Source organism: Microbacterium sp. GQ128 (genome assembly GCF_059758615.1).
In genome coordinates this window covers 1-56,278 of the sequence record NZ_JCAXDY010000005.1, presented here as the reverse complement: position 1 = coordinate 56,278, position 56,278 = coordinate 1, and the positions used below count along the sequence as shown (strand labels likewise).

Annotated in this window: 52 protein-coding genes and 1 pseudogene (1 of these 53 cut by a window edge); 26 read left to right on the top strand and 27 right to left on the bottom strand. The window is 68.9% G+C overall.

All coding sequences use genetic code 11. From position 1 onward, the window contains the following. Nucleotides 1-1,397: the 5' portion of an NtaA/DmoA family FMN-dependent monooxygenase gene (locus AC6CHX_RS16140; RefSeq protein ID WP_498273644.1), read on the bottom strand. It extends 1 nt beyond the left edge of the window; only the first 1,397 of its 1,398 coding nucleotides appear in the window; it begins with the start codon at nt 1,395-1,397; only part of the stop codon is in view: it crosses the left edge, with 2 bases visible at nt 1-2. Nucleotides 1,398-1,503: 106 nt separating this feature from the next. Between AC6CHX_RS16140 and AC6CHX_RS16135 the strand changes: the two genes are divergently transcribed. Together AC6CHX_RS16135 and AC6CHX_RS16130 are read left to right on the top strand one after the other, a co-directional pair. Continuing rightward, a complete protein-coding gene (locus AC6CHX_RS16135; RefSeq protein ID WP_498273643.1) occupies nt 1,504-2,490 on the top strand; it encodes a Gfo/Idh/MocA family protein in 987 nt (328 codons plus the stop codon). Between the two features lie 2 nt (nt 2,491-2,492). After that, nucleotides 2,493-3,473: an NYN domain-containing protein gene (locus AC6CHX_RS16130; protein WP_498273642.1), complete on the top strand. Its 981-nt coding sequence runs from the start codon at nt 2,493-2,495 to the stop codon at nt 3,471-3,473. Between the two features lie 9 nt (nt 3,474-3,482). On the opposite strand, the gene AC6CHX_RS16125 is transcribed toward AC6CHX_RS16130, so the two are convergent. The 8 genes from AC6CHX_RS16125 to AC6CHX_RS16090 form a co-directional block, all read right to left on the bottom strand. Continuing rightward, entirely contained in the window at nt 3,483-3,776 is a 294-nt protein-coding gene (locus AC6CHX_RS16125) for a Dabb family protein (RefSeq protein ID WP_498273641.1), read from the bottom strand. A gap of 19 nt (nt 3,777-3,795) precedes the next feature. Beyond that, entirely contained in the window at nt 3,796-4,803 is a 1,008-nt protein-coding gene (locus AC6CHX_RS16120; RefSeq protein ID WP_376107382.1) for a sugar phosphate isomerase/epimerase family protein, read from the bottom strand. A 10-nt stretch (nt 4,804-4,813) separates the two neighbouring features. Further along, nucleotides 4,814-5,677 (bottom strand): sugar phosphate isomerase/epimerase family protein, encoded by an 864-nt coding sequence (locus AC6CHX_RS16115; protein WP_498273640.1) that lies wholly within the window; start codon nt 5,675-5,677, stop codon nt 4,814-4,816. A 78-nt stretch (nt 5,678-5,755) separates the two neighbouring features. Beyond that, nucleotides 5,756-6,964 carry a substrate-binding domain-containing protein gene (locus tag AC6CHX_RS16110; RefSeq protein WP_498273639.1) on the bottom strand — a complete coding sequence of 403 codons (1,209 nt, stop codon included), beginning with the start codon at nt 6,962-6,964 and terminating at the stop codon, nt 5,756-5,758. 2 nt (nt 6,965-6,966) lie between these two features. Beyond that, nucleotides 6,967-8,031 carry an ABC transporter permease gene (locus AC6CHX_RS16105; protein WP_498273638.1) on the bottom strand — a complete coding sequence of 355 codons (1,065 nt, stop codon included), beginning with the start codon at nt 8,029-8,031 and terminating at the stop codon, nt 6,967-6,969. Continuing rightward, nucleotides 8,028-9,131, bottom strand: coding sequence for an ABC transporter permease (locus AC6CHX_RS16100; RefSeq protein ID WP_498273637.1), 1,104 nt, complete (start codon nt 9,129-9,131; stop codon nt 8,028-8,030). Before AC6CHX_RS16100 ends, AC6CHX_RS16105 begins: the two co-directional genes overlap by 4 nt. Further along, nucleotides 9,128-10,651 (bottom strand): sugar ABC transporter ATP-binding protein, encoded by a 1,524-nt coding sequence (locus AC6CHX_RS16095; RefSeq protein ID WP_498273636.1) that lies wholly within the window; start codon nt 10,649-10,651, stop codon nt 9,128-9,130. Before AC6CHX_RS16095 ends, AC6CHX_RS16100 begins: the two co-directional genes overlap by 4 nt. After that, nucleotides 10,648-11,757 (bottom strand): Gfo/Idh/MocA family protein, encoded by a 1,110-nt coding sequence (locus AC6CHX_RS16090; RefSeq protein WP_498273635.1) that lies wholly within the window; start codon nt 11,755-11,757, stop codon nt 10,648-10,650. Before AC6CHX_RS16090 ends, AC6CHX_RS16095 begins: the two co-directional genes overlap by 4 nt. A gap of 113 nt (nt 11,758-11,870) precedes the next feature. Between AC6CHX_RS16090 and AC6CHX_RS16085 the strand changes: the two genes are divergently transcribed. Continuing rightward, nucleotides 11,871-13,064 carry an ROK family protein gene (locus tag AC6CHX_RS16085; RefSeq protein ID WP_498273634.1) on the top strand — a complete coding sequence of 398 codons (1,194 nt, stop codon included), beginning with the start codon at nt 11,871-11,873 and terminating at the stop codon, nt 13,062-13,064. A 31-nt stretch (nt 13,065-13,095) separates the two neighbouring features. Here the strand turns inward: AC6CHX_RS16085 and AC6CHX_RS16080 are convergent, their stop codons facing one another. Beyond that, the gene (locus AC6CHX_RS16080) at nt 13,096-14,226 is read right to left on the bottom strand and encodes a Gfo/Idh/MocA family protein (RefSeq protein ID WP_498273633.1); all 1,131 of its coding nucleotides are present in this window, start codon (nt 14,224-14,226) and stop codon (nt 13,096-13,098) included. Continuing rightward, entirely contained in the window at nt 14,226-15,032 is an 807-nt protein-coding gene (locus AC6CHX_RS16075) for a sugar phosphate isomerase/epimerase family protein (RefSeq protein ID WP_498273632.1), read from the bottom strand. The genes AC6CHX_RS16080 and AC6CHX_RS16075 overlap by 1 nt, the downstream gene beginning before the upstream one ends. Before the next feature lie 107 nt (nt 15,033-15,139). On the opposite strand from AC6CHX_RS16075, the gene AC6CHX_RS16070 reads away from it, so the two are divergent. The 3 genes from AC6CHX_RS16070 to AC6CHX_RS16060 are packed head-to-tail and all read left to right on the top strand — an operon-like array spanning nt 15,140 to nt 17,388. Continuing rightward, entirely contained in the window at nt 15,140-15,757 is a 618-nt protein-coding gene (locus AC6CHX_RS16070) for a TetR/AcrR family transcriptional regulator (RefSeq protein ID WP_498273631.1), read from the top strand. A 12-nt stretch (nt 15,758-15,769) separates the two neighbouring features. Continuing rightward, nucleotides 15,770-16,420, top strand: coding sequence for a DUF4166 domain-containing protein (locus AC6CHX_RS16065; protein ID WP_498273630.1), 651 nt, complete (start codon nt 15,770-15,772; stop codon nt 16,418-16,420). Beyond that, nucleotides 16,417-17,388 carry an epimerase gene (locus AC6CHX_RS16060; RefSeq protein ID WP_498273629.1) on the top strand — a complete coding sequence of 324 codons (972 nt, stop codon included), beginning with the start codon at nt 16,417-16,419 and terminating at the stop codon, nt 17,386-17,388. The genes AC6CHX_RS16065 and AC6CHX_RS16060 overlap by 4 nt, the downstream gene beginning before the upstream one ends. On the opposite strand, the gene AC6CHX_RS16055 is transcribed toward AC6CHX_RS16060, so the two are convergent. From AC6CHX_RS16055 to AC6CHX_RS16045, 3 genes are read right to left on the bottom strand one after another with little or no spacing between them, the layout of a single operon-like run. Then, the gene (locus AC6CHX_RS16055; protein ID WP_136041427.1) at nt 17,385-17,777 is read right to left on the bottom strand and encodes a PLDc N-terminal domain-containing protein; all 393 of its coding nucleotides are present in this window, start codon (nt 17,775-17,777) and stop codon (nt 17,385-17,387) included. The genes AC6CHX_RS16060 and AC6CHX_RS16055 overlap by 4 nt on opposite strands. A gap of 51 nt (nt 17,778-17,828) precedes the next feature. Then, nucleotides 17,829-18,758 carry an aldo/keto reductase gene (locus tag AC6CHX_RS16050; RefSeq protein WP_498273628.1) on the bottom strand — a complete coding sequence of 310 codons (930 nt, stop codon included), beginning with the start codon at nt 18,756-18,758 and terminating at the stop codon, nt 17,829-17,831. Between the two features lie 29 nt (nt 18,759-18,787). Continuing rightward, entirely contained in the window at nt 18,788-18,982 is a 195-nt protein-coding gene (locus AC6CHX_RS16045; protein ID WP_498273627.1) for a helix-turn-helix domain-containing protein, read from the bottom strand. Between the two features lie 130 nt (nt 18,983-19,112). Here AC6CHX_RS16045 and AC6CHX_RS16040 point away from each other — a divergent pair, with 130 nt between their 5' ends. The 3 genes from AC6CHX_RS16040 to AC6CHX_RS16030 are packed head-to-tail and all read left to right on the top strand — an operon-like array spanning nt 19,113 to nt 20,533. Next, nucleotides 19,113-19,487 carry a helix-turn-helix domain-containing protein gene (locus AC6CHX_RS16040; protein ID WP_498273626.1) on the top strand — a complete coding sequence of 125 codons (375 nt, stop codon included), beginning with the start codon at nt 19,113-19,115 and terminating at the stop codon, nt 19,485-19,487. 42 nt (nt 19,488-19,529) lie between these two features. Then, complete coding sequence (locus tag AC6CHX_RS16035; protein ID WP_498273625.1) at nt 19,530-19,922, top strand: ImmA/IrrE family metallo-endopeptidase; 393 nt, start codon at nt 19,530-19,532, stop codon at nt 19,920-19,922. A gap of 8 nt (nt 19,923-19,930) precedes the next feature. Next, nucleotides 19,931-20,533 carry a GNAT family N-acetyltransferase gene (locus AC6CHX_RS16030; RefSeq protein WP_498273624.1) on the top strand — a complete coding sequence of 201 codons (603 nt, stop codon included), beginning with the start codon at nt 19,931-19,933 and terminating at the stop codon, nt 20,531-20,533. A 35-nt stretch (nt 20,534-20,568) separates the two neighbouring features. Here AC6CHX_RS16030 and AC6CHX_RS16025 read toward each other — a convergent pair whose 3' ends face one another. After that, on the bottom strand, nt 20,569-20,772 hold the full coding sequence (locus AC6CHX_RS16025; protein ID WP_136041432.1) for a hypothetical protein: 204 nt from the start codon (nt 20,770-20,772) through the stop codon (nt 20,569-20,571). Nucleotides 20,773-20,862: 90 nt separating this feature from the next. On the opposite strand from AC6CHX_RS16025, the gene AC6CHX_RS16020 reads away from it, so the two are divergent. Then, on the top strand, nt 20,863-21,474 hold the full coding sequence (locus AC6CHX_RS16020; RefSeq protein WP_498273623.1) for a flavodoxin family protein: 612 nt from the start codon (nt 20,863-20,865) through the stop codon (nt 21,472-21,474). A 6-nt stretch (nt 21,475-21,480) separates the two neighbouring features. On the opposite strand, the gene AC6CHX_RS16015 is transcribed toward AC6CHX_RS16020, so the two are convergent. The 3 genes from AC6CHX_RS16015 to AC6CHX_RS16005 are packed head-to-tail and all read right to left on the bottom strand — an operon-like array spanning nt 21,481 to nt 24,762. Next, complete coding sequence (locus tag AC6CHX_RS16015) at nt 21,481-21,981, bottom strand: GNAT family N-acetyltransferase (protein WP_498273622.1); 501 nt, start codon at nt 21,979-21,981, stop codon at nt 21,481-21,483. Between the two features lie 43 nt (nt 21,982-22,024). Further along, the gene (locus AC6CHX_RS16010) at nt 22,025-23,047 is read right to left on the bottom strand and encodes a hypothetical protein (protein ID WP_498273621.1); all 1,023 of its coding nucleotides are present in this window, start codon (nt 23,045-23,047) and stop codon (nt 22,025-22,027) included. A gap of 11 nt (nt 23,048-23,058) precedes the next feature. Continuing rightward, nucleotides 23,059-24,762 (bottom strand): hypothetical protein, encoded by a 1,704-nt coding sequence (locus AC6CHX_RS16005; protein WP_498273620.1) that lies wholly within the window; start codon nt 24,760-24,762, stop codon nt 23,059-23,061. Nucleotides 24,763-24,894: 132 nt separating this feature from the next. On the opposite strand from AC6CHX_RS16005, the gene AC6CHX_RS16000 reads away from it, so the two are divergent. Continuing rightward, nucleotides 24,895-25,389, top strand: coding sequence for a hypothetical protein (locus AC6CHX_RS16000; RefSeq protein WP_498273619.1), 495 nt, complete (start codon nt 24,895-24,897; stop codon nt 25,387-25,389). A 218-nt stretch (nt 25,390-25,607) separates the two neighbouring features. Continuing rightward, nucleotides 25,608-26,606, top strand: a complete 999-nt coding sequence (locus tag AC6CHX_RS15995) for a hypothetical protein (protein ID WP_498273618.1) — start codon at nt 25,608-25,610, stop codon at nt 26,604-26,606. A gap of 16 nt (nt 26,607-26,622) precedes the next feature. Here the strand turns inward: AC6CHX_RS15995 and nrdF are convergent, their stop codons facing one another. Genes nrdF through nrdH form a run of 4 tightly spaced genes read right to left on the bottom strand, consistent with a single transcriptional unit; the run spans nt 26,623 to nt 30,463 of the window. Next, nucleotides 26,623-27,600: a class 1b ribonucleoside-diphosphate reductase subunit beta gene (nrdF, locus tag AC6CHX_RS15990; protein WP_017828866.1), complete on the bottom strand. Its 978-nt coding sequence runs from the start codon at nt 27,598-27,600 to the stop codon at nt 26,623-26,625. 47 nt (nt 27,601-27,647) lie between these two features. Beyond that, nucleotides 27,648-29,792 carry a class 1b ribonucleoside-diphosphate reductase subunit alpha gene (gene nrdE, locus AC6CHX_RS15985; protein ID WP_021199955.1) on the bottom strand — a complete coding sequence of 715 codons (2,145 nt, stop codon included), beginning with the start codon at nt 29,790-29,792 and terminating at the stop codon, nt 27,648-27,650. After that, nucleotides 29,789-30,223: a class Ib ribonucleoside-diphosphate reductase assembly flavoprotein NrdI gene (gene nrdI, locus AC6CHX_RS15980; RefSeq protein WP_498273617.1), complete on the bottom strand. Its 435-nt coding sequence runs from the start codon at nt 30,221-30,223 to the stop codon at nt 29,789-29,791. The genes nrdE and nrdI overlap by 4 nt, the downstream gene beginning before the upstream one ends. 6 nt (nt 30,224-30,229) lie before the next feature. After that, the gene (nrdH, locus tag AC6CHX_RS15975) at nt 30,230-30,463 is read right to left on the bottom strand and encodes a glutaredoxin-like protein NrdH (protein ID WP_028503264.1); all 234 of its coding nucleotides are present in this window, start codon (nt 30,461-30,463) and stop codon (nt 30,230-30,232) included. A gap of 390 nt (nt 30,464-30,853) precedes the next feature. Here nrdH and AC6CHX_RS15970 point away from each other — a divergent pair, with 390 nt between their 5' ends. The 8 genes and pseudogenes from AC6CHX_RS15970 to AC6CHX_RS15935 all read left to right on the top strand — a co-directional run bounded on the left by AC6CHX_RS15970 (nt 30,854) and on the right by AC6CHX_RS15935 (nt 43,238). Next, nucleotides 30,854-32,062 (top strand): MFS transporter, encoded by a 1,209-nt coding sequence (locus AC6CHX_RS15970; RefSeq protein WP_376107326.1) that lies wholly within the window; start codon nt 30,854-30,856, stop codon nt 32,060-32,062. Beyond that, nucleotides 32,059-32,979, top strand: coding sequence for a sugar kinase (locus AC6CHX_RS15965; RefSeq protein WP_498273616.1), 921 nt, complete (start codon nt 32,059-32,061; stop codon nt 32,977-32,979). The genes AC6CHX_RS15970 and AC6CHX_RS15965 overlap by 4 nt, the downstream gene beginning before the upstream one ends. 252 nt (nt 32,980-33,231) lie before the next feature. Next, nucleotides 33,232-35,121, top strand: coding sequence for a fibronectin type III domain-containing protein (locus tag AC6CHX_RS15960; protein ID WP_498273615.1), 1,890 nt, complete (start codon nt 33,232-33,234; stop codon nt 35,119-35,121). Between the two features lie 37 nt (nt 35,122-35,158). Continuing rightward, a complete protein-coding gene (locus AC6CHX_RS15955) occupies nt 35,159-39,298 on the top strand; it encodes a metallophosphoesterase (RefSeq protein ID WP_498273614.1) in 4,140 nt (1,379 codons plus the stop codon). 79 nt (nt 39,299-39,377) lie between these two features. Next, complete coding sequence (locus AC6CHX_RS15950) at nt 39,378-40,136, top strand: alpha/beta fold hydrolase (RefSeq protein WP_498273613.1); 759 nt, start codon at nt 39,378-39,380, stop codon at nt 40,134-40,136. Next, nucleotides 40,133-41,293: an acyl-CoA dehydrogenase family protein gene (locus AC6CHX_RS15945; RefSeq protein ID WP_498273612.1), complete on the top strand. Its 1,161-nt coding sequence runs from the start codon at nt 40,133-40,135 to the stop codon at nt 41,291-41,293. Before AC6CHX_RS15950 ends, AC6CHX_RS15945 begins: the two co-directional genes overlap by 4 nt. Before the next feature lie 87 nt (nt 41,294-41,380). After that, on the top strand, nt 41,381-41,848 hold the full coding sequence (locus AC6CHX_RS15940) for an Lrp/AsnC family transcriptional regulator (protein ID WP_136041440.1): 468 nt from the start codon (nt 41,381-41,383) through the stop codon (nt 41,846-41,848). Beyond that, nucleotides 41,845-43,238, top strand: a pseudogene (locus AC6CHX_RS15935) (aspartate aminotransferase family protein). The gene AC6CHX_RS15940 and the pseudogene AC6CHX_RS15935 overlap by 4 nt, the downstream one beginning before the upstream one ends. Before the next feature lie 91 nt (nt 43,239-43,329). Here AC6CHX_RS15935 and AC6CHX_RS15930 read toward each other — a convergent pair. After that, the gene (locus tag AC6CHX_RS15930) at nt 43,330-44,871 is read right to left on the bottom strand and encodes a PucR family transcriptional regulator (RefSeq protein WP_498273611.1); all 1,542 of its coding nucleotides are present in this window, start codon (nt 44,869-44,871) and stop codon (nt 43,330-43,332) included. A gap of 98 nt (nt 44,872-44,969) precedes the next feature. Here AC6CHX_RS15930 and AC6CHX_RS15925 point away from each other — a divergent pair, with 98 nt between their 5' ends. Further along, nucleotides 44,970-46,454 (top strand): CoA-acylating methylmalonate-semialdehyde dehydrogenase, encoded by a 1,485-nt coding sequence (locus AC6CHX_RS15925; protein ID WP_498273610.1) that lies wholly within the window; start codon nt 44,970-44,972, stop codon nt 46,452-46,454. A 16-nt stretch (nt 46,455-46,470) separates the two neighbouring features. After that, a complete protein-coding gene (locus tag AC6CHX_RS15920; RefSeq protein WP_498273609.1) occupies nt 46,471-47,859 on the top strand; it encodes an aspartate aminotransferase family protein in 1,389 nt (462 codons plus the stop codon). A 19-nt stretch (nt 47,860-47,878) separates the two neighbouring features. On the opposite strand, the gene AC6CHX_RS15915 is transcribed toward AC6CHX_RS15920, so the two are convergent. Then, on the bottom strand, nt 47,879-48,151 hold the full coding sequence (locus tag AC6CHX_RS15915) for a metal-sensitive transcriptional regulator (protein ID WP_136041445.1): 273 nt from the start codon (nt 48,149-48,151) through the stop codon (nt 47,879-47,881). Between the two features lie 34 nt (nt 48,152-48,185). Here AC6CHX_RS15915 and AC6CHX_RS15910 point away from each other — a divergent pair, with 34 nt between their 5' ends. From AC6CHX_RS15910 to AC6CHX_RS15900, 3 genes are read left to right on the top strand one after another with little or no spacing between them, the layout of a single operon-like run. Further along, nucleotides 48,186-49,463, top strand: coding sequence for a DUF445 domain-containing protein (locus AC6CHX_RS15910; RefSeq protein ID WP_498273608.1), 1,278 nt, complete (start codon nt 48,186-48,188; stop codon nt 49,461-49,463). A gap of 1 nt (nt 49,464) precedes the next feature. Further along, complete coding sequence (locus AC6CHX_RS15905) at nt 49,465-50,397, top strand: agmatinase family protein (protein ID WP_498273607.1); 933 nt, start codon at nt 49,465-49,467, stop codon at nt 50,395-50,397. Beyond that, nucleotides 50,394-50,924, top strand: coding sequence for an AAA family ATPase (locus AC6CHX_RS15900; RefSeq protein WP_498273606.1), 531 nt, complete (start codon nt 50,394-50,396; stop codon nt 50,922-50,924). Before AC6CHX_RS15905 ends, AC6CHX_RS15900 begins: the two co-directional genes overlap by 4 nt. 7 nt (nt 50,925-50,931) lie before the next feature. Here AC6CHX_RS15900 and hutI read toward each other — a convergent pair whose 3' ends face one another. The 3 genes from hutI to hutH are packed head-to-tail and all read right to left on the bottom strand — an operon-like array spanning nt 50,932 to nt 55,358. Further along, nucleotides 50,932-52,095: an imidazolonepropionase gene (gene hutI / locus AC6CHX_RS15895; protein WP_498273605.1), complete on the bottom strand. Its 1,164-nt coding sequence runs from the start codon at nt 52,093-52,095 to the stop codon at nt 50,932-50,934. Between the two features lie 34 nt (nt 52,096-52,129). Then, complete coding sequence (hutU, locus tag AC6CHX_RS15890) at nt 52,130-53,824, bottom strand: urocanate hydratase (protein ID WP_498273604.1); 1,695 nt, start codon at nt 53,822-53,824, stop codon at nt 52,130-52,132. Next, nucleotides 53,817-55,358: a histidine ammonia-lyase gene (gene hutH / locus AC6CHX_RS15885; protein ID WP_498273603.1), complete on the bottom strand. Its 1,542-nt coding sequence runs from the start codon at nt 55,356-55,358 to the stop codon at nt 53,817-53,819. The genes hutU and hutH overlap by 8 nt, the downstream gene beginning before the upstream one ends. A 52-nt stretch (nt 55,359-55,410) precedes the next feature. Here hutH and AC6CHX_RS15880 point away from each other — a divergent pair, with 52 nt between their 5' ends. Next, a complete protein-coding gene (locus AC6CHX_RS15880) occupies nt 55,411-56,199 on the top strand; it encodes an IclR family transcriptional regulator (protein WP_498273602.1) in 789 nt (262 codons plus the stop codon). Nucleotides 56,200-56,278 lie beyond the last annotated feature (79 nt).

Sequence of the window (56,278 nt, the reverse complement as noted above, 5' to 3'; positions counted from 1 at the left end):
CACGCGTCGACATACGAGGAAATGCGCAGACGGTCGCGAAGGGTCTCGCCCTCGCCATCCGCTGCGTCTCGCAGCAGACCGCGGCGGCGCAGCTCGGGGGCGGCCTGCCGCGTGAACGCCTCGAACTGGGCGGGTTGGAAGGCCGACAGCACGTTGAACCCGTCCGCCGCGCCCTCGTCGCGCCAGGTCTCGAAATGGTCCGCGATCGTGCGGGCATCGCCGACCACGAAGGCCGCCGGCACCGCGTGGGCGGCCACGAGGTGCCGCCAGGTGAGCGGATCGCCGCTCGTGCTCCCGGACTCCGAGACGCTCAGGCCGGCGATACCGGCGAGGCGTTCGACGAGCGCGGCACCCCGCTCCCCCAGCCGCGCGGCCTCGACGGCCGTCACAGGACGGTCGAATGCCGCCGTGCGCAGCGGATCATCCGCGACGACGTCGAACGCGTCGGCGAGCGCGGCCACCGTGCGGTTCGGCGGGAACGCGGTGCGGGCGGCCTGATGCCCCTCGGCGAGCGGCACGAGTGCCAGCAGGCGTTCCACGATGCGGCGGGCGTCGGCATCCGTATCGGCGACGACGGGCAGCACCGGGGCGATCACCTTCACCGCATCCGGAGATCGCCCGGCCTCGGCTGCGATGTCCCGCAGCAGGCGGCGGGTGGCGATCGCATCGGCGAGAGTCGGCGCGGCCGTCAGGGCGAGGTCGGCCTCGGTCGCGGCGAGCGCGCGCGACCGCGGCGACGTGCCGGCGTGCACGATCGGGATCTGCCCCTGCGGTGGGCGGGCGACGTTGAGCGGACCGGTGACCCGCACCTGCGAGCCCTGCAGGTCGGCGGCACGGAGCCCCTGCGGATCGATGAGCACGCCGCGGTCGGCATCCGCGATCCAGGCGTCTTCGTCCCACGAGTCCCAGAGGCGTCGGAGCGCCTCGACGAACTCCTCGGCGCGGTCGTAGCGCGTCTCATTGTCGGCGTGCGCATCGCGGCCGTGGTTGCCCGCCGCGCGCGGCTCGGCGCCCGTGACGAGGTTCACGCCCGCACGCCCGCCGGTGAGCACGTCGAGCGACGCCAGCGAGCGGGCGGTCGTGTACGGGTCGGCGTAGGTGGTGTTGACCGTGGCGATCAGGCCGATGCGCGAGGTCACTCCGGCGAGGAACAGCACCGCGCTCACCGGGTCGATGCGCGCCAGCAGGTACGGGTCGCGGAACTCCAGATCGGGACCGGTCGCGAGCCAGTCGCCGAAGAAGAGGTAGTCGAGTCCGGCATCCTCCCCCTCGCGAGCGATGTGGCGCAGGATCGCGGCGTCGGCGGCGGGATCGCGGTGCGCGCCGGGCTGCCGCCAGCCCGAGGGGTACGCCCCCAGGGTGCGCACCATGGCGCCGATGATGAGGGGTTCGGTCATGCTCGTCACGGTAGGAGCGCACGCGCGCTCCCGGCCACGCGACCGATGCCGGGGGTCATCGGGTGTAACAGTCCGTCATGCGCACGCCACCCCGTACGCTGAGACCATGACTGGTCTTCGTTGGGGAATCCTCGCGACCGGCGGCATCGCCGGCGCGTTCGCATCCGATCTGCGCACGGCGGGGCTCGACCTCGTGGCGGTGGGCTCGCGTTCCCAGGAGTCGGCCGATGCGTTCGCCGCCCGCTTCGGCATCGCGCACGCACATCCCTCGTACGAGGCGCTGGTGGCCGACCCCGACGTCGACATCATCTACGTCTCCACGCCGCATCCGATGCACCACGAGAACGCGCGGCTCGCGCTCGAGAACGGCAAGCACGTGCTCGCCGAGAAAGCGTTCACGCTGAACCGCGCCGAGGCGGAAGACCTGCAGTCGCTCGCCGCCGAGAAGGGGCTCCTCGTGATGGAGGCGATGTGGACGCGGTACCTGCCGCACATGGTCCGCATCCGCGAGTTGATCGCCGATGGCACCCTCGGCGAGATCCGCGCGGTCAGCGCCGATCACACCCAGCTGCTGCCCTCCGACCCGGCGCACCGGCTCAACGCCCTGGAGCTCGGTGGCGGCGCGCTGCTCGACCTCGGCATCTACCCGATCTCCTTCGTGTGGGACATCCTGGGCGCGCCCACCGACATCCGCGCCGTCGGGCGTCTGATCGAGACCGGCGCCGACTCCGAGGTCGCCACCGTCATGACGCACGAGGGCGGCGCGATCTCGACCACGCTCTCCTCCTCGCGGGCATCCGGCCCGAATGCGGCCAGCGTCATCGGCACCGAGGCGCGGATCGACATCGACCGCGTCTGGTACTCCGCCACGACATTCCGCGTCATCCTCCCGGACGGCACGGTGCAGGAGGAATACGTGTCCGAGATCGAAGGACGTGGCATGCAGTACCAGGCCCTCGCCGCCGAGCGGCTGGTGCGCGACGGCATTCTCGAGGGCGACATCCTTCCGATCGCCGAGAGCGTCGCCATCATGGGCACCCTCGATGAGATCAGGGCGCAGATCGGCGTCCGCTACCCCCGTGAGGAGGCCTGATCATGGCCGAGGCCACCGATGCCCGCGTCGCCGTCTACCTCGACTTCGACAACATCGTCATCTCCTGGTACGACCGGGTGCACGGGCGCAACGCCTACGGCAAGGACCGTCAGCGGATCACCGAGAACCCGAACGACCCCGACGTCGTCGAGCGCCTCAGCCGCGCCATGATCGAGGTCGGCGCCATCATCGACTACGCCGCGTCCTTCGGCACGCTCGTGCTGACGCGCGCCTACGCCGACTGGTCCTCCCCCGTGAACGCCGTGTACCGCTCGCAGCTCGTGGCCCGTGCCGTCGACCTGGTGCAGCTCTTCCCCGCCGCGGCCTACGCCAAGAACGGCGCCGACATCCGCCTCGCTGTGGATGCCGTCGAAGACATGTTCCGGTTGCCCGACCTCACGCACGTCGTGATCGTCGCCGGCGACAGCGACTACGTGCCGCTCGCGCAGCGCTGCAAGCGTCTCGGACGCTACGTGATCGGCGTGGGTGTCTCCGGCTCGACGGCCAAGTCGCTCGCCGCGGCCTGCGACGAGTTCGAGTCGTACGACTCGCTGCCCGGCGTCGTGCGTCCGGTGAAGGCGGCTCCCGCTGTCGCCGCGAAGGCCGAGGCCGTCGCGGAGCCCGCGCCCGAGGCCGTGCCGGACGCGGCTGACGCGGCGGATGCACCCAAGGCCAAGACGCCGCGCCGGGCGAGGTCGAAGGCTGCCGCGCCCAAGGTCGAAGAGCCCAAGCTCGACGAACAGGGCGAGGCGACGCAGCTGCTGGAGCGTGCCCTGCGCCTCGGCCACGACAAGGCCGATGCCGACGAGTGGCTGCACAGCTCCGCCGTGAAGACGCACATGCGCCGCATGGACCCGTCGTTCAGCGAGAAGGCCCTCGGCTACCGCTCGTTCTCCGATTTCCTCAAGTCGCGCGACGACATCGCGGAACTCGAAGAGACCGGGCACGAGCGTCTGGTGCGGTTGCGCGAGCTCACGGGCTGATCGGAAGAGTCAGTCCACGAAGTCGTACTCCTGGAACTCGGCGACCTCGGGCAGCCACCGCTCCGCGACGAACGCCCGATGCGCCGGATGAGCGTCATAGGCGTCGTAGACGCTCTGATCGGCGAACACCATCGAGAACTGGTGCGTGAAGTCGCTCTTCGCGCTGACCTGGCGACGGATCGTGAAGTCCTCGACCCCGGGGATCGACGTGAGCACGGCGTGGCCGGTCGCCAGGAACTCCTGTTCCTCCGCGGAACCGACCGGATGGATCAGGCGGAAGACGACGGTGTGCTGAATCGGCATGGGGCTCCTGTCGGGGTGGTCACTGGTTGCTGAATGCGGCGTCGAACGATGCTTCGGGTTTCGGCCACAGCAGCGACCGCACGTAGGCCAGCGCCTCGGGGGCGCCGTGTAGACGGTCCATGCCGGCGTCTTCCCACTCGATCGAGATGGGGCCGGAGTAGCCGATCGCATCCAGCGCGCGGAACGAGTCCTCCCACGGCACATCCCCGTGGCCCGTCGAGACGAAGTCCCAGCCCCGCCGGGGATCGCCCCACGGCAGGTGCGAGCCGAGCACGCCGGCTCGGCCGTTGTGCGGACGCATCCGAGTGTCCTTGCAGTCCACGTGGTAGATCCGGTCCGCGAAGTCCACGATGAACCCGACCGGGTCGATGTTCTGCCACATCATGTGCGACGGGTCCCAGTTGAAACCGAACGCCTCCCGGTGCTCGATCGCCTCCAGCGCACGCACCGACGACCAGTAGTCGTAGGCGATCTCGCCCGGATGCACCTCGTGCGCGAACCGCACGCCCTCCGCGTCGAACACGTCGAGGATCGGATTCCACCGGGCGGCGAAGTCCTCGAACCCGCCCTCGATGACGGATGCCGGAACCGGCGGGAACATCGCCAGATACGGCCAGATCGACGAGCCGGTGAACCCGACCACGGTGTCGATGTCGAGCTTGCGCGCGACGCGGGCCGCCCGCTTCATGTCCTCGGCCGCCCGCTGCCGCACGCCCTCCGCCTCGCCGTCGCCCCACACGTACTCGCGCAGGATCGCCTGGTGTCGGAAGTCGATCGGCGCATCGCACACGGCTTGACCGGCGAGATGATTCGAGATGGCGAAGATCTTCAGCCCGTGCCGGTCGAGGATCTCCCGGCGCGAGGCCACATAGGCGTCGTCCTCATCGGCACGCCGCAGGTCGAGATGATCACCGGAGGCGGCGACCTCCAGCCCGTCATAACCCCACTCCGCAGCGAGGCGGGCGACCTCCTCGAACGGCAGGTCCGCCCATTGGCCGGTGAAGAGGGTGACCGGATGCGTGCTCATGGATGCTCCATTACTCGTGAGGCTTCGTATCGAAAGATCTGAGGGCGGCGATGCTGCGCGCGGCGAGCTCATCCTGACTCGCAGCGAGCGGCCGCCACACGGAGGCCGCGACCGCGATGGTGGCGTTCTCCCCCGTGAAGCTCTCCAACCCCAGCGGGCCGCGATAGCCGGCGTCGTCGAGGGCCACGAAGATCCCGGGCCAGTCGGTGTGGTCGTCCCCGACTGCTCCGCGGTCGCTCCCGCACACCTGCACGTGGGCGATCGCGGCACCGGCGGCCCGGATCGCCTCGGCGGGCTTCTTCTCCTCGATGTTGAGGTGGTACGTGTCGAGCGCGAGCCCCAGACCTGCACCGAGCAGCGGCCCGAGCGCGTCGAGGCTCTGCTCGACCGTGTTGAGCAGGCTCGTCTCGTAGCGGTTGAGCGGCTCGATCGCCAGTGTGATGCCCGCCTCTGCGGCCTCGGCGACGAGCGGCGCGAGATTCTCCCGCAACTCCCCCACGACCGCGGCGCGCTCCTCGGCATCCATTCGCCATGTCACACCGGTGGGCGCGTAGAACGGACCGGCCACGGCCTCTGCCCCGAGTGTCTGCGCCGCCGCGATGCAGGCGCGCAGGTAGGTCTGCGTCGCGGCCACATCGCCGACTCGGGCGACTAAAGAGCGTCCGGGCCCCATGGCTCCGACGACGATCGCCCCCAGCCCGAGGGAGTCGAGCACATCACGGGTTCGCGCCGGATCCCAGTCGCCGACGCTCTCGAGCGGCAGTTCCAGCGCGTCGTAACCGAGGTTCTTGGCCTTGCGGGCGAGCGGCTCGAGGGTCGCGTCGGTCAGCGGAGACGTCCACACCCAGGTGTTGACGGCGATCGTGCGGGGCATCGTTGTCCTTGTGATCGTGAAGCGCTCCCACCCTCCCACTCCACAGACGCGGAGCGGAAGGGTGGGAGCGGATTTCGGTTACGGGATCTGGCGCTCCTGCCACACCGTCGGGTAGCCGGGGAGGTTCTCCCCGCCGAACTTGGCGTAGTGGCCGTCGGGCATGCCCTCGTTGGCCTTCAGGTAGTCGTCGAGCTCGGGCTCCGTGATCGGCTTCTGCGGGAGGACCCATTCCTTCGGAACCTCTTCGCCGGCGAAGATCATCTGCGCCGCGAGCAGCGGGGTGCGCCACTGGAAGTTGGAGTACACCGGCGCGAGACCCGTGAGCCCCGTGTCCTTCCACTTGCGCAGGAAGCTCATCTCGTCCTCACCGGTCATGACCGGGTAGTCCGCTCCGGCGTCCTCGAACGCCTCGATGGCTGCGACCGCACCGTCACCGGCGTCCATCCAGATGCCGTGCACGTCGCCCTTGGCGAGCTCGTCGCTGATGATGCTCTTGATCTCGGCGGGGTCGGCGCCCGTGAAGTGATCCACGGCCTCGATGCCGGCCTCGTCGAAGAGCTTCTCGGCTCCCGCCCAGCGGTGCTCCAGCACGTCGACACCCGGGAGGATGCGGAGGGCTACGACCTTGTCGCCCTCTTCGAGGTTGTCGATGAGGAACTCGGCGGTGTCGATGCCCCAGGCGAAGCCGCCGATCGGGTGGATGAACGTGACCGGGCAGTCGGTGTTCACACCGCGGTCGAACACGATGACCGGCTTGCCCGTCTCACACGCCCGCTCGACGGCCGGAGTCATGGCCGCCGTGCTGTTCGGCGAGATGAGGAAGACGTCGCACCCGCCCTCGGCGATGAAGTAGTCGATATCGGCGATCTGGGTGTCATCGGAGTCCTGCGCGTCGCGGGTCTCCATCTCGCTGATCGCGCCGGCCTCCTGCAGCGCCTTCAGCTGCTCGTTCATCGTGATCCAGCCGGTCTGGCGCCACGGGTTGGAGATCGACGCGTTGGCGAAGCAGGCCTTCTTGGCTCCCTCGCTCGCGAACTCCGCCGTGTCGACCATCTCGGCGTTGATGTGCTGCAGGTACGGCTCGTCTTCGGGCCCCTGCGGAGTGACGCCGCGCTCCTCGTCCTGCTTGTCGAAGAGCTCCTGGTCGAACCACTCTGTCGTCTCGGCCGTCTCCTCGGGGTTCTCCGACTCCGCCGGCGCCACGGACGGGTCTGTCGTACACCCGGCGAGCGCGATGAGGCCGAAGAGGGCCACCCCTGCGGTGGCGATCTTCATCGATCGTCGCATTGCTAATCTCCTCTGGTTTCTGTGTTGATGGTGCTGGTTGTTTCAGGGATTCTGGTTGTTTCAGGGATTCGGGGTTCTGCGGGAGGGATGTCCGATGGCAGCGGGCCGCGCTTGCGCCGTGCCCGGAAGGCGACGGCGGAGTAGGCGACCGCGGCGATGATGATCACGCCCTGCACGGCATCGCGCAGCGTCGAGGGAATCCCGGCGATGTTGAGCAGCATGAACAGGGCTTCGAGGGCGAAGGCACCGGCGACCGCGCCGACGATCCAGCCGCGACCACCGCCCAGCACGACGCCGCCGAGCACCACGGCCGTGATGGCGGTGAACTCGTATCCACGGCCGACCGAGGGGTGAACACCGGCGTATCCGACCAGGAGCACGGCCGACAGCGAGGCCGAGAGCGACGAGATGACGAACGCGCGCGTCGTCACCCAGGCGCGGCGGGCTCCGGCGTAGTCGACCGCACCGGCGTTGTCGCCGATCGCGATGAGCGTCTTGCCCAGCGGCCGCTTGGTGATCCAGATGCCGAGTCCCAGCCACACGATGAGCAGCAGCACGGCCCAGGGGATGAACTCGAGGAACGGCACGTCGCGGATGCCGCCGCGACCGATCTCGCGGAAGCTGTCGGCCGGGTTCCCGGTCGCCGCTCCCCCGGTCCACCACATCACTCCACCCAGGAGGGCGAGCATCATGCCGAGCGTCACGATGAACGACGGCACCTTCAGCAGTGTCGTGATCACCCCGTTCACGAGCCCGACGGCCACCGCGAAGACGATCATGAGCAGCAGAACCGGAACGGTGCGGGCGTCGTCCTGACCGACCAGGTTGCCGGCGATGATCACCTGCGCCGTGATGAGCGAGCCCTGCGAGAGGTCGAACTCCCCGGCGATGATCACGAAGTACTGGCCGATCGCGACGATCGCGATGGGAGCCACCCGCTGGATGAAGCGCATGAACTGACCAGGCTCGGCGAAGCTCGGGTTGAGGATCGTGACGGCCACCAGCAGCAGCACGAGCAGCAGGAACACGGCCCCGCGGGGACTCACGAGGGTGCGCAGCGCGTTCATGAGCGTCCTCCTTCCGCGGCGGTGCCGATATCGGATGCGGTGGTGGTGACGTCTGCGAGCTGCGACGCGGCCGCGGCCATCTCGGGTGCCGCCGCCTTCGCGGCATCGTCCCCACCGGTGCGGGTACCTCCGGCACCGAAGCGCGGACGGCGGCGGACGATCGACCGCCGGCTGTACACGGCTACGGCGGCGACGATCACGACACCGCGCACGACGTCCTTGAGGAACGGGTTGACCTGCATGACGCTCATCACGTTGTCGACGACCGCGAGGATCGCCACGCCGCCGATCGTGCCCCAGATGGAGCCGCGTCCACCGAGCAGCAGCGTTCCGCCGAGCACGACCGCCGCGATCGACAGCAGCGCATAGCCGCCCTGCTGCCCGACCGTGGGGCTGCCGACGCCGAGGCGGCTGGCGAGCAGCAGACCCGCGAGCCCGGCGAACACCGAGCAGAGCACGTGCGCCCAGATGAGCGGCATCCGGATGCGGACCCCTGACAGCCGGGCGATCTCGGGGTCGCCGCCCACGGCATACAGATGGGCTCCGGTGCGGGTGCGGTTGAGGAGCACCCAGATGACCACGGCCAGCACGATCATGATGAGCGTGGAGACCGGGATGGGTCCGACGCCGGTGGCGCCGATGAGCTGGAAGGCCCAGGGCACCTTGCCCGCCGCCCCCTCGAAGTTCGTGTTGAGGATGCCCTGCAGGATGAGGCCGACGCCGAGTGTCGCGATGAAGCCGTTCACCTTGAGCACCGTGACGATGAGGCCGTTCACGAGACCGATACCGGCGCACACGAGCAGCGTGACGACCACGGCCACCGGGATGTTCGCGGCGTTGTCGTTCATCATCGTGGCCGCCAGCAGACTCGACAGGCTGATCACGTAGGTGACCGAGAGGTCGAGGGAGGCGCCGAGCACCACGAGCGTCTGCCCGATGGCGACGAGCCCAAGCACGCTCATGCCGGTCAGGATGTCGCGGATGTTGCCGGCGCTGAGGAAGTTGCGCCCGACGGTGCCGACCAGGATCGCGCCGATCACGAGGACGAGCAGCAGGATGCCGAGCACGATGACCGTGGAGTCGATCTTCAGACGCTTCATCGCGCACCTCCGTCCGTCGCGGTTCCAGGATTGATGGCGCCGGTGGCGGCCCCGAGGATCTCGTGCTCCGCGGACCCGGCCGGCAGCTCGGCGACGAGCTCGCCGTCGTGCATGACCAGGATCCGGTCGCTCATGCCGATCACCTCCGGCAGTTCGCTCGACACCATCAGCACGGCCTTCCCCTGCGCCGCGAGCTCGCGCATCAGCTGGTACACGGCGTACTTCGCGCCGACGTCGATGCCGCGGGTGGGCTCGTCGAAGAGCACGATCTGCGGCTGGGTGAGCAGCCACTTGGCCAGCACCACCTTCTGCTGGTTGCCGCCGGAGAGGAAGCGCACCTCCTGATCGACGCCCTGCGAGCTCACCTCGAGCGAGCTCAGGATGCCGGGCACCTCGCGCCGGGAGGCGGCGGTCCGGCCCGCGAACACGCTGCGGACGACGAGGAGCGCGTTGTCGAGGACCGACTGCCCGAGGGCGAGGCCCTGCGCTTTGCGGTCCTCCGACACCAGGGCGAGGCCGGCGCGGACCGCGGCACGGGCGTTCGGAATGCGCGCGGGCGCGCCGTCGATCCGCATCGAGCCCCGGGTGAAGGCCTGGATGCCGAACACCCCTTCCACCAGTTCCGTGCGTCCGGAGCCCTGCAGCCCGGCGATGCCGACGATCTCCCCGGCACGGAGCGTGAGGGACACCCCGTCGACATAGGCGTTGCCGCAACCGTCGAGTTCGAGCTTCGCCTCCCCCACCGTCGTACCCTCGACCGCGTCCGGGAAGTACGACTGGATGGAGCGGCCGACCATGCGTCGCACGAGCTCGTCGGTGGTGAGCGCCGCGGTGTCGTCGGTCGAGACGAGCGCGCCGTCCTTGAGGATGGTGATGCGGTCGCACAGGTCGAAGATCTCCTTCAACCGGTGCGAGACGTAGATCACGGCGACGCCGCGGGAGGTGAGCCGGCGGATGATCGCGTAGAGCAGCTCGACCTCGCGGTCGCTGAGCGCGGCGGTCGGCTCGTCCATCGAGATGATCCGCGCGTCGAACGAGAGCGCCTTGACGATCTCGACGATCTGCTGCTCGGCGACCGTGAGCGAGCCGACGCGGGCGGTCGGCTCGATGAAGGAGACGCCGAGGTCGGTGAGCAGATCGGCGGTCCGGGAGTTCATGGCGCGCTGGTCGACGAATCCCCGCCGGCGCGGCTCGCGGCCGAGGTAGACGTTCTGGGCGACGGTGCGCTCCGGCAGCAGGGTGAACTCCTGGAAGACCGTGACGATGCCGGCATCCATCGCCTGCCGCGGGTGCGCGTGGTGCACCTCTTCGCTGAGATACGAGATCGTGCCCTCGTCGGCCGGCTGCACGCCGGCGATGATCTTCATGAGCGTGGACTTGCCGGCGCCGTTCTCGCCGACGAGGCCGTGCACCTCGCCGGGCCGCACGTCGAAGTCGATCCCCTTGAGCACCTCGACGCCGAAGAACGACTTGCGGATGCCCGCCACCTGCAGCACGGGCTCTGTCGTGGTAGCGATCATGCCGTCACCTCCACCCATCGTCCGCCGTCTGCCGCCGAAGCGAGCACGGCCTCCGTCAGCACGGCCGAGCGGTAGCCGTCCGCGAACGTCGGCAGCCCGTCGGGTGCCGCCCCCGCGATCGCCGCATAGACGTCGGCGACGAAGCCGTTGAACGCATCCTGGTAGCCCATCGCGTGCCCGGCCGGAACCCGCTGCAGCCGCGCGGAGTCCGGGTCGGCGGTGGCGGGGTCGCGCAGCAGCAGCCGGGACTCCTCGCGCATGCCGATCCACAGCTCCTCGGGCCGCTCCTGCTCGAAGCGCAGGCTCTGCCGCGAACCGTGCAGTTCGAGGGTCAGGGCGTTCTTGCGGCCGGCGGCCATCTGCGAGATGAGCAGCGTGCCGAGGGCACCGGACTCGGTCTCGACGAGCACCGCGACGATGTCCTCGGTGTCGACCGACTGGCCGGAGCGCTCCGAGAAGACGCGACGGGTGCGGGCGCTCAGCGCGTGGATCCGCTCGCCGATCACGAACTCGATCAGGTCGCACAGGTGCGAGCCGATGTCGGCGAAGGCACGGGATGCCCCACCGGACTCGGAGCGCACCCGCCAGTCGTCGTCGCTCGACAGCAGCATCCAGTCCTGCAGGTAGGAGCAGTCGAGGGTGAGCAGGTCGCCGGCCTCGCCGCGGGCGATCCGCGCCCGGGCCTCGCGCACCATCGGGTGATAGCGGTAGATGAACGGTACGGCCGCCACCAGCCCGCGGGCCTCCGCGGTCTCGGCGAGCACCTTGGCGTCCTGCGCCGTCGTCGCGAGCGGCTTCTCGCACACGACGTGCTTGCCGGCGTGCAGTGCCTGGAGAGCGAGTTCGGCGTGCGTGGCGTTCGGCGTGCAGACGTGCACGACATCGATGTCCCCCGCCTCCAGCAGAGCCGCCGCGTCGCTCTCAGCTCGACCGGCGCCGAGCGCCAGCGCGGCATCGCGGCTTCCTTCGCGGGAACGAGTGGCGACGGCGCGCAGTTCGCCGCCGGCGTCGCGGGCCGCGGTGCGATGCACGCGGGCCATGAATCCTCCGCCGAGGATGCCGGCTCGGATCGTCCCGAGACCGGTGTCAGTGACATCCGTTGTCATGCGGCGATTCTGACACAGACTTGCAGACTTTTGCTAGAGCTTCGTCAAAAGTTATCTGACGGAAATCGGAAGTCGATCGGCGAGACGCCGAAGTGCTGTGGTTTACTGACGCAATGGTTGACGTTCTCAGGCCGGCTCCGGCGATCGCATCGGGGATCGGAGAGATCTTCCAGATCCTCCGCGACGGTCACGCCAGGACGAAGGCGGAGCTCGCCGTGCTCACCGGCCTCGCCCGGTCCACCGTGGCCCTGCGGGTGGACGCGCTCCTGGCCGCCGACCTCGTCCGCCCCGCCGGAGAGGCCGTCTCGACCGGCGGACGCCCGCCCGCGCGCGTGGCCTTCAACCCGCGCGCCGGGCTCGTGCTCGCCGTCGACCTCGGTGCCACGCACGCGACGGTCGCGGTGGCCGACCTCGCCGCGGTCATCCTCGATGCCCGCACGCGCACGATCGACATCGGCGACGGACCCGAGAGCCTGCTCGACACGATCCTCGCAGACGCCGCCGACCTGCTCGACTCGACCGCCGGCGGACTCCCCCTGGTCGGCGTCGGCATCGGCGTCCCCGGCCCCGTCGAGCACTCCACCGGCCGACCCACCAACCCGCCCATCATGCCCGGCTGGGATCGGTTCGACGTTCCCGCCTACGTGCAGAAGACCTTCGACGTGCCGGTGCTGGTCGACAACGACGTCAACATCCTGGCCCTCGGCGAGCAGGCGATGAGCTGGCCTCAGGTCGAGGACCTCGTCTTCGTCAAGGTCTCGACCGGCATCGGCGCCGGCATCATCGCGGGCGGACAGCTGCAGCGTGGCGCACAGGGGTCCGCGGGAGACATGGGCCACGTGCAGGTGCCCGCCGGCGCGGGATCGACCCGCGAGCCCGGCGACGAGCGCGACCTCGAGGCCCTCGCCAGCGGCTCCGCCCTCGCGATCGCGCTCCGCGCGGAAGGGCTCGACGTGCACGGTCCGTCGGATGTCGTCGACCTGGTCCGCGCCGGGAACGCCGCCGCGATCGAGGCGACCCGTCAGGCGGGGCGCGATGTGGGCGAGGTCCTCGCGACCGTCGTCAACCTCCTGAACCCGTCGATCATCGTGCTCGGCGGCAGCATCGCCCGCGCCGGCGAGCACCTGCTCGCGGGCGTGCGCGAGGTCGTCTATCGACGGTCGATCCCCCTGGCGACGCAGCACCTGGCGATCGTGCAGTCGCAGGCCGGTGACCGCGCTGCCGTGCTGGGTGCGGCGATCATGGTCGCCCGCGAGGTGCTGTCCCCCGCGAGCGTCGACCGCTACGTGGCGGCGAAGGCGCGCTGACACGCACCCCCGCCGCCCCGAGCGGCGGCCTTCAGAGCGTGGCCTCGAACGGGTCGAAGCCGGCGTCGATCGCGCCGACCTGATCCAGCGTGCTCTCGACGGGGACGAAGCTGCGCGACTCGGCGGCCTCCTCGATCGAGAGGAGGGTGTCGAGCACGTGGTAGCCGAACTCCCCCGTCGCGACGTGCGGGCGTCCGGCGGCGATGGAACGGGCCATGTCGAGCAGTCCGACACCGCGGCCGGAGAGCACGCCCTCCTGTGCGATGTCGACGATCTCCTGCGTCATCGGCTCCGGCGGTACGAACTGGCGCGTGAGCGGGCGTGTGATGGTGATCGGGCCCCCGAAGGTGTTCGGGTCGGGGATCACGATCGTGCCCTCGGTACCGGTGATCTCGACGATCCCCTGCCGCAGCAGCGGCGAGTCGGTGCTGTACAGGCTCTGCGCCTGTCCGCCCTCTTCGAAGTCCATCAGCACGCTGAGCGTGGAGGGGATCTCGACCGGGAACTCCTGGCCGGCCAGCTCGCCGACCTGCACGCGACGCGTCGGCGTCCCCTGCAGTCCGAGAGCCGCGACCGCGGCGACCGGTCCGAACACATGCACGAGGGTCGACACGTAGTACGGGCCCATGTCGAGCAGCGGTCCCGCGCCCTTGGCGTACAGGAACGCAGGGTTGGGGTGGAAGATCTCCGGCCCCTGCCACTGGAAGGTGGTCTGCCCGAACAAGGGGCGTCCGATGTCACCGCGCGCGATCGCCCGCTTGGCGGTCTGCACGCCCGGCCCGAGCACGGTGTCCGGGGCCACGCCGACGCGGAGGCCGGCGGCATCCGCCTTCTCCAGCAGCCGGCGCGACTCCTCGCGGCTGACGCCGATCGGCTTCTCGGTCCAGACGTGCTTGGCCGCGGCGATGATCGCCTCGGAGACCTCGACGTGCACGGCGGGGATGGTGAGGTTCACGACGATGTCGATCTCGGGGTCGTCGAGCACCACGTCGACACCACCGGAGCGCGGCACGCCGTACTTCTCGGCCTGGGCCTTCGCCCGCTCCTCTATGACGTCGGCGACCGCGATCACCCGGACATCCGGGAAGGTGGTGAGGTTCGACAGGTACTGGTCGCTGATGTTCCCGGCACCGATGATGCCGACGCCGACAGGACCCGCCATCAGCCGGCCACCTTCTCGTCGAGGAAGACGCGGCTGCGCTCGATCGCGTCGAACAGGTCGCCCTCGTAGTGGTCGAACTCGACGATCGCGAGTTCGAGCGCCGGGGCGGCGGCGATGGCCTCGACGAGCGGAACGGATCCCTCACCCGCGGCCACCTGATCGGCGGGCGGGTAGGAGCCGGCGAGCGCCGGGTCGAGCGTGCCGTCCTTCGCGTGCACGGCGATCACGCGGTCGCCCAGGCGCTGGAGCAGCGCGACGGGGTCGACGCCGCCGCGCGCCACCCAGTACAGGTCGACCTCGAGCACGACGCGCTCGTCGAGCAGCCCGGCGAGGACCTCCAGCCCGGTCACTCCGTCGAAGACGGCCTCCAGCTCATGGGCGTGGTTGTGGTAGCCGACGCGGACGCCGACGGTCGCACCGATCTCGGCGGCCTCGTTCAGCAGACGGGCGGTCTCCTCGATCTGCGCGACCGACTCCCAGCGGGCAGGCTCGGTGTACGGGTCGATGACCGTGTCCATGCCCAGCACCCGGGCTGCGGCGAAGACGACGTCGGGCGTGGGGACGGGGATGGTCGTGCCACTGCCGTCCGGGTTCACGAACGACTCCGAGGCGAGGAAGGCGTGCCCCGACGGCGCGGTCAGCCCGGCTGCGGAGAGCGCGGCGGCGAGCGGCTCGGCGCGGCGGACGAAGTCGTAGGGCTCCACGGCGGTGAAGCCACGGGCGGCGACCGCCGAGAGCGTGCCCTCGAGGTCGGCTTCCAGCTGTTCCTTGATGGTGAACAGCTGCAGGGAGGTCTGAATCGTCATCGGTCGTGCTCCTTCGGTCTGCGGTGACGTGCGGGGTCACTGCCCCGTGCAGGCACGCTACCACCAAATACCTCCACGTGGAAGTTTTGGTTCGCTAGACTCACCCCATGCCCGCCGAGACGCCAGAGCCTGCCGAGCAGCCCCGCCCACGGGGCACCTACGCCAAGGGGATCGCTCGCCGACAGGAGATCCTCGATCGTGCCATCGAGGTCTTCGCCGAACGCGGCTCCGACCGCACGAGCCTGCGGGCGATCGCGCGCGAAGTCGGCGTCACGCACGCTGCCCTCACGCACTACTTCGGCTCGCTGGAAGAGCTGCTCGTCGCCGTCTACGAGGAGAGCAATGCACCGGGGCGGCAGCCGGATCCCCCGTCGACCGACGCGACGCCGGTCGAGATGATGATCGAGTCCGCACGCTTCAACCGTGCGATCCCCGGCCTCGTGCAGCTGTACTCCACCCTGGTCGCGTCGGCACTCGAGGAGGGGCACCCGGCGGCACGCACGTTCGCCACCGGTCGATTCGCCCGCCTGCGCGACCGACTCGCCGAGACCGTGCGTCGGCAGCAGGAAGGCGGGCGGATCCGCACGGACGTCGACGCGGATGCCGTCGCTGCGCTCGTCGTCGCGGCGTCGGACGGTCTCCAGACGCAGTGGCTGCTGGATGAGACCGCGCCACAGCACGAGGCGCTCGCGCTGCTCGATCGGCTGCTGCGACCGCCGAGCTAGGCTCGAACGGTGATGCCCGTGCCGCAATCGCCCTATGCCCGGGCTCTCGGCGACCGCCTCGACGACCTGCACCCGCGTCTGCGCGCCTACTTCACAGCGGTCCCCGACGGCGCCGTCGGCATCGGCGAAGGCGTGTTCCAGGTGGTCGGCACTCCGCGGCGATGGCTCTGGCCCCTGCTCCGCATCCTCGAACGTCGCGGGGTCGTCGCGGCCGTCTGGGAGCGCGACGTCCCCTTCCGCATCGAGAACCGCACGATCGCGTCGCGGGCCATCGGCGAGCGCACCTTCCACTTCGCCCGGGGCCCGTGGGTCATGCGCGACGCGGTCGCGCTCACCCGACACGGCCGCGTGGTCGACGAGCTCGGCGAGCCCGGACTCGTCGCTGCCTGCTTCGACGTCGAGGTGCACGACGGCGCGCTCCGCCTCACCAGTCGGGCCGTGGGCGTTCGCCTCGGACGCCTCCGTTTCCGCATCCCCCGCCCGATCTCGCCGGTGGTCCGCCTCACGGAGCGCTTCGACGACGACATCGACCGGCAACAGGTAGCGCTCACGATCGACGCACCCCTCATCGGCCGTGTGTACGAATATCGGGGCGACTTCGAGTACCGCGTCCCCCGCATCGCCGATGTCCCCCACATCGCAGAGAAGGAGCAAACCGCATGAACGCAGGCCGGGTCGTGATCGGCGGATCCACGGGATTCATGGGCAGTCACCTCGTCTCCCGACTCCGCGCCGAGGGCCGTGAGGTCGTCACGATCTCGCGCTCGGGCGCCGACCTCCGCTGGGGCGATCAGGTCGGGATCGACCGCGCGATCGACGGCGCATCCCTGGTCATCGGGCTCGCCGGCAAGAGCGTCAACTGCCGCTACACGCCGGAGAACCGCGCCGAGATCTTCCGGTCGCGGCTCGACACCACCACCTCGCTGAGCACGGCGATCGCCCGCGCCTCGGCGCCTCCCGCCGTCTGGGTGAACTCCTCGACGGCCACGATCTACCGGCACGCCGAAGACCGTCCGATGACCGAATCGACGGGCGAGCTCGGCACCGGCTTTTCTGTCGAAGTCGCGAAGGCCTGGGAGAGGGCGCTGTTCGCCGACGAGCTGCCCGCCACCCGCCGCGTCGCCCTGCGCAGCGCGATCGTGCTCGGCCACGGCGGCGTGCTGGAGCCGCTGAAGAACCTCGCCAGGCTGGGACTCGGCGGTCCGCAATACGACGGCCGGTGGCCCGCGAGTGCCGCGCGGCGCCGGGCCGGGACCGTTCATCACTTCCGTGCGCGCCGCGGGCGCCAGCGGTTCAGCTGGGTGCACATCGACGATGTCGCGCGCATCATCGACTTCGTGGAGCGGACGCCGTCGCTCGAGGGACCGGTCAACGTCGCATCCCCGAATCCGGTCGACAACGTCGAGTTCATGGCGACCGTCCGTCGCGTGCTGGGCGCTCGCATCGGTCCGCCTCTGCCCCGCTGGATGCTGGAGCTCGGCGCCATCGGCATCCGCACCGAGACCGAACTCGTCCTGAAGAGCCGGTGGGTGCTGCCGGAGAAGCTCACCGCCGCCGGCTTCGAGTTCCGTCACCCGCAGCTGGAAGAGGCGATCCGCGAGTCCTTCGACCGCGGCGGGGTCTCGGCCTAAGAGGAGGCTCCGGCGGAACCGGAGGCGGCATCGCCGTCGCGGCGACGCTTCTCGACCTCCTCGCGGAGCCGCCATTCCTCGATCTCACGGTCGAGATCGGCGATCTGCTGCTCGGTCGTGCGCGTGTCCGCCGGAGGCGAGGGGCGCACGTCGGTGCGGGTGGCGGCCGGCCGCTCGGCTCTCCGCATGCGGGGGATGGGAACGCCCGACTCCCCGTACTCGCGTCCGATCGCGAACCACAGCACGCTGCCGATGAGCGGCAGCAGGATCACGATGATGATCCACACCATCTTCGGCAGGTGCTTCACCAGGGCGCTGTCGCGGGTGATGATGTCGATCAGCGCGCCGATCATCAGGGCGATGACGAGGAGCGAGAACAGGAACGGCATGAGTTCAGGGTAGACGACGGCGTGACGGTGCCGCGCGACCCCGAACCACTTCTATGGCAGCAGGTGTCCGGCGGCGCGGAACAGCTCGTACCACTCCGGCCGGGTGAGTTCGAGGTCGGCACCCATCGCGGCCTCGCGCACGCGTTCGGGTGTGGTCGTGCCGAGGACCACCTGCATGCCGGCGGGGTGACGGGTGATCCAGGCGGTCGCGACGGCCAGCGGAGTCACGCCGTACGACGCCGCGAGGCGATCGATCACCGCGTTCAGCTCCGGGTACTCGGGGTCGCCGAGGAACACTCCGTGACCGCGGCCGTCCTGGAACGGCGACCAGGCCTGGATCGTGATGCCGTTGATGCGGCAGTACTCCACGATGCCGCCGCCGTCGCGCACGATGCTCTGCTCGTGGCCGGCGATGTTCGCCGCGACCGGCTGAGCGAGGATCGGCGCGTGGGTGATCGACAGCTGCAGCTGGTTGGCGACCAGCGGCTGGCGGACGGCCGTGCGGAGCAGATCGATCTGTCGCGGCGTGTGGTTCGAGACGCCGAAAGCCCGGACCTTGCCCGCGGCCTCCAGCTCGTCGAACGCGCGCGCGACCTCTTCGGGCTCGACGAGGATGTCGGGGCGGTGCAGCAGCAGCACGTCGAGGCGATCGGTCTGGAGCGCGGCGAGCGAACCTTCGACCTGGGCGACGATGTGCTCGTAGGAGAAATCGAACATCCCCTGCGCCGGCACGATCCCGCACTTGGTCTGCAACACGATCTCGTCGCGCTCGGAGGCGCTGTGCTTCAACGCACCGGCGAAGCGCGCCTCGCAGTGATGCATGCTCCCGCCGTAGATGTCGGCGTGGTCGAAGAAGTCGATGCCGGACTCTCGGGCTGCGGCGTAGAGCGCCCGGATGTGCGCGTCGTCCTTGTCGTCGATGCGCATCATGCCGGCGACGACGGCGGGGGCGGTGGACGATCCGAACGGCACAGTCTTCATGCGGACCACGCTACTGTGCGCGGCCGATATCAGCCGTCGTCGGCGGCGGACACCGGGAGAAGTCTCGTGATCGGGATGTCGAGCGCCGTGGCGATGCCGACGAGGTCGACGACCGTGAAGTCGGTCTGCCCCTCCAGCAGCTCTGCGAGCGCTTCCGGCTCGATGCCCGAGAGCTCCGAAAGCCGAGTGAACGACATCCCGGCGTGCACTCGGGCTCCATCCACCGTCGATGCCAACATATGACGCAATCCTGTCCCCATACGCACACGGTAGTACCCCGCACGGACACTCCGCGCCTCCTCGTGCACCATAATGGCGGCATTCTGGAGTCGAGGCGCTGCTATCGTGAGCCGGGTGAAGACAGCTGCCGAGGAATTCAACGACGCCGTGGGGCGTCAGATCCGCGCGGAGATCGCCGCGTCAAGGAGCAGCATCGCGGCGATGGCGCGGACCATCGGCATCGCACGCAGCGCCCTGGACAACTACGTCACCGGCAAGCGCGCCATCCCCGTCCCGGTCGTGTACTCGGTCTGCGACGCTCTCGGTCTCGAGCCCCACGTCCTCTTCGCCCGCGCGGAGGAACGCCTCAGAGCAGACGGCGAGACGACCGCGCGCATCACTCCGATCCGCCCCACCCCCGATGTCGCCGGTCCACGAGAAGATACCCGCGAGGTCGCTTTCGAATCCCGCACGTCGCACGACTCGGACACGGACGACCTCTACGACTAGCCGCGTCGCACGATGCCGGCCGGCACGGTGAGGAGGAGAGCCATGGACGAGCTTCTGCACCTCGCCGAGGCCCAGAGCCTGCGCATCGTCGAGCGCCCCGGTCGCACGCGCGGCGGCTTCGATCCGATGACGCGCACGATCCGCCTCAGCCCGGGCATGAGCGCGCGCACGACGCGCAGCGTGCTCGCGCATGAGCTCGGGCACGCGCGGTTCGGGCACGCCCCGGCTCGCCTGCCCACGGTCCGCGCGCAGCAGGAGCGCCAGGCCGACGAATGGGCCGCGTGTCGGCTGATCACCCCGCAGGCCTACGCCGAGGCGGAAGAGCTCCGCGGGCCTCACCTCGCCAGTCTGGCCTTCGAGTTGGGGGTCACGATCGAGTTGGTGATCGCCTATCAGCAACTGCTGCGCCAGGGCGCCGTACCCGTCGCTGGTTGAATACCGTCATGGCCTTTCTCGTCACCCCCACCCCCGTCACCCTCACCGGCGAACTCGTCGAACTCCGCCCGCTCGATCTCTCGCACGTCGACGGCCTCGTCGACGCGGCGCAGGAGGGCGACCTGTGGAAGACGGCCTGGTACACATCTGTTCCGGCCCCCGACGGCATGGCCGCCGAGGTCGATCGGCGGATCTCGCTCATCGAGAAGGGCGAGATGGTCCCCTTCACCGCCTTCGGTGCCGACGGACGCGTTCTCGGGCTCACCTCGTACTACGACATCGTCGCCGACGTTCCGCGTCTCCACATCGGCTACACCTGGAACCGTCCGTCCGCGCATGGCACCGGCACCAATGCGGAATCCAAGCTCCTCCTGCTCCGGCACGCCTTCGAGACGCTCGGAGTCTTCCGCGTCGGCCTGACCACGCAGTGGGTCAACTTCCAATCGCGCACGGCGATCGAGCGGCTCGGCGCCAAGCAAGACGGAGTGATGCGGGCCATGAGCCGCTACCGCAACGGGGCGCTGCGCGACAGCGTGGAGTACTCGATCATCGAGCCGGAGTGGCCCGCAGTGAAGGCCAACCTCGAGGCGAGGCTCGCCAAACGACGTTGAGCGGCCGGCGTCGCGGAGGCGTCGACCGCGACGGATCACTCGGTGGCGTTGCCCGACCAGTTGTTCGACCGGCGGGTCGCCGAGCCGCCCTGACGGAGCATGAACGCCATCGCCAGCGTGACGAGCAGGAGGCCGCCGCAGAAGGCGAGCGCGTTGAGGGCCGGCAGCCCGAACGAGATGCCCATCAGCAGGATCCCTCCGATGAAGAGGATCATGAAGAAGAGGAAGCTGAGGATCACGGGATCTCCTGTCGTCGGTACCATCTACCAGGATAGCCCCGACACGGAAACCCCCTGTGCACGTTCTTCGTCGTCTGGTCTGCTCGGAGCATGAAGACACCACTGACCGCGGTCGCCGTCTCCTGCACGCTGAAGCCGTCGCCCGCCTCCTCGAGTTCCGACCTCCTCGCGACCCAACTGCTCGACGCACTCGCCGGCCACGGCATCACGGGTGACCTGGTCCGCGCCGTCGACCTGTCGATCAGCCCCGGAGTGCAGAAGGACATGGGTGACGGCGACGAGTGGCCGAGCGTGCGACGACGCATCCTTGACGCCGACATCCTCGTGTTCGCCACTCCCACGTGGATGGGACAGCATTCCAGCGTCGCGCAGCGCGTGCTCGAACGGCTCGACGCCGAGCTCGGCGAGACCGACGCCCGCGGGCGCCCCACCCTCTTCGACAAGGTCGCCATCGCGGGCATCGTCGGCAATGAGGACGGAGCCCACCACATCGCGGCGATCCTCTTCCAGTCGCTGAACGACGTTGGTTTCACCGTCCCGGCCCAGGGCTCGGTCTACTGGAACGGCGAAGCGATGCACACCACCGACTACAAGGATCTCGACGAGACCCCGGAGAAGGTCGCCGCGGCGATCGGGACGGCGGCGCGGAACGCCGCGCACCTCGCCCGGCTGCTCAAGGCGCAGGAGTACCCGGCGGGGTGATGTCGATCACGCCGTGAGGTCGAGCACCCACTCGTTCACGGTCAGCTCTGCGCCGCGGAACTCCTCGGTGAATGCGCCGGCCAGGGCGAAGCCGTTCCGGCGGCAGACGCCGTTGGACGCCGGGTTGTCGACGCCGGGGAATGCCGTCAGGAACCGCCGGTCCCCTCGATGTTCGCGGGCATCGTCGATGACCAGCGCGAGGGCTCTCGAAGCCACCCCGCGCCCCTGCGCCTCGGGCCGGACGAACCAGCCGGTCTCCAGCGCGGGCTCTTCTCGCCAGTCCATGCGCCAGTACCCGATCGAACCGAGCGACGCCCCCGCGTCGTCTTCGATCACGAACATCCTCGCCTCGCCCGACGCCACGAGCCGCAGGTAGCGGGCCTGACGTTCGACGATCTGCTCCTCGGTCTCCGGGCCGTTCAGATGGACCGTCATCGCCGGGGTGTTCGCGGCGTGCAGCAGTTCGAGGTCGTTCTCGGACCAGAGTCGGAGCCGGAGGGATTCCATGCTCGGATGATGGCACGGGCCACCGACGCTCTGCCCGATCGGATCACCGGCGGAAGGTGACGGCCTCGTCCCGGCGCGACTTCTCGAGCGCGAGTCCGGCGAGTTCGAGTCGCCAGTAGACCCGCTTCGGCAACGCGGGAAGCTCGGCGGAGAGACCGCGCGGCGGCTTCGCGAGCCCGGCGACCAGAGACAGATCCGCACCGGCGCCGCGCACCTCGACACGCGCGTACTCGCTCCGGGTCCGCCACCGCAGATACTCCAGGTCGCGGAACGGGATCGTGTGGAGCGCAGTGCCCACTCGGACTCGAAGCTCATCGTTGCCGAAGGCGACGGAGCATGCTTCCGTGCGGCGGCGCAGGATCGCGGTGAACCCCAGGTACACGGGCAGCCCGATGACGATCCCCAGGAGGATGACGGCGATCCTCGGCCCCATCCGCATCGCGATGTCATCGAGCGCGATCAGCGCGACGACGCCGAGAAGCCCGAAGACCACGACGATCGTCACGATCGCCCGGGTGAGGGTGCGCATTCGGAGCTCGATGGCGGGGAAGCAAACGATCGACCCGTCTCCGCTCTCCTCACGTTCCCACTCCGGGGTCACGGGCGGCGGGCGCTTCTTCGCATCCCGCCGCGTGAGCAGATCGGTGACGCGACTGAGGAGGCCGAGCCAGATCCATCCGACTGCGGGGATCGCCGCCATCTGCAGCACCACAGCGACACCGCGAACGGCATCGGGGAACGGGTCGAGCAGGTCTCCCCCGAACTCGATCACCGATACGACGAGCGCGCCCAGGACGACGGCCACGATCACGTGGAAAATCGCACCGTTGCGAGCGGGCTCCATGTCGAAGGTCGCATTCACGAACGCGAAGCCGAAGCACCAGCCACCGACCAGCATGAGCAGGAAGGGGAAGAAGCTCAGGTCGTCGTCGGCGAGCGTGAAGCCGATCGCGGCGAGCAGAAGCACCGCACCCCAGAGGAGCGGGTTGCGCACCAGCTTCCGGGTCACGGTCCTGCGCACGCGGGCGTCGGTGGGGGTGGTCGTGGCGGGGGTGTTCTCCGTCATCGATTTGGACGCTACGGCGCGGGCAGAGCGGCAGTGCGCTCCCGCCAGTAGTCGATCTCGGATTTCGTGGCATGGTGGCTGAGGGGATCGACCTGCCGATCTGCCGCGTCGAGCCAGCTCTCCGCTCCGGCACGATCGCCGTCGATGCAGGCGAGTGCTCCGAGCGCGAGACCCGATTGAGCTGGTCGATTGCGCAGCGACACCGAGTAGTCCGTGTCGCGGAACCGCGGATCCCCGCGGTGGAGCACCGGCGGCAGACCCACCCCGTGCAGCAGCAGCTCGAAGAGAGCGGTGCGGTCGCCGCAGCGCTCCAGGAACGGGACGATGTCCGTGCGCACGCGTTCGGCGAGCAGGTCGAGGACGTCCTCCTCGGCGAACCACCCGGTCTCGGACACGAGCAGGTCGAGTTCGAAGGACTTGACCCGCTTCGGGTCGCGCTGCGGCGCCGGGCCGTCCTCGGGATGCAGCCCTTCGAACAGGACCCCGTACTGAACACTCATGTAGAGGTCACTGGAGTAGAAGTCCACGAGCTCCACACGTGCATCCACCCATCGGCGCCAGGTACGTCCCGACTTGCGGAAGCCGAGTTCGCGCATCGTGCCGTTCACGCGTTCGTCCAGCATGCGGTCGACCTCACCGCGCAGGAGCTTCGGGATGGGACTCGCCTTCGCCCGCACGGCCGCGGCCTTCTCCTTCTTGAGGTCGGCATCGCGCTTCTCGGCGCGTGCGACGGCCTCCGGTCCGAGCGCTGCGCCGATCCGCTTCAGCAGGTCCCGGCGGGAGATGTCTTCGAGGAGCCGTTCCAACTCGGCCAGGTCGCTGTCGGTCCCGCGCTGTGCGAGCGTGTCCACGGCGGCACTGGCCACGCGAAGAGCCAGGGACTCGGTGGAGGGAGGCCGCGTCTCGGCGCCCTGTCGAACCAAGGCTCCCAACACCTCCGAGGGCACCTCCTCCTCGGACATCGATCGCGCGGCGATCACTGTCGCCCGGACCAGGTCTTCGTTCGAGGGCGCGTAGAGATGACCGTCGGCGGCGACCCCGGTCTCCCGCGCCGCACCGACCCACTCCGCGACGAGAAGCCGGGCGGTCGCCGGACGAAGCACCTCCTGCAGCTGCCGCTGCCAGGTCTGGGACGGCGCCTTGTGCCCGAGGAGCGCGAGGTGACGCACCACGGGCTCGACGTCGTCCACCGGATGTGTACGGGCCAGCTGCCGCGCCCGTTCCGCCCACTCGTCGCCGTCGTGGACCGCCGTCAGGTCGAGCACACCCGGCGGGAGGAACGAGGCCAGCAGCCGATTGGCCGTCTTGAGGTCTTTGTCGACGTTCCAGCGCGGCGCGATCCGCCCGTGCATGAGGCCCGCGAGGTGGGTCGCGCAGGCGTCGATCGCCTCGTACAGGGCGGGGCCGACGTGCCCCGCCGCCATCGCCTTCTCCGCACCCCTCAACGCCGGCCCGCAGATGTAGTTCATGCAATCGACCTTCAGCGCCGCCTGCAGGGCGAACACCGCGGTGTCGGAGTCCCAGGGCAGGGTCTTCCGTGGCAGGGAGGTCACGATCTTGTCTTCCGCTGACCGGAACGGCCACCCGTTCACCCGCGCGGGACTGACGTCCATGATCAGCAGCAGGGCCACGAGCTGATCACGCGGTGACAGCTTCTTGACGTCGACCCCGTCGGGCCACTCGTTCATGCCGACGCCGATACGATCCAGAGCCACTTCCATCTCGTGGAGGAGGCTCTCACGTGTCAGAGGCATGTCTCGCGGTGTCGGCTTCGGCTCATACGCATCCCCGAAGTCTAGGGACGGATGCGCGTGTCTCCCAGTCGACGCCGCCGCTAGAGTCGACGCATGTCCGACATTTCGGGGAGCGGCTACACGCACGCTGACCACGCCGAGGTCGAGCGCTGGTGGAGCGTGGGGTACGCCGTCCGCCTCGCGGTCGCGATGGTTCTCGCGGGTGCGGTGGTCGGCGCGATCCTCGGCCCGGTCGGGCTGCTGCTCGCTCAGTTGTCCGTGGCGTGGTCGGGCGGTTCCCTGTCCTATCCCGCGTGGATGTACGGCCAGGCCGCGTTGCTGCAGGCCGCACTCGGCGTGCTGATCGGCAGCAGCGGATCGCTCGCGATGGTGCTGCTGCTTCCGCGCCCCGCGACGAGACGTGCACTGCTCCTCCGCATCGCCGCAGGACCGATGATCGCCGGCGGCCTGCTGATCGTCCTGTCACTGTTCTGGGGCGCGGCCGGTCTGCCCTCGCTGCTGCTCCAGACGGCCTTCGGCTGTGCTGTCTTCGTGTTCGCGGGTGTGCTCGCACGCTCGACGCGGATCGAGTCGATCGTCTCGGAGTGAGTGGTGGGGCCGCTGCCCCGCAGGACGCCTGAGTCCGACCGCTCCGGCACGGGTCAGGTCGAGAGGAGCGGCGGTGTGGTCGGAGTCCCGACCGGCCGCGTCGCACGACTGACCTCCTAGAAGCGGCGCACCGTTCGGCGCGGATCGTTCTCGACATACCGTGCTCGGCAATTGCGGATGCCGATGCGGCCGACTGGTGTCGGGTGTAGGTTGCGGAGATGGAGCCGATCCGCGTGGGCCTCGTGGCCGACCCGGCTTCGCCCACGGCCGTCGCCCGTCGGATGACCGACCTCAGGCCGCCGCTCGCCGCTGAGGCCGACGGCTGGATCGTCGAACTCGTCAGCGAGCCGTTCACCCTCGGGTCTGAAGACGTCGACGTCGCCCTGGAACGACTTCGTGCGCACGCCGACCAGAACCGGTGGGATCTCGTCATCGGCGTCACCGAGCTCCCCGTTCGCGATGATGACGGCCGCTACCTGCTGGCCGCGATCGATCCTCGACGCCTGTCAGCGGTGCTGTCGCTGCCCGCCCTGGGCGGCTTCCGGGTGCAGACTCGCGCCCGCCACGCGGTGCAGGGGCTCGTCGACGGGATGGCCGAACCCGCCTCGCCCGAGGAGCAGCGCCTGCCGCTGCCTCGGCTCAGCGCCCGTGGGCGCGTGCTTCTGGGCATGGTGCTGGCCAACCGTCCGTGGCTGCTCGCCGCCGGGCTCAAGTCCGCACTGGTCGCCGCCCTGGCGACCGGCGCGGTGGCGACGATCGAGCCGACGATATGGTCGCTCGCCATCTCGCTGTCGGGCTGGCGTCTGGCTGCGGCGACGCTGGCTTCCATCGCGATCATCATCGCCTGGATCGTGATCGACGGCAGGCTCTGGGACCGTCCCGACGATGACTCACCGCAGGCGCGGGAGAGATCCCGTCTCTACAACACCTCGACGCTGCTGACTCTGACCATCGGCATCATCATCTGCTATCTGGCGCTGTATGTCGTGAACCTGGCCTGGGCGCTCTTCGTGCTCGACACGACGGTGATGAGCGAAGCCCTCGGCCGAACAGTCGGCGTCGGCGATCTGTTCGTGCTCACCTGGTTCGTCGCATCGGCGGCGACTCTCGGCGGGGCCTTGGGCACGGGCCTGGAATCCGACGACGCGATCCGCGCCGCCACGTACTCGAAGCGCGAGGAAGAGCGGCGCGCCCGCCTGGCCGACGGGCGCGCCTGAGTTCATCTCCGAAGGATCAGAAGTCCCAGTCGTCGTCTTCCGTGGCCTCGGCCTTGCCGATGACGTACGACGAGCCCGACCCCGAGAAGAAGTCGTGGTTCTCGTCGGCGTTCGGCGAGAGCGCCGACAGGATCGCCGGGTTCACGTTCGTGACACTGGAGGGGAACATCGCCTCGTAGCCCAGGTTCATGAGGGCCTTGTTGGCGTTGTAGTGCAGGAACTTCTTGACGTCTTCGGTCAGACCGACGCCGTCGTAGAGGTCCTGCGTGTACTGCACCTCGTTGTCGTAGAGCTCGTACATCAGCGAGAACGTGTAGTCCTTGAGCTCGTCGCGACGCTCCTGGGTCTCGTTCTCGAGGCCCTTCTGGAACTTGTAGCCGATGTAGTAGCCGTGCACGGCCTCGTCACGGATGATGAGGCGGATCAGGTCGGCCGTGTTCGTCAGCTTCGCCTTCGAGGACCAGTAGATCGGCAGGTAGAACCCCGAGTAGAAGAGGAACGACTCCAGCAGGGTGGAGGCCACCTTGCGCTTGAGCGGGTCGTCTCCCTGGTAGTAGTCCATGATGATCTGAGCCTTCTTCTGAAGGTTCGGATTCTCGGTCGACCACCGGAAGGCCTCGTCGATCTCCTTCGTCGACGCGAGCGTCGAGAAGATCGAGGAGTAGCTCTTCGCGTGCACCGACTCCATGAACGCGATGTTCGTGTACACGGCCTCTTCGTGAGGCGTGATCGCGTCGGGGATCAGCGACACCGCACCCACGGTGCCCTGGATCGTGTCGAGCAGGGTGAGACCGGTGAACACCCGCATGGTGAGCAGCTGCTCGTCGGGGGTGAGCGTGTTCCACGACTGCACGTCGTTGGACAGCGGCACCTTCTCCGGCAGCCAGAAGTTGTTCACCAGACGGTTCCAGACCTCGAGGTCCTTGTCGTCCTGGATGCGGTTCCAGTTGATCGCCTGCACGCTGGAGACCAGCTTGAGTCTTTCAGGAGTCATTTTCTTCGTCGTCTCTCGGGGTTCAGCTGTGTTCGCGGGTCAACGGGTCAGAGCATGCACGAGACGCACTCGGCCATGTCGGTGCCCTCGAGCGCCAGCTGACGCAGGCGGATGTAGTAGATCGTCTTGATGCCCTTGCGCCATGCGTAGATCTGCGCCTTGTTGATGTCACGCGTGGTGGCGGTGTCCTTGAAGAACAGCGTCAGCGACAGGCCCTGGTCGACGTGCTGCGTGGCGGCCGCGTACGTGTCGATGACCTTCTCGTAGCCGATCTCGTATGCGTCCTGGTAGTACTCCAGGTTGTCGTTCGTCATGAACGCCGCCGGGTAGTAGACGCGACCGAGCTTGCCTTCCTTGCGGATCTCGATCTTCGACGCGATCGGGTGGATCGACGACGTGGAGTTGTTGATGTACGAGATCGAGCCGGTCGGCGGGACTGCCTGCAGGTTCTGGTTGTAGATGCCGTGCTTCTGGATCGACGCCTTCAGCTCGGCCCAGTCGTCCTGCGTCGGGATGTGCTTGCCGGCGAAGAGCTCCTTGACCTTCTCGGTCGCGGGGACCCACGCCTGGTCGATGTACTTGTCGAAGAACTCCCCCGACGCGTACTTCGAGTCCTCGAACCCGTCGAACGTGGTGCCGCGCTCGATGGCGAGGTTGTTCGACGCACGCAGCGCGTGGAACAGCACCGTGTAGAAGTAGATGTTCGTGAAGTCGATGCCCTCTTCCGAGCCGTAGTACACGTGCTCGCGAGCGAGGTAGCCGTGCAGGTTCATCTGGCCGAGGCCGATGGCGTGCGAGCGGTCGTTGCCGTCCTCGATCGAGCGCACAGAGCCGATGTGGCTCTGGTCGCTGACCGCGGTGAGGGCGCGGATGGCCGTCTCGACGGTCTGGCCGAGGTCGTCGGCATCCATCGACAGCGCGATGTTCATCGAGCCGAGGTTGCAGGAGATGTCCTTGCCGATGTTGTCGTACGACAGGTCGTCGTTGTACGTGGTCGGCGTGTTCACCTGCAGGATCTCGCTGCAGAGGTTGGACATGTTGATCCGACCCTTGATCGGGTTGGCCTTGTTCACCGTGTCTTCGAACATGACGTACGGGTAGCCGGACTCGAACTGGATCTCGGCAACGGTCTGGAAGAACTCGCGCGCGTTGATCTTGGTCTTCTTGATGCGCGGGTCGTCGACCATCTCGCGGTACTTCTCGGTGACCGAGATGTCGCCGAACGGCACGCCGTAGACCTTCTCTACGTCGTACGGCGAGAACAGGTACATGTCCTCGTCGTTCTTGGCGAGCTCGAACGTGATGTCGGGAACGACGACACCGAGCGACAGCGTCTTGATGCGGATCTTCTCGTCGGCGTTCTCACGCTTGGTGTCGAGGAAGCGCATGATGTCGGGGTGGTGGGCGTTGAGGTACACCGCGCCCGCACCCTGACGGGCACCGAGCTGGTTGGCGTAGCTGAAGCTGTCTTCGAGGAGCTTCATCACGGGGATGATGCCCGAGGACTGGTTCTCGATCTGCTTGATCGGCGCACCCGACTCGCGGATGTTCGAGAGCAGCAGGGCCACGCCGCCGCCGCGCTTGGAGAGCTGCAGCGCGGAGTTGATGCCGCGGGCGATCGACTCCATGTTGTCTTCGATGCGCAGCAGGAAGCAGCTGACGAGCTCGCCGCGCTGTGCCTTGCCGGCGTTGAGGAAGGTCGGGGTGGCCGGCTGGAAGCGGCCGGAGATGATCTCCTCGACGAGGGCGACGGCGAGCTTCTCGTCACCGTCGGCGAGACCGAGGGCGGTCATGACGACGCGGTCCTCGAAGCGCTCGAGGTAGCGCTTGCCGTCGAAGGTCTTCAGCGTGTAGCTCGTGTAGTACTTGAACGCCCCGAGGAACGTCTCGAAGCGGAACTTCTTGCCGTAGGCGAGGTCGTTGAGCTTCTGGATGAACTCCATCGAGTACTTCTCGATGACGGCGCCCTCGTAGTACTCCTTCTCCACGAGGTAGTCCAGACGCTCCTTGAGCGAGTGGAAGAACACCGTGTTCTGGTTCACGTGCTGCAGGAAGTACTCCCGCGCGGCGCGCTTGTCGGCGTCGAACTGGATCTTCCCGTTCGCGTCGTACAGGTTGAGCATCGCGTTGAGGGCGTGATAGTCGAGCCCCTCGTAAGAGGGGTTCGCCTTGAATGCCACTGTCTCGGTCACTGAAGCTGCCACCGTCGTTCCAATCCGTCGCTCACGCGATCCACATCGTCTTGTGTGCCGAAGATCTCGAGCCGATACAAGTGAGGCACGTGGCACTTGCGGCTGATGATGTCACCGGCGAGGCAGAACGCATCGCCGAAGTTGGTGTTGCCCGCGGAGATCACTCCGCGGATGTGGCGCCGGTTGCGCTCGTCGTTGAGAAACCGGATCACCTGTTTGGGGACGGCGCCCTTCTCGACGCCGCGCCCCGCACCCCCGCCGTAGGTGGGGGTGACCAGCACGAAAGGCTCGTCGATGACGAGGTCTTCTTCGTGGCGGTGGAGGGGGATGCGTCGGGACGGGAATCCGAGTTTCTCGATGAAGCGCGCAGTGTTACCCGACACGCTCGAGAAGTAGATCAGGAGCGGCGCTGCGGTCGCGACGGCGCTCATGGGGCGTCACGCCAGACGGGAGGCGAGCTCGTCGATCTTGTCGGGACGGAAGCCCGACCAGTGGCCCTCGTCGGTGACGACGACGGGTGCCTGCAGGTAGCCGAGCGCCTTGACCTGCTCGAGCGCCGTCGGGTCCTCGGAAAGGTCGAGGATCTCGTACTCGATGCCCTTGGCATCGAGGGCGCGGTAGGTGGCGTTGCACTGAACGCAGGAAGGCTTTGTGTAGACCGTGATCGACATCTTTTCGTAACCCCTCAAATCTCTGGCCTGCTGCTAATCAGGCGTTTTCCCGGTAGACCCCCTGCCGGGACTTCAATACTACATATGGGGACCGACATTGGGGGCGACCACAAGGGGTAGTAGTTACATCCGTGTAGTTATCCACCGTTCTCTACAGATACAACACAGGTTCTCCACCGTTTCTTCCACAGGCCGAGACCCCTTCGCGTGGCTCACGAACCCCGAGAAATCGCGGCTGGGAAGCCCCTGTGAGCGATCCATCCACAGGGGGCACGCTACGACGCCCCTCGGACATTTCGTTTCCTGTGGAATCGGACCTTCGGCGTGTCGCGGGCGTGTCGTCACACCCCGTCTTCCACGACCACCCTCGAGGCCCGGTACCGTTGTCTGGTGGCGGGATATCGGGACCTTCTTCGCACGCCCGGAGTGGCGCGCATGATCGCGGCTCAGCTGACCGCGCGCTTCCCCAACGGGATGATGTCCCTCGCGATCCTGCTGCACGTCGAGCAGCAGACCGGGTCGTACGGCTCCGCCGGCCTCGTCCTCGCCGCGACCAGCGTCGGGCAGGCCGTCGCCGGCCCGATCACGAGCCGGTGGATGGGCGTCTGGGGCATGCGGCGGGTGCTCACCCTCACCCTCTCGGTCTGCGTCGTCGCCGTGCTCGGACTCGCGCTGCTTCCGCTCGACGTGCCCGGCTACATGCTGCTCGGCATGGTCGCGGGGCTCTCCACTCCCCCCGTGCAGGCCGCCGTCCGCACGATCTACCCCAAGCTCGTCAACTCCTCGAACCTGACGCCACTGTTCTCCCTCGACGCCTCGCTGCAGGAGATCATCTGGGTGCTGGCGCCGGTCGTCATCACCCTGGTCTCCACCCAGATCGGCACGCCGGAGGGCCTGCTGCTGGTGGCGATCATCCTCGTCGGCGGCGGCGCCTGGTTCATCCTCTCCCCCGAGGTCGGCCGGGTGCGCATCCCGCGCAGCCGCAATGCGCTCGGCAAGGTGGTCCTCAAACCGCCCGTGCTGCTGGCGACGGTGATCGGCTTCCTGCTGATCGGGGCCTGTTCCGCGGTGGAGGTGGGCGTCGTCGCGACCTTCGAGCACGGCAGCCTCGCGGCCGGACTCGTGCTTGCCGTGTTCTCGGCGGGGAGCCTGGCCGGCGGCCTGGCGTTCGGCCACATCCCGATCGGGCCGTGGGCCATGGCACGCCGCCTGCTGATCGTCACGATCGGCCTCGGCCTCACGATGGTCATGCTCAACGTGTTCTGGCTGGGCGGCACCCTCATCCTCGCCGGCATCGGCATCGCCCCCGCCCTCGCCGTGCTCTTCGCCATCACCTCGGCCAGCGTGAAGTTCAGCGAGACCGCTGAAGCCTTCGGCTGGGCCGGCACCGGGCAGCTCATCGGCGCGGCGGCAGGATCCGCCGTCGCCGGTTTCCTCGTCGACGTCAGCGACTGGCGCGGCGCCTACCTCGCCGCCACGATCTTCGCCGCGGTCGGTCTGCTCGTCTCCATCGTCTTCGTCCGTTCCTTCCCCGACCTGCGTCATCGCGACGCGAGCCCGCATCCCGACACCGAACCCCTGGCGGTCACCCCCTCATGAGCTCCACCTCCACCCCCGTCTCCGCACCCGAGATCGTCTGCATCGGCGAGACCATGGCGCTGATCACACCGAGCGACGCCGCACTCGCGACAGCCGGTCACGCGACGATCGGCATCGCCGGCGCCGAGTCGAACGTCTCCGCCGGGGTCGCAGCGACCGGGCACCGCGTGGCCTGGGCCTCCCGCCTCGGCGCCGATCCGCTCGGCGACCGCATCGCGTCGGAGCTCGAGCGACGCGGCGTGGAACTGTGGGTCGAGCGCGACGGCGCCACCCCCACCGGCGTGATGTTCAAGGATCCGGGCGTCGAGTCCTCCTCCGTCTACTACTACCGCCGAGGCTCCGCCGCCTCGCACATGGAGGCGGGGTTCCTGCCGACAGAGCGGCTCGAGGGCGTACGCATCGTGCACACCACCGGGATCACGCCCGCGCTCTCCGCATCCTGCCGCGAGATGGTGGACCGTCTCTTCGTCGACGCACGCACGGCCGGTGCACTCGTGTCCTTCGACGTGAACGACCGCCGCCCGCTGTGGAGCCGGGAGGACGCGGCCGAGACCCTCGCACGACTGGCCGACGCCGCCGACATCACCTTCGTCGGACGCGACGAGGCCGAACGCATCTGGGGAACCGTGACCCCGGCGGAGATCCGCGCCTTCCTGCCGAACTGCGCACTCCTCATCGTCAAGGACGGCGACGTCGGCGCGACCGCGTTCGACGGCGATGCCGAGCCGGTGTTCGTCCCCGCGCCCGTGGTCGACGTGGTCGAGCCGGTCGGCGCCGGCGATGCTTTCGCCTCCGGCTTCCTGGCGGCGACCCTCGACGGCGCCGACCTCGCCGCACGCCTCTCCGCGGGTCACGCCGCGGCCGAGAGGGTGCTGCTGATCGCGGCCGACCTGCCGGCGCTGCCGCCGCTCGACTGACGCGCGGGATCACGTTCGGGGAAGCACTCCCCCTTTCACTGAACGCACGTTCAGAGATCGCCGAGCGGCGTCAAGCGACCGCTCGATGAACGCTCGTCGCCTTTCGATGAACGACGGATGACGCCTCACGGGAACCGCCGTTTCGCTGCGCCCCGCGCTAGTAGCTTCGCGAATGGCGCCTCCTCCACCCTGTTGCAGCGCGCCATCACCCCTCTCGAATCCCGACGAAAGGTGCTGCCTGCGATGGCGCGCTTGCCACGATCCCTGACCCTGCGGCGCACTGCCGCGTTCACCGCGGGCGGCCTCGCCGCCGCTGTCGGCCTCTCGTTCCTCGGAGGCGGCGTCGCCGTCGCCGCGGGAGGTCTCAACCCGCCCGCCGTCGCCCCCGCGACGGTGTTCGTCCCCTCGGCCGTGCCGGATCGCGTGATCCTCACCCCGACCGCGACCCCCGAGACGAGCCAGAGCATCAGCTGGCGCACCTCCTCGGACATCACGTCGCCGCAGGTGCAGCTCGCCCCGCTCACCGCGACCCCCGTCGACGTGGCCGCCGCCCGCACGATCACCGCCACCACCACCGGATTCGAGTCGAACTTCGGTTACGAGATCGCCCACCACTCGGCGACGGTGGATCAGCTGAAGGCCGCGACGACGTATCTGTACCGGGTGGGCGACGGCACCACCTGGAGCGAGTGGCTCGAGTTCACCACGGCGAGCGACAAGCCGGGCAACTTCAGCTTCCTCGTGCAGGGCGACGCACAGAACGACAACAAGGCGTTCACCTCCCGCGCCCTCCGCGCCGCGTTCGAGGCCCGCCCGTACGCACGCACGGTCGTGCACGCCGGTGACCTGATCGACACCGAAACCTCGGATGCCGAATGGGGCGAGTGGCATGAGGCCGCCGCGTTCTCGAACCAGTACCTCAACGTGATCGCCGCCACCGGCAACCACGAGTACTACCCGGGCCCGGAGCTGTCGAAGCACTGGGACGCGCAGTTCGAGTATCCGTCCAACGGCCCGGAGGGCGCCGACCTCGGCGAGACCGTCTACTCCGTCGACTACCAGGGCGTGCGCTTCATCACCCTCAACAGCACGCAGGCGTTCGACCCCGCGAGCCTGTCGACGCAGACGAAGTGGCTCGAGGCCCAGCTCGCCGAGAACCCGAACACCTGGACCGTCGTGGCCTTCCACCACCCGGTCTTCTCGGTGACGTCCGGCCGCGACAACGCGGTGCTGCGCGACGCCTGGATGCCGCTGTTCGAGAAGTACGGCGTCGACCTCGTCGTCCAGGGCCACGACCACGCCTACGGTCGCGGCAACCTGATCGCCAACGAGAAGAACCTGCCCGCGGGTGCCGACCCGAAGAAGAGCCACACCGGACCGGTGTACCTCGTCTCCGTCGCGGGACCGAAGATGTACGTCCCCGACCCTGCGGAGGACAACAACTGGACGGCCAACGACGCGAACCTCCGTGTCACCGGGCGTGACGTGCAGCTGTTCCAGACGGTCGACGTCACCGACGACGAGTTCCACGTCGAGGCACGAACCGTCGACGGCGCCCTGTTCGACTCCTTCACGATCGAGATGGCGAAAGACGGCAGCAAGCTCGTGAGCGACGACACGGCGTGGGCGGCAGGCCCCGGCTCGACGCGCGACGGTCTGCCGGGAGCCGTCGACCCGGTCGACCCCGTGGACCCCGTCGACCCGGTGGATCCCGTCGACCCGGTGGACCCCGTGGACCCGGATGGCGTCTCGATCACCCTCTCCACCGCGCAGGTCGCTCCCGGCGAGGAGATCGAGCTGCAGGCGAAGGGCCTCGAGCCCGGCGAACGCGCCTCGATCGAGCTGCACTCGACACCGGTGCAGCTGGCCGTCGCCTCGAGCGACGACGACGGTGCGCTGGCCGCGACCGTACGCATCCCCGCCGACACCGCACCCGGCGAGCACGAGATCGTCGTGACCGGCCTGGGCTCCGACGCCACCGGACGCATCGCGATCATCGTGACGCAGCCGTCGGACGGCGGCGGCTCCCTCGCTGCGACCGGGTGGGCCGGAGGCGGCCTCGCCCTGATCGGCATCCTCATCACCGCGGCCGGCGCCGCCGTGATCCTCCGCACCCGTTCCCGCTCCCGCTCCGCCGCGTGACCGGCACCTTCCTCACTCCCGAAAGGCATTGATCTCGATGACCACCCCCTTCACGCGGCGCCGCACCCCGTGGCGACTCGCCGCCTGCGCCCTCGCGGGAGCCGTGCTCCTGTCGGGCGGCGTCCTCACCGCCCCTGCGCCCAGTGCGCAGGCGGCGGAGGACACCCCTTCCCGCTGGGAGCCCTCCGCGATCCCCGACCGGATCGTCCTCACTCCCGCCGCCGACGCCACCACGCAGCAGAGCGTGACCTGGCGCACATCGGCGACCACCGACCGCGGACTGGTGCAGTACCGCACCATGACGCCCGCCCCCTACCCGGGTGGCGTGCTCGAAGCGGAAGCCGCCCACACCGAGGTCACCACCGATATCGGCTACACCCAGAACATGCACACCGCCACCATCACGGGCCTGCAGCCCGGTGTCGAGTACATGTACCGCGTGGGCGACGGGACGAACTTCTCCGAATGGCAGGACTTCGCCACGGCCAGCGCGACCGATAAGACGACCTCGTTCATCTTCCTCGGCGACATCCAGAACGGCATCCTCAGCGACGGCTCGCGCGTGCTGCGCAATGCCTTCCGCGACCGGCCGAACGCAGATGCAGTGGTGCAGATCGGCGACCTCGTGAACGACGCGAACTCGGACGAGCAGTGGGGTGAGCTGTTCGACGCCTTCTCCTACTCTCTGGGCACGCAGAACCTCATCACGACGCCGGGCAATCACGAGTACGACGGTGGCCTGTCCCGCACCTGGCGCGCACAGCTCCCCTACCCGGACAACGGTCCGAGCGGCGAGGGCGACATCTACGACGAGCTCGCCGGCACGGTGTACTACACCGACCGCGAAGGCGTGCGCTTCATCTCCCTCAACAGCAACATCTCGTCCGAGGAGGGCCTGCGCGTCCAGGCCGAATGGCTCGAAGGGGTGCTCGCCGACAACGCGAACGAGTGGACCGTCGTGCTGTTCCACCACCCCGTGTACTCCCTCGACGAGGGCCGCAACAATCTCGGCATCCGCACCGTCTGGGGCTCCCTCCTGGAGAAGTACAACGTCGACCTGGTGCTCCAGGGGCACGACCACGCCTACGGCCGCGGCAACACCCTCGCCGCGGAGCAGAACCTCCCGGCGGGTGCCGACCCCAAGAAGAGCGCGACCGGACCGGTCTACGTCGGTTCGAGCGCGAGCGTGAAGCTGTACGAGTACGGCCCGCGCCTGTGGAAGGAGAACGGCGCGCACCTGCGTCGGCTCGACGGCGGCAAGCAGTTCTACCAGCTCGTCGACGTCACCGAGGGCACGCTCCGGTACGAATCGCGCACGGCCGACGGCAAGTTCTTCGACGGTGTGACCATCAAGAAGGACGACAAGGGCAAGCTCGTCACCGACGGGGTCGACCCGCAGGAGATCCCGACGGGTCCCGTGCAGCCGTGCCTCGGCTGCGGCGGCAACCCGGACCCGGGTGAGGTCACGCCCGACGTGCCGACCGGCGAGGTCGACTACGAGGTCACCGGACAGCTCGCGTCGGTGGACCGTTCGAAGGCGAGCCTGCCCGCGGGCATGGCGTACTCCGAGTCACGGGACCTGCTGTATCTCGGCGACCAGAACGGTCGGAAGATCTTCGAGATCGACCCGGACACCGACAAGGTCCTGGGCGAGATGACACTGCCGGAGAACATCCGCGACATCGGCATCGACGACGAGAAGAACCTGCTCTACGTCGGACAGCAGAACCGCAACTGGCTCGTCGTGTCCATCGGCATCGACACCTTCGGACAAGTCGTCCGAGGACCCTTCCCCACGATCGAGTCCAACCGCTCGATCGACGTCGACCCGAAACTCGGACACGTCTACGTCGCCGTCCCCTCCCGCGGCATCGAAGTCCTCGACGCCGAGACCGGGGCCTCCCTCGGAGTCATCAACGGCACCGCAGACGCCTACTACGTCGCCGCCGACCCCACCACCGGCACCGTCGTCAGCACCAAGTTCCACGACCTCACGAATGTCGTGAACGTCGAGGCCTTCGATGCCGACAACGGCTTCAAGAAACTGTGGTCCAAGGCGACTCGCGCGAACCCGCGTCAGCTCGACATCGACTCCACCAACGGCCTGCTGTACGTCGGCTACACCGGTACGGGCAAGGGCGCGGGCGGATTCTCGGTGCACGACCTCACTACCGGGAAGGCGCTCGGCGACTTCGCCGATCCGAAGTACGGGAAGGACGGCTACGGCATCACGGTCGACGAGGAGCACCAGCGCGTGTTCGTCTCCAACCGCGACTTCCGCCTCAACCCGCCCGGAGAGGAACTCACCTCCGCAGCCGTCACCGTCAGCGAACGGGTGCTCCCGGAGACCCTGAGCTACGAATCGGCGGGGCACCTGGCATCGGTGGATCGTTCGAAGGCGAGCCTGCCCGCGGGCATGGCCTATTCCGAATCGCGCGACCTGCTGTATCTGGGCGACCAGAACAGTCGGAAGATCTTCGAGATCGACCCCGACACCGACAAGGTCCTCGGCGAGATGACACTGCCGGAGAACATCCGCGACATCGGCATCGACGACGAGAAGAACCTCCTCTACGTCGGACAGCAGAACCGCAACTGGCTCGTCGTGTCCATCGCCCCCGACACCTTCGGACAAGTCGTCCGAGGACCCTTCCCCACGATCGAGTCCAACCGCTCGATCGACGTCGACCCGAAACTCGGACACGTCTACGTCGCCGTCCCCTCCCGCGGCATCGAAGTCCTCGACGCCGAGACCGGGGCCTCCCTCGGAGTCATCAACGGCACCGCAGACGCCTACTACGTCGCCGCCGACCCCACCACCGGCACCGTCGTCAGCACCAAGTTCCACGACCTCACGGACGTGATCAACCTGGAGGCCTTCGACGCATCGAACGGGTTCGCGAAGCTGTGGGAGCGCACGAGCAGGGCCAACCCCCGTCAGGTCGACATCGACTCGACGAACGGCCTGCTCTACGTCGGCTACACCGGGACGACGGCCGATCGCGGCGGGTTCTCCGTGCACGACCTCGCGACAGGCGCACTGCTCGGCGACTTCGCGGGACCGAAGTACGGCAAGGACGGCTACGGCATCACGGTCGACGAGGAGCACCAGCGCGTGTTCGTCTCCAACCGCGACTTCCGCCTCAACCCGCCAGGCGAGGAACTCACCTCCGCAGCCGTCACCGTCAGCGTCCGCAAGGTCGACCCCACGGATCCGACCGATCCCACGGATCCGACCGATCCCACGGATCCGACCGATCCGACGGACCCGACGGACCCGACGGACCCGACCGATCCGACGGACCCGACGGACCCGGAGACCCCGGTGTTCACGGCCCGCTCGCTGTCGGTGATCCCCTCGGCGACCGACGTCCCCGAGTCGGATGATCGGCCGGTCGGGTCAGTCGTCGACAGTCGCACCGGCAACCTCTTCGTCGGCAACGAGATGCGCCCGGCGCGCGTCTGGGAGATCGACCCGGAGACGGATGCCATCGTGCGCACGCTCGACGTGCCGGCTCCGACCGCGGCAGACGAAGGTGTGCGAGACGTCGCGCTCGACGAGTCGACGGGCGAGCTGTACGTCGCCTATTCGAACCAGTGGCTCGTGATGGATGCCGCCAGCGGCGACCTGAAGCGCGGGCCGTACGCGTTCACGGCGAACGTCCGCGGCATCGACGTCGACCCCGAGACGGGGCTGGTGTTCGGAGCGACGCGCGGGTCGGGCGTCGAGATCATGGATGCCGCCACGGGCGCGCCGATCACCGTCACACCCGCGGGCGAGTCGGCCTGGCGTTCGCACGGGGTCGCCTGGGACGGGGTCAACGACCGTCTGTACGTCAGCACGGCCGACGCGGAGGGATCGGTGGACGGTGTGCGGGTGTTCGCCGGTGGAACCTGGGAGCTCGTCGGGACCATCCCGATGGCGAACGCCGACCTGCGATCGCTGGCCGTCGACACCACAGCCGGACGACTCATCGCCGGGCACCAGTCGGCGACCTTCGATGCGAGCGGGGTGTCGGTCTACTCGACGGCGGACCTCTCGCTGGTCGCCCGTCTGAGCGCCCATGCATACGGCAACAAGGTCTACGGCGTCTCGGTGAACCCCACCGACGGCGAGATCTACGTGTCGGCGCGTGACCGGTTCCCCTCGGGACTGATCGCGATCAGCACCGACTGACCGGACCGGCAGGCCGGCAGAGGGGATGCATCCATCCGGGTGCATCCCTTCTGTGCGCGCCCGGTCGTAGGCTGGTGCCATGCCTGCACCGCTCACGCTCCCCCGCCTCTGGTGGGGCGCTCCGTCGGCCTCTCGACGGGCGCTTCTGGTCCACGGTCTCGGCTCTTCGGGCGCGCTGATGTGGCGCCTGGGGGACGCTCTCGCCGACGCCGGATGGCATGCGACAGCCATCGATCTCCGGGGTCATGGTGACGCCCCGCGCTCCCTCGACTACTCCGTGGCCGCGTTCGGCGCCGACCTCGCCGCCACCCACCCGGAGCACGGCGGGGCCTGGGACGCGGTCATCGGCCACTCGCTCGGCGGCGCGGCGAGCACGGTCGCGGCGGCATCCGACCCCGACTGGACGCGACGCCTCGTGCTCATCGACCCCGCGATCCATGTCGACGGGCGTGACGCGGCCATCGTCCGCCGGAGCCAGGAGCGCGCCTTCGCCGACACCCGGCTCGAGGTCGTGCAGCAGGAGCATCCGCACTGGCATCCGCAGGATCAGGAGCTCAAGGTCGATGCCGTCCTGCGCGCCAGCGCGTGGGCGGTGGAGCAGACCAGCGTGCAGAACCAGCCGTGGGATGTGCGGGCCGACGCCGCGCGCCTCACCGTGCCGACGCATGTGATCGGTGCCGATCCCGCCGTCTACAGCATCTTCACGGGTGACCTCGCCGACGAGGTCCTCGCCGCGAATCCGCTGATCACCCTGTCCGTCGTCGAGGGCGCAGGGCATTCGCTGCACCGTGATCGCCCGGATGAATCGGTCCGACAGCTTCTGGAGGCACTCGCATGAGCACGTTCGACCCCACAGCCTTCCTTCCCGACGACCTTCTCGAGCGGATCAGGGAGCGCGCGCCGATCCACGACCGCGAGAACACGTTCCCCCAGCAGGATCTGGACGAGCTGCGGGCCGCCGGCTACCTCTCGATCCTCGTGCCGACCGAGCGCGGCGGCGCGGGGCTCGGGCTCGCCGAGGCCGCGATCCTGCAGCAGCGTCTGGCGGGCGCCGCTCCGGCGACGGCGCTGGCCATCAACATGCACCTGGTGTGGACCGGCGTCGCGAAGGTGTTCTCCGACCGCGGCGTTCCGGGCCTCGAGTTCGTGCAGGACGGCGCGGTCGCCGGCGAGGTCTTCGCCTTCGGCATCAGCGAGGGCGGCAACGACCTCGTCCTGTTCGGCAGCGACACCACCGCCGTGCCCGACGGTGACGGCGGCTACACCTTCACCGGCACCAAGATCTTCACCTCCCTCGCTCCCGTGTGGACGCGGCTCGGACTGCACGGGCTCGACACCACGAGCCCGGATGCCCCGAAGCTCGTGTTCGCCTTCGTCGAGCGAACGGATGCCGTGACCACGTCCGACGACTGGGACACCCTGGGCATGCGGGGTACGCAGAGCCGCACCACGCGGCTGAACGGCGCCATCGCGGATGCCGCGCACGTGGTGCGTCGCATCGACCCCGGTCCCAGCCCCGACCCGATCGTGTTCGGCATCTTCTCGGTGTTCGAGATCCTGCTGGCCTCGGTCTACACCGGCATCGCCGGGCGGGCGCTCGAGCTGGCGGTCGCGACCGCGCAGAAGCGGCACTCCAAGAAGACGGGCCTCGCCTACAGCCAGGACCCGGACATCCGTTGGCGTATCGCCGACATGGGGCTGGCCTACGACGCGCTGCCTCCGCAGATCGCGGCCCTCGCCCGCGACGTGGACGACCGGGTCGACAACGGCGCACGCTGGTTCCCGCTGCTCTCGGGCGTCAAGCACCGCGCGATCACGATGGCCAAGCACGTCGTCGACGAGGCGATGCTCGTCGCGGGCGGCGGCTCCTACTTCTCCGCCAACGAGCTGTCACGTCTCTACCGCGACGTGCTGGCCGGCGCGTTCCACCCCTCCGACCCCGAATCGGCGCACTCCACCGCGGCGAGCGCGTTGCTGGGGCCGATCGAGGGCTGAGCAGCTTTTCCGCCGATTCCGCAGATGAATTGCTGTAGGACCACCGAATCGGTTGCCTGACGCCAGGACGAGTGCCAGGATCGCAGCATGGGTCCGGTCAAGAAGAATCCCCCACTCGACGCGATCGCCAAGACCATCATCGAGCTGCTCCAGGAAGACGGGCGCCGCTCCTACTCCGACATCGGCCGGGTGGTCGGCCTGAGCGAGGCCGCCGTGCGGCAGCGGGTGCAGCGGCTGACCGAGACCGGCGTGATGCAGATCGTCGCCGTGACCGATCCGATGCAGTTGGGTTTTCCCCGGCAGGCGATGATCGGCATCCGTGTGGCCGGAGACACGCGGCACGTGGCCGAGGCCGTCGCCGCGATCGATGCGATCGACTACGTGGTGATCACCGTCGGATCGTTCGACGTCCTCGCGGAGGTGGTCTGCGAGGACGACGACCACCTGCTGTCACTGATCAACGACGTCATCCGCCCGATCGACGGCGTCCTCTCCACCGAGACCTTCATCTACGCGAAACTGCAGAAGCAGCTCTACAACTGGGGGACCAGATGAACACCAGCCGCACCATCCCGTCCGAGCCTCAGCTGCAGGCGATGGCGAAGGACCATCTCTGGATGCACTTCGCCCGACAGTCCACGATGGCCGAGTCGGGTGTGCCCATCATCGTCAAAGGCGACGGGCACCGGATCTGGGATGCGCAGGGCAAGGAGTACTTCGACGGCCTCGCCGGCCTGTTCGTCGTGAACGCCGGACACGGTCGGAGGCGACTCGCCGAGGCCGCTGCGGCGCAGGCATCCGAGCTGGCGTTCTTCCCGCTGTGGTCGTACGCGCATCCGGCGGCGATCGAGCTGGCCGACCGTCTTGCGGACGAAGCTCCGGGCGACCTCAACCGGGTCTTCTTCTCCACCGGTGGCGGCGAGGCCGTGGAGACCGCGTTCAAGCTCGCCAAGCATTATTGGAAGCTGCAGGGCAAGCCCACCAAGCACAAGGTGATCTCCCGCGCGGTGGCGTATCACGGCACCCCACAGGGAGCGCTGGCGATCACCGGCATCCCCGCGATGAAGTCGATGTTCGAGCCGGTCACCCCGGGCGGCTTCCGCGTGCCCAACACCAACTTCTACCGCGCGGCCGAGATGGGCGGGCCGGCCGACGACCTCGAGGCGTTCGGGCGTTGGGCGGCCGACCGCATCGAGGAGATGATCCTGTTCGAGGGCGCCGACACGGTCGCCGCGGTCTTCCTGGAGCCGGTGCAGAACTCCGGCGGGTGCTTCCCGCCGCCTCCCGGATACTTCGCCCGGGTGCGCGAGATCTGCGACCGTCATGACGTGCTGCTGGTCTCGGACGAGGTCATCTGCGCGTTCGGTCGCCTCGGTCACACCTTCGCGTGCAGCGGTCTCGGCTACGTGCCCGACATGATCACCTGCGCCAAGGGCATGACGAGCGGCTACTCCCCCATCGGTGCGACGATCATCAGTGACCGCATCTACGAGCCGTTCTCGAAGGGCGAGGTCTCCTTCCCCACGGCTACACGTTCGGCGGACATCCGGTGTCTGCCGCGGTCGCCCTGGAGAACCTCGCGATCTTCGACGAGGAGGGGCTCAACGCCCGCGTGCGCGAGAACTCGCCGCTGTTCCGCGCCGAGCTCGAGAAGCTGCTCGACCTGCCGTTGGTCGGCGACGTGCGCGGAGACGGATACTTCTTCGGCATCGAGCTCGTGAAGGACAAGGGCACCAAGGAGACCTTCGACGAAGCCGAGTCCGAGCGACTGCTGCGCGGGTTTCTCTCCCCCGCCCTGTTCGAGGCCGGGCTGTACTGCCGCGCCGACGACCGCGGCGACCCCGTCATCCAGCTCGCACCCCCGCTCACCGTGGGGCCGGCGGAGTTCCGCGAGATCGAGCAGATCCTCCGGGATGTGCTGACGCGGGCGCAGTCGGTGTTGTAGCCCGCCCGAGACCCCGGCTTCGCGCCGACACCCCGACTTCCCGGCATCGGCAGAGCGGGGCCTCGTCGGAAAAGCGGGGCCTCGGCGTCAGTCAGCGCGCTGTGCGACGGCGAGCAGCGAGGGCGAGGTGCAGCGCCGCGAGGGTCTCGCCGTCGTCGAGATCGGCGTCCAGCAGGTCGCCGATCAAGGCGAGGCGCTGGTAGAAGACGGATCGGGAGAGGTGACTGGCCGCAGCAGCCGCCGATCGATTGCCGGGGTGCGCGACGAGCGCGGCCAGCACTCCCAGCAGATCCCCTCGCCGCTCGCGGTCATGTGCCACGAGCGGCGCCAGCATCCGTTCGCTGTGCTCGTGCAGCCGGTGATCGTCCCGTAGCGCGGCGACGAGTCGTTCGAGCGGGCGGTCCTCGACCCGCCGCACGCGCGGCGCGTGTCCCGTGGGATCGCCCTCGGCCAGATCCTGCGCGGCGCTCACCGAGGCGAGCAGACCGAGGACGTCGTCAGCAGCGGGGCCGACGAAGACCGTGCGATCGGGCCCTGCGATGTGGGCGAGCAGCGCGTCGGTGAGGGGAACGGATGCCGGCACCGACAGCAGGGCGACATCGTCCTGCTCCACACGTGCGGCGACGGCCGCACAGCCCGACTCCCTCGCGCGGGAGGCGAGCTCGCCCGCAGACACCACGCCGCGGGCGACGATGCCGTGACAGTGGCGGTCGACGAACCCGAAGCCGCCGGCGGCGAGACGTGCCGCGATGTCATCCGGGCTCGCGAATCGCGCTCCGAGCAGATCGTCGATCAGGCTCCTCTGCACCAGGATCGCCCACTCGGCGTCTCCTCCATCGGCGAGGCATCCGAAGGCCAGCGCCGTCGCCCCCTGCTCGAGCACCGTGAGTCGGCCGGCCGGATGCGCGGATCCGGCCAGCGTCGACAGCATCCCCCAGCGCGTCCCCCGCGCCTGCACGGGGACGACCTCCGCGACGTCGTCGAGTCGCGCGAGCACCTCGGCAACCGGAACGCGAAGCCCTTCGACGGCGATCACCTCACCTGCCAAGTTCTGCAGCACGACAGGAGAGCCCAGCGCCCGCGCGGTCTCGGCCACCACGATGTCGGCTGGTGCGCCCTGCAGGCTGAGCGCCGTGAACAGTTCGTGCAGCCGCTGTCGCTCGTGGAGCGCGTCGGTCTGGGCCGCGATCAGGGCCCGATGCACAGCCTCGGTGACCACGACGAACTTGACCTCGCGCGTGAGGGCGATCAAGGCGAGCCCCGCCTCGACGCAGGCATCGACCACGGCCCCCGGCACCCGAGCGTGTGCGACGCCGAGCTCCAACACGATGCCGGCGATCCCCGCCCGGTGCAGGTCGCGCACGAATGCGGCCAGATCCACTGCACCTGCCGGCCACCCGGCGCCGGTGCTGAGCAGCAGCTCCCCGCCGTCGAGCAGCCGGGCGACTCCGGCACTGTCCGAGACGTGGGCCCAGCGCACCTCGGCGTCGAGCGCGGCCCCGCCGACCACCACTTCCGGTGCGCCGGCCTGCAGTGCGGGCTCGGTGAGCACCTCGGCGACCGTGAGCAGCACGCTCGGCGACGTCGGACGATCTGTCCGATTCAACGAGAAGTCCTGACGTTCTGACACCACTGGCCGCTCTTCCGCTCTGTGATCATTGAGGAGCCCCAGCGTACCGAACCTCGGTCAGAGTGTTCGATAGTCAGATCTTCAGCAGTCGGAGGAACATCGTGGACATCGTCCGTCACGTCATCAACGGAGTGGAGACCGCCGAAGCGGCCCGCACCGGTCAGATCTTCGATCCCGCCACCGGCCAGGTGTCGAAGCAGGTCGCCTTCGCCTCGACCGCAGAGGTGGATTCCGCCATCGCCGCCGCTGCGGCCGCTCTCCCCGCCTGGCGCGAGACCAGCCTGATCAAGCGCGCCGATGTGTTCTTCCGCCTGCGCCAGCTGCTCAAGGAGCGCACGCCCGAGCTCGCCGCGATCGTCACGTCCGAACACGGCAAGGTGCTCTCGGATGCGGCGGGCGAGGTCTCGCGCGGCATCGAGAACGTCGAGTTCGCGGCCGGTCTCGTGCACCTGCTCAAGGGCGAGCGCAGCGAGCAGGTCTCGCGCGGCGTCGACGTGCACTCGGTCAAGCAGCCCGTCGGCGTCGTCGCCGCCATCACCCCCTTCAACTTCCCGGTCATGGTGCCGCTGTGGATGGTGGCCTCGGCTATCGCCTGCGGCAACACGGTCGTGCTCAAGCCCAGCGAGAAGGATCCGTCGGCTGCGGTGTGGCTCGCGAAGCTCTTCGCCGAGGCGGGCCTCCCCGCCGGCGTGCTCAACGTCATCAACGGCGACAAGGAGGCCGTCGACGCGATCCTCGACTCCGCCCGGGTCGACGCGGTGAGCTTCGTCGGCTCCTCCCCGATCGCCCGCTCGATCTACCAGCGCGCCTCGGCCGCCGGCAAACGCGTGCAGGCGCTCGGCGGCGCGAAGAACCACATGGTCGTGATGCCGGATGCCGACATCGACGCGGCAGCCGACGCTGCGGTCTCCGCCGCCTACGGCTCCGCCGGCGAGCGCTGCATGGCGGTCTCGGTGCTGGTCGCGGTGGGCGACATCGCCGATGACCTCGTCGCCGCGATCTCTTCGCGCATCGACGGTCTGAAGATCGGTCCGGGCGCCGACGCCGCGAGCGAGATGGGTCCGCTCATCACCCGCGAGCACCGCGACAAGGTCGCCTCCTACGTGACGGGCGCCGAAGCGGAGGGTGCGAGCGTCGTCGTCGACGGGACGCAGAAGACGTTCGACTCCGACGGGTTCTTCCTCGGCGTCAGCCTGATCGACCGCGTCTCCCCCGGCATGAAGGTCTACGACGACGAGATCTTCGGCCCGGTGCTGTCGGTGGTGCGCGTCGAGACCTACGCCGAAGCGGTCGAGCTGGTCAATGCCAACGCCTACGGCAACGGCACGGCGATCTTCACGCGCGACGGCGGCACGGCACGGCAGTACGAGTTCGACATCGAGGTCGGGATGGTCGGCGTCAACGTGCCGATCCCGGTGCCGATCGGCGCCTACTCTTTCGGCGGATGGAAGGACTCGCTGTTCGGCGACTCCCACATCTACGGACCCGAGTCGGTGCACTTCTACACGCGCTCCAAGGTCGTCACCACCCGCTGGCCCGACCACACCCCTTCCCAGATCGATCTCGGCTTCCCGAGCAACCACTGACGAGGAGCACACCACGATGACGAACTTCACCGACCGCCACGGCGTCTCGCACCCGCTCCCCGCCCCCGAGGCCGAGGCGCAGGTGCGTGCGGATGACCGCGGCCACGTGTTCCACTCCTGGAGCGCGCAGGGCCTGATCGACCCGCTACCCGTCGCCGGGGGCGAGGGCTCGACGTTCTGGGACTACCAGGGCAATGCCTACCTCGATTTCTCCAGCCAGCTCGTGAACCTGAATCTCGGGCACCAGCATCCGGATCTGGTCGCGGCGATCCAGAAGCAGGCCGGGCGTCTCGCGACGATCCAGCCGTCGATCGCGAACGACGTGCGCGGCGAGCTCGCGCGTCTGATCGCCGAGGTCGCGCCGGAGGGGCTGGAGAAGGTGTTCTTCACCAACGGCGGCGCCGAGGCGAACGAGTACGCGGTGCGCATGGCCCGCCAGTTCACCGGCCGCCGCAAGGTGCTGTCGATGTACCGCAGCTACCACGGCTCCACCTCGACCGCGATCTCACTGACCGGCGACCCGCGGCGCTGGGCGAACGACACCGTCGACTCCGGAGCGGTGCGCTTCTTCGGGCCCTACCTGTACCGCTCGCCCTTCCATGCCGAGACGCCGGAGCAGGAGTCCGAGCGGGCGCTCGCACATCTGGAGCAGACCATCCAGCTCGAGGGGCCGCAGACGATCGCGGCAATCATCATCGAGACCGTCGTCGGCACCAACGGCGTGCTGGTGCCGCCGCCCGGCTACCTGCAGGGTGTGCGCGAGCTGTGCGACCGCTACGGCATCGTGTACATCGCCGACGAGGTCATGGTCGGATTCGGGCGGCTCGGCGAATGGTTCGGCATCGATGCGTTCGATGCCCGACCCGACCTGATCACCTTCGCGAAGGGTGTGAACTCCGGCTACGTGCCCCTGGGCGGTGTGGTGATCTCCGACCGCATCGCGAGCGCCTTCGACACGATGCCGTTCGCGGGCGGACTGACCTACTCGGGCCACCCGCTGGCGTGCGCGGCGGGTGTCGCGACATTCGAGGTGTTCCGCCGCGACGGCATCATGGAGCGCGTGCGCGACCTCGGCGAGCGCATCGTCGGTCCTACCCTGCGAACCTGGGCCGAGACGCACCCGAGCGTCGGCGATGTGCGCGGTCTCGGGCTCTTCTGGGCGGTCGAACTGGTGCGCGACCAGGAGACACGAGAACCGCTCGTGCCGTTCAACGCCTCGGGTGCGGATGCCGCCCCGATGGGTGCCTTCGCTGCGGCGGCCAAGAAAGCGGGCGTCTGGCCGTTCACGCACTTCAACCGCATGCACGTGGCCCCGCCGCTAGTGATCAGCGAGGACGATCTGGTCCGCGGCCTGTCCGTGCTCGACGAGGCCCTGAGCGTGGCCGACGAGGCCACCGCCGGCTGAGGCGAACGGAGAGCCGCGCCTACTTGGAGTCGAAGTCGAACGCCTTGAGCAGCTCGACCACGGCCTTGTCGCGTTCCTCTCCGCCCGCGTCGAACATGTCGGTGACGTGCGTGCGGAGGTGGTTCTCCAGCAGCAGCCGGTTCAGCGACTCGAGGGAGCGCTGGATCGCGCGGGACTGCGTGATGATGTCCATGCAGTACTCCTCGTTCTCGATCATCCGCGCGACGCCGCGCATCTGCCCCTCGAGGATGCTCGTGCGGTGCAGGGCGCGCTTCTTGATGTCTTCGATCACGTCTCGAGGCTACCGCCCGTGAAAGGATGACGTCATGCCGCGAACACCGATGACGCAGCTCTCGCCCGCTGACCAGGAACGCCTCCGCGCGCTCCGCCGGATGAAGGCCGTCGCCCTCGGAGCTCTGGTGTTCATGGCCGTGGTCTTCGTGTTCGCCTTCGCTTTCCAGCAGCGGTTCGACTGGCTGGCCTATTTCCGAGCAGCGGCGGAGGGCGGGATGGTGGGTGCGCTCGCCGACTGGTTCGCCGTGACCGCACTGTTCCGTCGTCCGCTGGGGCTGCCGATCCCGCACACCGCGATCATCCCGAGCCGCAAAGACGAGATCGGCCGGAGCCTCGGCGAGTTCGTCGAGACGAACTTCCTGGCGGGCGACGTCGTGCGCACCAAGCTGTCGAGCACGCACATCGCCCTCCGCGCCGGCGAGTGGCTGCGCGAGGCTCCCCATGCCGAGCGCGTCGGTGCCGAGGGTGCGACGATCGCGACGGCGGTGCTCAATGCGCTGAGCGACGACGACGTACGCGACCTCATCACCGACCTCGCCCGCGAGCACCTCGTCGCTCCCGAATGGGGCCCGCCCGCGGGCGCCTGGCTGGAGAAGATCGTCGAGGCCGACGCCCATCACGGCGCCGTCGATCTCGCCGTCGACAGCATCGGACGCTGGCTCGAGGCCAACGCCGAGTCGTTCTCGGGGCTCGTCTCGCGGCGCCTTCCCGGCTGGGTGCCGAAGCTCGCGCATCGCTTCGTCGACGACACCGTGTACAACGAGGCGATCAAGTTCGTCCACGCCGTGCAGGCCGATCCCCGGCACCCGGCTCGCATCGCCATCGACGGCTACCTCGGCCGCCTGGCCGACAATCTGCAGAACGACCCCGCCACGCGCGCCAAGCTCGAGAACGCGAAGGCGTCGCTGTTCGACAGCCCTCGGGTCGGCGCTCTGGCCGCCGAGGCCTGGAACACCGCGAAGAACGGGCTCCTCACCGCCCTCGCAGACCCCGAGAGCGGGCTGCGCCGACGCGCGGTGCAGGCGCTGCAGGAGGTCGGCGAACGCCTGACGACGGATGCCGCGCTGCAGACCCGGGTGGACACCTGGGTGTCCGATGCGGCCGTCTTCCTCGTCGACCGCTACCGCCACGACATCGCCTCGATCATCACCGACACCGTCGAGCGCTGGGACCCGGCCGAGACCACCGAGAAGATCGAACTCATGGTCGGCCGCGACCTGCAGTACATCCGCCTGAACGGCACGTTCGTCGGCGCCCTCGCCGGCCTCGCCATCTTCACGATCGCCCACGCCCTGATCCCCGGAGTCTGACATGGCACCCGCATCCCGACAGCTGAGTCACGACCCGCTCTGGCCACGCGCCGGAGCCTGGCCCGTCTTCAGCGGCACGGCCGATGCGGTGCTGCTCGGCGTGCCCACCTGGCGCACGTCGCTCTCGCCGACGGGTGCCCATGCGACGCCGACCGCGATCCGCGAGGCACTCCCCCGGTATGGAACGGCGCTGATGGGCCCGCCCGCGATCGAACTCGACGAGGTGCTGCGCATCGCCGACGCCGGCGACGTGACCGACCCCGACGGGTCCGCCGGCGAGGCGAGGGTCATCTCCCGCGTGCGCGAACTCGCCGGTGCCGCCGACCTCGTGATCGCGCTCGGCGGCGACAACTCGCTCACCTACCCGGTCGCCCTCGGCGCCGAGGCGACGGGGCTGATCACGTTCGACGCGCACTTCGACCTTCGCGATGGCATCTCGAACGGCACGCCGGTCCGCCGCCTGGTCGAAGACGTGCCGGCCGCGTCGCCGCTCGACACCGTGCGGATCGATCCGTCCAGGATCGTGCAGATCGGGATCGCCGACTTCGCGAACTCCGCCGCCTACGCCCGGCGTGCCGCCGAGTGGGGCATCCGGGTGACCACCCTCGACGAGCTGCGCCGGCGCGGCATCGACGACGTGGTCGCTGAGGCCCTCGAGGTCGCGGGCGCCGGCGAGGACTCCCGCGTGCACCTCGACATCGACGTCGACGTCTGCGATCGATCGGTGGCGCCGGGCTGCCCCGCGAGCGTGCCGGGCGGACTCCAGGCGTGGGAGCTGCGCGCGCTGACCCACGCCGTGGCCTCGGATCCCCGCGTCGTGAGCGCCGACATCGCCGAAGTCGACGCCACCGCCGATGCCGAGGATGCCCGCACGGTCCGGCTCGCGGCGCTGTGCGTGCTCGAACTGCTCGCTGGTCTCGCGTCGCGCCGATGAGGATCGTCGTCTCCGGCACGCACGCGAGCGGGAAGAGCACATTGATCTCGGACTTCCACGCCGTGCACCCCGAATACCGCACGCTGGGCGACCCCTTCGAGGATCTCGATCTCGAAGAACCGGCCGGCGAGGCCGGCTTCGCCGCCCAACTGCGGATCGCGACCGTGCGCCTGCAGGAGCTGTCCGCCGATGACGATGTCATCGCCGAGCGCGGGCCGCTCGACTTCCTCGCCTACCTCATCGCGTTGGAGCGACTGGGGCGCAGCGACGGAGCACTCCTCGCGCGCGCATCGAGGATCGTCGAGGAGTCGGCGGAGAGCATCGACCTGCTCGTCGTGGTGCCGTTGGACGGTGAGCGTCCGATCCATGTCCCCGACGATGAGGACCCCGAGCTCCGCGAGGCGATGGATCAGGCGCTGCAGGAGATCGCAGAAGACCTCGAGCACGACGACGACGTGCGCGTGATCACCGTCGGCGGCGACGGCGCATCACGACTGCGCGCGGTCCTCGCGGCCGCCGCCGGCTGAGCGTCCGTCATCCGACGGTCGCGCCGTCCTTCCACACCTGACGCACCAGCGGCACGCCCGGGCGGTACGCGAGATGCACGCGGGTGGGGGCATCGAGCAGCACGAGGTCGGCGCGCGCGCCGGGGGCGATGATTCCGACGTCGTCGCGCCGCAGCGCACGGGCGCCCCCTGCGGTCGCCGCCCAGACGGCTTCGGCCGGAGTCAGTCCCATGTCGCGCACAGCGATCGCGATGCAGAACGGCATCGACGAGGTGAAGCTCGATCCCGGATTGGTGTCGCACGCGAGGGCCACGGTGACGCCCGCATCGATCAGGCGGCGCGCGTCGGGGTACGGCTGTCTGGTCGAGAACTCGACTCCCGGAAGCAGGGTCAGCACGGTGGAGCTCTGAGCGAGTGCGTCGATGTCGGCCTCGGTGAGATACGTGCCGTGGTCGATGGATGCTGCGCCCAGATCGACCGCGAGGCGCACGCCGTCGCCCGGTCCGAGCTGGCTCGCATGCACGCGCGGCGCGAGTCCGCGCGCGATCCCCGCCTCGAGCACCCGCCGTGATTGCGCCACCGTGAACGCACCGGTCTCACAGAACACGTCGATCCACTTCGCGTGCGGTGCGCAGGCGTCGAGCATGGGCCCCGTGACCAGGTCCACGTACTCATCCGGGTGGTCGGCGTACTCCGCGGGAACGACGTGCGCGCCGAGGAAGGTCACCTCCGGTGTGACCTCCGCCGCCAGGCGCACGAGTCTCTCCTCGTCGGCGACGCTCAGCCCGTAGCCGCTTTTGATCTCGACGGTGGTCGTCCCCTGCGCGAGCATCTCGGCGAGGAACCCGCGAAGTCGAGAGCGCAGCTCGTCGTCACTCGCTGCCCGGGTGGCGGCGACGGTGGAGCGGATGCCCCCGGCGGCGTACTTCTGCCCGGCCATACGCGCCTCGAACTCCGCGGCACGGTCGCCGGCGAACACGAGGTGGCTGTGGCTGTCCACGAATCCGGGGAGCACGGCTCGGCCACCGGCATCCACCGTCTCGTCGGCCGCCGGCGCATCCGCCGCCGCGCCGACCCAGGCGATCCTGTCGTCCTCGATCAGGACGGCCGCATCGCTCAGCGTTCCGCACGGGTCGCCATCGGCGGCGATATTGGTGGTGAGTTCTGCGATGTTGGTCAGCAGCGTGCGCATCGCCGTTCCTCCCGTTCGAGATCCTTCGAGTGTGTCAGAGCATCGGGATGTTCAGGCCACGCTCGCGCGCGACCTCGCGGGCACGGTCGTATCCCGCATCCACGTGGCGCATCACGCCGGTGCCTGGATCGTTCGTGAGCACGCGTTCGAGCTTCTCCGCGGCGAGGGCCGAGCCGTCGGCGACCGTGACCTGGCCGGCATGGATCGAGCGGCCGATGCCGACACCGCCGCCGTGGTGCAGGGACACCCAGGAGGCGCCGGACGCGGTGTTCAGGAGTGCGTTGAGCAACGGCCAGTCCGCGATGGCATCGGAGCCGTCCTTCATCGCCTCGGTCTCGCGGTACGGCGAGGCGACCGACCCCGAGTCGAGGTGATCCCGTCCGATCACGATCGGTGCCGAGAGCTCGCCCGATGCGACCATCTCATTGAACTTCAGCCCGGCGAGGTGTCGCTCCTTGTAGCCGAGCCAGCAGATGCGCGCGGGAAGGCCTTCGAAATGCACCTTCTCGGCGGCCTTCTCCAGCCAGCGGTGCAGCGCCGCGTCCTCGGGGAAGAGTTCGGCGATCGCCCGGTCGGTCTTGTAGATGTCCTCCGGGTCTCCGGAGAGAGCCGCCCAGCGGAACGGGCCGCGCCCCTCTTCGAACTGCGGACGGATGTAGGCCGGCACGAATCCGGGGAAGGCGAAGGCCCGGTCGTATCCGCCCAGCTGCGCTTCGGCTCTGATCGAGTTGCCGTAGTCGAACACGGCGGCCCCGGCATCCTGGAACGCCACCATCGCTTCGACGTGCGCAGCCATGGATTCGCGTGAGCGGCGGGTGAACTCCTCGGCGTCGCGCTCGGCCTCCTGTTTCCACTCCTCGACTCCGATGCCGACCGGCAGGTATGCGAGCGGGTCGTGCGCGCTGGTCTGATCGGTCACGATGTCGATCGGCACACCGCGGCGCAGCAGTTCCGGGAAGACTTCCGCCGCATTGCCGACGACGCCGACCGAGAGTGCCTCGCCGGCCTCCTTCGCTGCGACGACCCGGGAGACGGCGGCATCCAGATCGGTCGTGTACTCGTCGAGGTAGCCGTGCTCCACGCGACGGGCGAGACGCGATTCGTCGACGTCGACGATCAGCACCGCGCCGTCGTTCATGGTCACGGCCAGAGGCTGGGCACCGCCCATGCCGCCGGCACCGCCGGTGAGCGTGAGGGTGCCTCGCAGGGAATCCCGCCCGAGTGAGCGCGCCACTGCGGCGAAGGTCTCGTATGTCCCCTGCAGGATGCCCTGGGTGCCGATGTAGATCCACGAACCCGCGGTCATCTGCCCGTACATGATGAGGCCGAGTTCTTCGAGGCGGCGGAACTCCGGCCAGGTCGCCCAGTCCCCCACCAGGTTCGAGTTGGCGATGAGCACGCGCGGAGCCCACTCGTGAGTGCGGAAGACACCGACCGGCTTGCCGGACTGTACGAGCAGGGTCTCATCGGGATCGAGTTCGTCGAGTGTGCGCACGATCGCGTCGTACGCCTCCCAGCTGCGGGCAGCCTTGCCGGTTCCGCCGTAGACGACGAGGTCCTCCGGGTGCTCGGCGACCTCGGGGTCGAGGTTGTTCATCAGCATGCGCTTGGCGGCTTCGGCACCCCAGCTCTTCGCGGTGCGGGTGTTGCCGCGCGCGGCGCGGACGACACGGGGTCCTGCGGCGGTGCTCTCAGACGCGGTGCTCTCAGACGTCGTGTTATCAGCCATCGATGTGCTCCTTTGCGATGCGGGCGACGTCGCCCGACTGGACGAGGACGGTGACGGCTTCCATCTCCGGGGAGAGGAAGCGATCGGGGCCGGGGCCGGCGGCGACCGTGCGGACCAGGTCGCGCACAGCGCCGGTCGCGGGTCCCGCCTGCAGCGGGGATCGCAGGTCGAGCGCACGGGACGCGGTGAGGATCTCGATCGCGAGCACGCGCCCGAGGCCGTCGATCGCCCGGCGCAGCTTGCGGGCTGCGGCCCATCCCATCGAGACGTGATCCTCCTGCATGGCGGACGACGGGATCGAGTCGACCGATGCCGGCACCGCGAGGCGCTTGAGCTCGGAGACGATACCCGCTGCCGCGTACTGCGCGATCATGAGACCGGAGTCGACGCCCACCTCGTCGGCCAGGAACGGCGGGAGACCGTGGCTGCGTGCCGGATCCAGTGCGCGGTCGGTTCGGCGTTCAGAGACCGAAGCGACATCGGCGACCGAGATGGCGAGGAAGTCGAGGACAGCAGCGACCGGCGCCCCGTGGAAATTACCGTTCGACTCGATCCGTCCATCCAAGGTGATGACCGGGTTGTCGATCACGCTGGCGAGCTCGCGGCCGGCGATCATCGACGCGTGTGCCACGGTGTCGCGGGCCGCCCCGTGCACCTGGGGCGAGCACCGGAGTGAATAGGCATCCTGGACGCGCCCATCCTCGGGTCCCTTGTGGCTTGCGACCATCGGGGAGTCCGACAGGAACGCGCGCAGGTTGCCCGCCGATTCGGCCTGACCCGTCTGCGGTCGCAGCGCCATGAGGTCGGCGGCGAACACGGCATCGGTGCCGAGCTGGGACTCGATCGACATCGCCGCAGCGACATCGGCGGTGAGCAGGAGCACTTCGAGATCGTGCAGCGCGAGCACCAGCATTCCGAGCATGCCGTCGGTGCCGTTGATGAGCGCGAGCCCTTCCTTCTCGACGAGCACGAGGGGAGCGATGCCCGCCGCCGCGAGGGCGTCCGCTGCGGGCAGCAGCGCGCCGGATGCGTCGCGCACGTCGCCCTCACCCATCGCGGCGAGGGCGATGTGTGCGAGGGGTGCGAGATCGCCGGAGCACCCGAGCGACCCGTACTCGCGGACGAGCGGGGTGATCCCGGAGTTGAGCATGGCCGCATACGTCTCGACGACGACGGGACGCACACCGGTGCGTCCGGAGCTGAGCGTCTGCAGGCGCAGCAGCTGCAACCCGCGGACGACCTCTCGCTCCACCTCGGCGCCGGTGCCGGCGGCGTGGGAGCGGATCAGGCTGGCCTGCAGCTGCAGGCGCCGGTCGGGTGCGATGAAGGTGGTCGCGAGCGCACCGAACCCGGTGGAGACGCCGTAGTGCGGATGCGGGTCTGCGGCGAGACCGTCGATCACGCGACGGGTTTCGGCGACACGACCGAGAGCATCCCCAGCGATCTGCACGGGCGCATCGTGACGGGCGACGGCGACGACATCAGCGGGCGACAGCGGGGCCGCGCCGACGACAACGGGGACAGGAACAGTCATGGGTCGATTCCACACCCGACGTGTCGTGAGCGGCACCCGATCGTGCGATGCTTTGTCTGTGATTCCAGACAAGGCAGGCACCGCGTCGGACGGCGGCGCGCAGGTACCTGCGGCGGAGAACACCCTCCGCATCCTGAGCTTTCTCGCCGCACGTCCCGCCCCGGTGGCCGCCTCAGCGATCGCACGCGAGCTCGAGCTGCCGCGATCCACGGTGTACCACCTGCTGACGACGCTCGCCGCTCACGGGTTCGTCCTGCACCTGCGTGAGGAACGACGGTGGGGGCTCGGCGCCTCGGCGTTCGAGCTCGCTGGCGGGTACACACGACAGCAGCCGCTGGCGCGGAGAGGCCGGCCGCTGGTGGCCGCGCTCTCCGACCGCTTGGGCGAGAGCGCTCACCTCGCCGTCATGAGCGGCGGCGATGTGCTCTACATCGTCGAGGAGCGAGCACCGCGACGCCCCGCTCTCGTGACCGACGTCGGCGTGCGGCTGCCCGCTCACCTCACCGCCTCGGGGCGGGCGATGCTCGCCGCGCTCCCCCGCGAACAGGTGCGAGCGCTGTATCCCGATCTTTCGGCATTCCCCGACCGCACCGGCCTCGGCCCCCGGACGCCGCGAGAACTACGGGAGTTGCTGCGCGAAGTGCGCTCGCGCGGGTATGCGACCGAGAACAGCGAGATCGCTGATGGGCTGCGCAGTGTCGGAGCTGCGGTGCTCGATGCTGCCGGGTGGCCGGTCGCCGCCGTGGCCGTCACGTGGGGGCGCGCAGATCTGGATGAGGAGTTGCTGGCCGCAGCCGTGCAGGAGTGCGCGGCGATGCTTGAGTCGCGCCTCAAACGCTGAGAGCGCCCCCGCGTTCCGTGGCTTAACGCAGAAGAGCCACCCCGTATGGGATGGCTCTTCTGTTCTTCTCCAGCACAAT

Excerpts from the sequence above, each read along its gene's own strand:
- AC6CHX_RS16060 (WP_498273629.1), top strand. The coding sequence starts at position 16,417 with ATGAACGCAGGCCGGGTCGTGATCGGCGGATCCACGGGATTCATGGGC.
- AC6CHX_RS16020 (WP_498273623.1), top strand. The coding sequence starts at position 20,863 with ATGAAGACACCACTGACCGCGGTCGCCGTCTCCTGCACGCTGAAGCCG.
- AC6CHX_RS16130 (WP_498273642.1), top strand. The coding sequence starts at position 2,493 with ATGGCCGAGGCCACCGATGCCCGCGTCGCCGTCTACCTCGACTTCGAC.
- AC6CHX_RS16070 (WP_498273631.1), top strand. The coding sequence starts at position 15,140 with ATGCCCGCCGAGACGCCAGAGCCTGCCGAGCAGCCCCGCCCACGGGGC.
- AC6CHX_RS15965 (WP_498273616.1), top strand. The coding sequence starts at position 32,059 with ATGAGCTCCACCTCCACCCCCGTCTCCGCACCCGAGATCGTCTGCATC.
- nrdH (WP_028503264.1), bottom strand. The coding sequence starts at position 30,463 with ATGTCGATCACGGTCTACACAAAGCCTTCCTGCGTTCAGTGCAACGCC.
- AC6CHX_RS16095 (WP_498273636.1), bottom strand. The coding sequence starts at position 10,651 with ATGATCGCTACCACGACAGAGCCCGTGCTGCAGGTGGCGGGCATCCGC.
- AC6CHX_RS15920 (WP_498273609.1), top strand. The coding sequence starts at position 46,471 with ATGACGAACTTCACCGACCGCCACGGCGTCTCGCACCCGCTCCCCGCC.
- AC6CHX_RS16075 (WP_498273632.1), bottom strand. The coding sequence starts at position 15,032 with ATGACGATTCAGACCTCCCTGCAGCTGTTCACCATCAAGGAACAGCTG.
- AC6CHX_RS16015 (WP_498273622.1), bottom strand. The coding sequence starts at position 21,981 with ATGGAATCCCTCCGGCTCCGACTCTGGTCCGAGAACGACCTCGAACTG.
- AC6CHX_RS16000 (WP_498273619.1), top strand. The coding sequence starts at position 24,895 with ATGTCCGACATTTCGGGGAGCGGCTACACGCACGCTGACCACGCCGAG.
- hutH (WP_498273603.1), bottom strand. The coding sequence starts at position 55,358 with ATGACTGTTCCTGTCCCCGTTGTCGTCGGCGCGGCCCCGCTGTCGCCC.
- AC6CHX_RS16090 (WP_498273635.1), bottom strand. The coding sequence starts at position 11,757 with ATGACAACGGATGTCACTGACACCGGTCTCGGGACGATCCGAGCCGGC.
- AC6CHX_RS16135 (WP_498273643.1), top strand. The coding sequence starts at position 1,504 with ATGACTGGTCTTCGTTGGGGAATCCTCGCGACCGGCGGCATCGCCGGC.
- AC6CHX_RS15905 (WP_498273607.1), top strand. The coding sequence starts at position 49,465 with ATGGCACCCGCATCCCGACAGCTGAGTCACGACCCGCTCTGGCCACGC.
- AC6CHX_RS15955 (WP_498273614.1), top strand. The coding sequence starts at position 35,159 with ATGACCACCCCCTTCACGCGGCGCCGCACCCCGTGGCGACTCGCCGCC.
- AC6CHX_RS16105 (WP_498273638.1), bottom strand. The coding sequence starts at position 8,031 with ATGAACGCGCTGCGCACCCTCGTGAGTCCCCGCGGGGCCGTGTTCCTG.
- nrdI (WP_498273617.1), bottom strand. The coding sequence starts at position 30,223 with ATGAGCGCCGTCGCGACCGCAGCGCCGCTCCTGATCTACTTCTCGAGC.
- AC6CHX_RS16055 (WP_136041427.1), bottom strand. The coding sequence starts at position 17,777 with ATGCCGTTCCTGTTCTCGCTCCTCGTCATCGCCCTGATGATCGGCGCG.
- AC6CHX_RS16065 (WP_498273630.1), top strand. The coding sequence starts at position 15,770 with ATGCCCGTGCCGCAATCGCCCTATGCCCGGGCTCTCGGCGACCGCCTC.
- AC6CHX_RS15910 (WP_498273608.1), top strand. The coding sequence starts at position 48,186 with ATGCCGCGAACACCGATGACGCAGCTCTCGCCCGCTGACCAGGAACGC.
- AC6CHX_RS16120 (WP_376107382.1), bottom strand. The coding sequence starts at position 4,803 with ATGAGCACGCATCCGGTCACCCTCTTCACCGGCCAATGGGCGGACCTG.
- AC6CHX_RS15900 (WP_498273606.1), top strand. The coding sequence starts at position 50,394 with ATGAGGATCGTCGTCTCCGGCACGCACGCGAGCGGGAAGAGCACATTG.
- AC6CHX_RS15940 (WP_136041440.1), top strand. The coding sequence starts at position 41,381 with ATGGGTCCGGTCAAGAAGAATCCCCCACTCGACGCGATCGCCAAGACC.
- nrdF (WP_017828866.1), bottom strand. The coding sequence starts at position 27,600 with ATGACTCCTGAAAGACTCAAGCTGGTCTCCAGCGTGCAGGCGATCAAC.
- AC6CHX_RS16050 (WP_498273628.1), bottom strand. The coding sequence starts at position 18,758 with ATGAAGACTGTGCCGTTCGGATCGTCCACCGCCCCCGCCGTCGTCGCC.
- AC6CHX_RS15945 (WP_498273612.1), top strand. The coding sequence starts at position 40,133 with ATGAGCACGTTCGACCCCACAGCCTTCCTTCCCGACGACCTTCTCGAG.
- AC6CHX_RS16010 (WP_498273621.1), bottom strand. The coding sequence starts at position 23,047 with ATGACGGAGAACACCCCCGCCACGACCACCCCCACCGACGCCCGCGTG.
- AC6CHX_RS15995 (WP_498273618.1), top strand. The coding sequence starts at position 25,608 with ATGGAGCCGATCCGCGTGGGCCTCGTGGCCGACCCGGCTTCGCCCACG.
- AC6CHX_RS15950 (WP_498273613.1), top strand. The coding sequence starts at position 39,378 with ATGCCTGCACCGCTCACGCTCCCCCGCCTCTGGTGGGGCGCTCCGTCG.
- AC6CHX_RS16080 (WP_498273633.1), bottom strand. The coding sequence starts at position 14,226 with ATGGCGGGTCCTGTCGGCGTCGGCATCATCGGTGCCGGGAACATCAGC.
- AC6CHX_RS16030 (WP_498273624.1), top strand. The coding sequence starts at position 19,931 with ATGGCCTTTCTCGTCACCCCCACCCCCGTCACCCTCACCGGCGAACTC.
- AC6CHX_RS16100 (WP_498273637.1), bottom strand. The coding sequence starts at position 9,131 with ATGAAGCGTCTGAAGATCGACTCCACGGTCATCGTGCTCGGCATCCTG.
- AC6CHX_RS16115 (WP_498273640.1), bottom strand. The coding sequence starts at position 5,677 with ATGCCCCGCACGATCGCCGTCAACACCTGGGTGTGGACGTCTCCGCTG.
- AC6CHX_RS16110 (WP_498273639.1), bottom strand. The coding sequence starts at position 6,964 with ATGCGACGATCGATGAAGATCGCCACCGCAGGGGTGGCCCTCTTCGGC.
- AC6CHX_RS16085 (WP_498273634.1), top strand. The coding sequence starts at position 11,871 with ATGGTTGACGTTCTCAGGCCGGCTCCGGCGATCGCATCGGGGATCGGA.
- AC6CHX_RS16125 (WP_498273641.1), bottom strand. The coding sequence starts at position 3,776 with ATGCCGATTCAGCACACCGTCGTCTTCCGCCTGATCCATCCGGTCGGT.
- hutU (WP_498273604.1), bottom strand. The coding sequence starts at position 53,824 with ATGGCTGATAACACGACGTCTGAGAGCACCGCGTCTGAGAGCACCGCC.
- AC6CHX_RS16035 (WP_498273625.1), top strand. The coding sequence starts at position 19,530 with ATGGACGAGCTTCTGCACCTCGCCGAGGCCCAGAGCCTGCGCATCGTC.
- hutI (WP_498273605.1), bottom strand. The coding sequence starts at position 52,095 with ATGCGCACGCTGCTGACCAACATCGCAGAACTCACCACCAATATCGCC.